Raw genomic sequence first — 48,369 nt, 5'->3', positions numbered from 1 at the left:
CCCACGCGACCGTCACCGGACGGTCGTCAGCGCGCGGCCAGCAGCGCCGCCAGCCGCCGCACCTGCGCGCCCTGGCCGTGCGTCTCGTCCGGGTCCAGGTAGGCGACGACCGCCAGATGCCCGTGCGGGCCGACGAGCCCCGCGAGGCCGCCCAGCAGCTCCTCCAGGCCGGTCGCCCCGGCGAGCCCGGGCACGGTCGTGTGCACCTCGACGGCCCGGCCCTGAACGCCGTCGGCGAACACGGGGTCGCCCGTCCCGTCGTCCAGCGTCAGCGGCGCCTGCCGCGGCGGCGGGACGAGCGGGTCGCCGCCCAGCAGGTGCGCGGCCACGGCGGCGGCGTACTCCCACACGACGAGCTGCGCGGCGAGCGGGCCCGTCACCGTGGCGTCGTCCTGGTGGGGGCGGCCGTCCAGCGTCACCAGGAACAGGTCCGGGTCGGGCGCCAGCGGCAGGCCGCCGCCCTGCACGACCGTGGTGAGCCGGCCGCCGGTCCGCCTCGTCCAGCAGCCGCGCCGCCCACCCGGCCAGGCCCGGCAGCGCGGCGGGATAGCCGCGACGACGAGCGTGCCGCGGCGCCCGCATCGCCCCAGCCGATGATCGCGCCGAGCACCAGGCCCGGGTTGTCCTCCGGGCGGGTCAGCGCGGGCAGCGCCGCGGCCGCCGCGTCCAGCAGCGCGGCCGCGTCTCCGCGCCCGCGAGCGCCGCCGGGACCAGCGCGTACGGCGACAGCGCGCCGAACGCCGTCTGCGCCGGGGCCTCGACGAGCGCGTGCCCCGCCTCCATCGCCGCCTTGGCGGCGGTCGAGTCCGCGGCCGCGACGGTGACGAACCGGCGGGCGAGGTCGCCCGGCGGCACCCCCGCGTCCCGCATCATGTCCAGCAGGACGCGGCGGAGCGTGTCGGTGCCCGGATCGTCCCCGGCGACCACGACCGCCGCCGCGGCGAGGCCCGCCGGGTCGGCGGCGAGGCGGGTGAGCGGGCCCGGCTCCGGGCCGTCCAGCACCGTCAGCGGCAGGACGGCCCGCGCGTCCGCGGCGTCCCGCCCGCTGCCGTGTCCGGTGTCGTGTCCCGTGCCGTGCCCGGTCTCCTGGGCGGCGAGCGCGACGATCGTCTCGGCGGCGCGCACGGCGGCGCACTGCCCGACCAGGACGATCCGCTCCGGCGGCCCCGGCTCCGCCGGATCCTCGAACAGGCGCCGCCGCAGCTCGGCGACCTGCTCCAGCATCGCGCGTCCCGGCCCCGGCTGTCCCGGCCAGCACAGCCGCCGCCCCTCGACCTCGGCCGTCGCCGCCGACGGCCACAGCATCGGATCCTCCGACGCCAGCCGGACCGGGATCTGGTCGATCCACAGCCGCCCCAGCACCCGCTCCGCGGCGTCCTTGAGCGGCTTGCGCGCCGTGACGACGGTGTCACCGGCGACGACGGAACTGTGGTTCGCGATCCCCGAACTCACTGCCCCCGCCCTGCCGAGACCATCGACGCGACGTCGCGCACCGCCTCGGTGAGCTTCCCGGAGCCCTCCACCGGGTTGCGCAGGTGCAGCCGGATGACCGGCAGCCTGCGCGCCCGCAGCGCCCGCAGCTCGCCAGCGCGCGCGCCAGCGCAGCTGCGCCAGGCTGTAGGGGCGGCCGGGGACGGGATGCGCGGCGAGCGCGTCGCCCGCTCGGGTCCCCGGTGATGATCAGGAACGCGCCGTTGCCCGGCCCCTCCTTGTGGACCGGGGCCGTCGCGTGCGGGTAGGCGGGGCCCGGGCCGTACGCCACCGGACGTCCGGACGCGCGCGCCAGCGACGGCGCCAGGTACCGGCCGGAGAAGTCGCCCGACAGGTACGTCATCACGGCCAGGTAGCCGTCGGCGGGCACCGAGCCGACCAGCCCGCCGAGGACGGTCCGCAGGTCCGCGTGCGCGGGCCACGGGAAGTCGGCGTACACCTCGATGTCGTCCTCGGTGTAGGCCGGGCGCTCCGGCGTCAGCGGGCCGCCCGCCGCCGAGCGCAGCAGCGTCGCCGCGTCGTCCTCGGCCTCCTGCACGGCCGTCGCGCCGGTCTCGAACGGGTTCACCCCGAGCAGCCACCCGGCGACGGCCGTCGCGTACTCCCACAGCAGGAACTGCGCGCCGACCGGCGCCAGCACCGCGGTGTCGGAGTCGTCGTGCGCCGCCGACGGCGGGTTCAGCGCGATGCCGTGCACGTCGGGGAACGAACCGCGGCAGCCGGACGGCTCGAACGCCACCACGCCGCGGCCCCGCCGCCCGGTGCCGACCGCGAGCAGTTGCGACACCCACGCGCTCAGCGCCCCGGGCCCGCCCGGCTCCCGCAGCACGACCTTGTCGCGCGCGATCCCGGCCGGGCCCTGCTGCGCGCAGCCGCCCAGCACCGCGCCGAGCAGCAGGCCCGGGTTGTCCTCCTCCTTGGACAGCGACGGCACCAGCGACGCCGCGTCCTCCAGCAGCGCGTTCGCGTCGGCGCCCGCCAGCACCGCCGGGACCAGCCCGTACGCCGACAGCGCGCCGAAGTGCCCGGGCAGGTACGGGTCGGTCAGCCCGATCCGGTAGCCGTGCTGCCGGGAGAAGTCGTGCAGCGGGCTGCCGTGGTCGGTGATCACCAGGAACCGGCCCGCGATCTCCCGCTCCGACAGCCCCAGGTCGCGGAACGCGCCCGCGAAGATCCGCCGGTAGGCGTCGCCCTCCAGGGACACGCCCGCCTTGCTGGCCAGCACCACGAGCGTCCGCTCCAGCCGCTCCAGCGCGAACGCCAGCGCGGCGGTGTCGCTGCCGTCCAGCACGGTCAGCTCCCCGGCCGGACGGTCCGGCGCGCCCGCGCGGCCGGTCGCGGCGCGGGCCGACTCGTGCGCCTCCATGATCGCCTGCGCGGCGAGGCTCTCGGCCCCGACGCCGATCAGCACGATGTGGTCGAGGCCCGAGTAGCGCGCCTCGGCGACCAGCCCGTCCACCTGGGTCAGCAGCCCGCGGGACGCGAACGGCAGATCGAGCCAGCCCAGCCGGCTGTGGTCGACCGCGCGCCGCCCCCACAGGTCGGGGTCCTTGGCGGCCAGCGCGCCGGGCACCCCGCAGCTCACCAGGTAATCCCGCGCCTGCAGCGCGGAATCGAGCACGTCACCGCGCGTCAGTACGTCGAATCCGGACACGTTCCCTCCTGCCTGTCCCCATCGTTTCAGGAGAGAACGGTCATTTGCGACCATCTCCGTTGATCTTCCGTTGTGCCGTGACGATCAGGGCGGCGCGGGACAGAGTAGCGCGCCTCAGGGCGATCCGCGTCAGGTCGGGTGGATCACGCCAGGGCGTCGGCGAGCCGCGCGAGGCCCTCGGGCCGGTCCCGCAGATGCAGCCGGACCGCCGGACGGCCCACCGACCGCAGCACCCGCAGATCCCCGAACGCCTGCGCGAGCTGCAGCTCGCCGAGGCTGTAGGGCCGTCCGGGCACCGGAAGGTCGGCCGTTACCGCGCCCGTGACCTGCAAGAACGTCCCGTTCTGCGGGCCGCCCTTGTGGTACTGGCCGGTCGTGTGCAGATGCCCCGGCCCCCAGCCGAACGTCACCGGGACCGGACGCCTGCGGACCTTCGCCGCGCGCGCCGCCAGCAGCGCCCGCAACCCGGCCGCCTCCGCGTCGCCCCGCCGGTCCAGATAGGCGAGCACGGCGAGGTAGCCGCCGTCCGGGACCGCCTCCAGCACGGCCTCCAGCGCCCCCGCGAGCGTCGCCGCGCCCTTCAGCGCGCCTTCCGGGGCGTGCACCTCCACTGAGCCCTCGACCAGCGCGGGCGGGCGGCGCACCACCGTCGGCGCCGTGCCCTCCTCCGACCGCAGCAGCGCCGCGGTGCTCGCCGCGGACTCGCGCACGTCCGGCTCGCCGAACGGATCGACGCCGAGCACCCGGGCCGCGACGGCCGTCGCGTACTCCCACAGCAGGAACTGGGCGCCGAGCGGTCCCGCGACGCTGATCCCTGCCTCGCGGCCGGGACCGGGCTCGTCCGGGCGGCGGCCCAAGATCACCCGCCGCATGTCGGGGGCCAGTTCGAAGCCGGGCGCCCTGACGTCCTCCACCACGACCGGCAGCAGGCCCCGGCCGTCCTTGCCGAGCGCCCCCGCCACCAGCTGCTCGGCCCAGGCCCCGAACCCCGCGAGCCCCGACCCGTGGTCGGCGATCACGAGCTTGTCGCGCCCGGCGAGCGCGGACGAGCCCAGCGCGGCGCCGAGCGTCAGCGCCGGATTGTCGTAGGGCTGCCGGAGCGTCGCCGCCAGCGCGGCCGCCTGCTCCAGCAGCGGTTCCACGTCGACGCCCGCCAGCGCCGCGCGTCAGCGCGCGCGCGTCGAGGGCGCCGAACCGTCCGTCGACGTCCGGTTCCGACTCGACGACGCGGTGCCCCGCCTCCCGCGCGGCGCGCTCCGCCGCCGACCCGGCCGGAGCCACCACGACGAAACGGCGCGCGAGATCGTCGCCGGTCAGGCCCGCGTCGCGGAACGCCCGCTCGAACACGCGCCGCACCGAGTCCGTCCCGGTGCCCCCGTCGGCGCCGTTCTCGTCTTCGGACACCACCACGACGAGCGTGCGGTGCGGGCCGCCCGCGAGCGCGCCCGTCACCTCGTGCGGATCGGTCGAGTCGACGACGGTCAGGTCCGCCCCCGCGCCGCCGCGATCGCCCCGGCGGCCAGGGCGGGCCCGCCGGACGCGATCAGCACCACCCGGTCGAGACCGGCGTCGCGGGCGGCCCCCGCCGGCCCGGACAGCCGGGCCGGCAGGGAACGCGCGTCGCCGGGCGGCCCGAGCCAGCCGAGCCGGCGGGCCGCCAGGGGGGCCGCGTCCGGGCCCCAAAGCTGCCGGTTGCGGGACACGAGGGCCCCGGGCACGCCGTCGGAGACGAGACGGTCCAGGACCGTCTCGCCCTCGTCGACGACGGTGCCGCGGATGGTGACCGAGATCCCCCCGGCGGTCACCACCGACGTCACGCGCCGGCCCTCTTGCTCTCCAGCTCGCCGGTGATCGAGCCGAGCAGCTCCTGCCACGACGCCGCGAACTTCTCGACGCCCTCGTCCTCCAGCACCCGCACGACGTCGTCGTAGTCCACGCCGGCGTCCTTCAGCGCCGCCATGTGCGCGCGGGCGTCGTCGTAGGTGCCGCGGACCGTGTCACCGCGCACCTGGCCGTGGTCGGCCTCGGCCACCAGCGTGGCCTCCGGCATCGTGTTCACGGTGCCGGGCGCCACCAGCTCGTCCACGTACAGCGTGTCGCTGAGGTTCGGGTCCTTCACCCCGGTCGACGCCCAGAGCGGACGCTGGGGACGCGCCCCCGCGTTCTTCAGCGACGTCCACCGCTCGGTGCCGAACTTCTCCTCGTACAGCGCGTACGCGAGCCGCGCGTTGGCCAGGCCCGCCTTCGAGCGCAGCGCCTTCGCCGCGTCCGAGCCGATCTTGTCGAGCCGCTTGTCGATCTCGGTGTCGACCCGGCTGACGAAGAACGACGCCACCGACGCGATCTTCGTCAGGTCGCGGCCGTTCTCGCGCGCCTGCTCCAGGCCCGCGAAGAACGCGTCGATCACCTTGCCGTAGCGCTCCAGCGAGAAGATCAGCGTCACGTTCACGCTGATGCCCTCGGCCAGCGCCGCGGTGATCGCGGGCAGCCCCTCCTCGGTCGCCGGGATCTTGATGAACAGGTTCGGCCGGTCCACCATCCACCACAGCGCCCGCGCCTCGGCCACCGTCCGCTCGGTGTCGCGCGCCAGCCGCGGGTCGACCTCGATCGACACGCGGCCGTCCAGGCCCGCCGTCCGGTCGTACACCGGACGCAGCACGTCGCAACCCCACCGGATGTCGAAGGTGGTGATCGCGCGGGACGCCTCCTCGACGTCCACGCCGCGCACGGCCAGGTCACGGACCTGCGCGTCGTACGCCGTGCCCTTGCTCAGCGCCTTGGCGAAGATCGTCGGGTTGGAGGTGACGCCGACGACGTGGCTCTCCTTCACCAGGTCTTCGAGGTTCCCGGTGCGCAGCCGCTCCCGGCTGATGTCGTCGAGCCAGATCGACACGCCCTCGTCGGAGAGCTGCTTCAGAATCTCACTCATCGCTTCGCTTTCTCCCTCGTCATCGAGTTCCGCGAGGCCCGGGGGGTCAGTTTCCGGTGGTCTCGCCGCGCCCCGCGTGCTTGACGTTCGCCTTGATCAGGCTGGCCTCCGCGGCCGCCACGACCCGGTCGGCGGTGATGCCGAACTGGCGGAACAGCGTCTTGTAGTCCGCGGACGCGCCGAAGTGCTCCAGGCTCACCGACTCGCCCGCGTCGCCGACGTACGCGCGCCAGCCCATCGCGATCCCGGCCTCCACCGACACGCGGGCCTTCACCCCCGGCGGCAGCACCTGCTGCTTGTAGGCGTCGGTCTGCGCCTCGAACCACTCCACGCACGGCATCGACACGACCCGGGTCGGGGTGCCCTTGGCCTGCAGCGCCTCGCGCGCCTCCAGCGCCAGCGGCACCTCGCTGCCGGTCGCGATGATGATCACGTCGGGCCGTCCGTCGGTCGCGTCCGCCAGCACGTACCCGCCCTTGGCGGTGCAGTCGGCGGTGGCCAGCTCCCCGCCGCGGTCCAGCGTCGCCAGCTTCTGCCGGGTCAGCGCCAGCCCAGCCGGACGGTCGTTGTGCTCCAGGATCGTGCGCCACGCGACGGCCGTCTCCGCGGCGTCCGCCGGGCGGACGACGTCCAGGCCCGGGATCGCCCGCAGCGCCCACAGGTGCTCGACGGGCTGGTGCGTCGGGCCGTCCTCGCCGAGGCCGATCGAGTCGTGCGTCCACACGAACGTCACCGGCAGCTTCATCAGCGCCGCCAGCCGCACCGCCGGGCGCATGTAGTCGCTGAACACCAGGAACGTGCCGCCGTACGGACGGGTGCCGCCGTGCAGCGCGATCCCGTTGCAGATCGCGGCCATCGCGTGCTCGCGCACCCCGAAATGCAGCGTCCGCCCGTACGGGCCGCCCGGGAACTCCTTGGTCTGGAACTCCTCGGGGATGAAGGACGGCTCGCCCTTCATCGTCGTGTTGTTGCTCTCGGCCAGGTCGGCCGAACCGCCCCACAGCTCCGGCAGCACCGGCGCCAGCGCCGCCAGCACCTCGCCGGACGCGGCGCGGGTCGCGATCTCCTTGCCCGCGGGGAACGACGGCAGCGCCTGCTCCCAGCCGGGCGGCAGCGCCCGCGCGGAGATCCGGTCGAACTCGGCGGCCCGCTCGGCGTTCGCCGTCCGCCACGCCTGGAACTTCTCGTTCCACCGCGCGTGCGCCTCCCGGCCGCGGTCGGACACGCCGCGGGCGTGCTCCAGGACGTCCTCGGGCGCCTGGAAGTTCTCCGCCGGGTCCAGCCCCAGCAGCTTCTTGGTCGCCGCGACCTCCTCGGCGCCCAGCGCCGAGCCGTGCGCCTTGCCGGTGTTCTTCTTGTTCGGCGCCGGCCAGCCGATGATCGTGCGCAGCGCGACGAACGACGGGCGCGACGTCTCGGCCTGCGCCGCGGCGAACGCCGCGGCGAGCTTCCCGACGTTCTCCTCGTAGTCGCCGTTCTCCGTCCAGTCGACCGTGTGGACGTCCCAGCCGTACGCCTCGTAACGGGCCCGGACGTCCTCCGACAGCGCGATCGCGGTGTCGTCCTCGATCGAGATGTGGTTGTCGTCCCACAGCAGGACCAGGTTGCCGAGCCGCTGGTGGGCCGCCAGGGCGCTCGCCTCGTGGCTGATGCCCTCCTCGATGTCGCCGTCCGAGCAGAACGCCCAGACGGTGTGGTCGAAGGGGGACTCGCCCTGCGGCGCGTCCGGGTCGAACAGCCCGCGCTCGCGGCGCGCCGCCATCGCCATGCCGACCGCGTTCGCGATGCCCTGGCCCAGCGGCCCGGTCGTCGTCTCCACCCCGGCGGTGTGCCCGTGCTCCGGGTGTCCCGGAGTCAGGCTGCCCCACTTGCGCAGCGCCTTCAGGTCGTCCAGCGTCAGCGGGTAACCCGAAAGGTACAGCTGGATGTAAAGGGTCAGGCTGGAGTGCCCGCAGGACAGGACGAACCGGTCCCGGCCCGCCCAGTCGGGGTCGGTCGGGTCGTGCTTGAGGAACCGCTGGAAGAGCAGGTAGGCGGCCGGAGCCAGGCTCATGGCGGTACCGGGATGGCCCGAACCCGCCTCCTCGACCGCGTCCATGGCCAGGGCGCGGACCACGTCCACCGCCCGCCGGTCCAGGTCAGACCATTCAAACGTGCTGTTGTCCCTAGTCACGGAACGCCAGGCTCCTCTCGAAACCGCTCTGTTTACATGATCACGCGCTGCGGCGCATCGACGTGCGGCGAAACGCCGCGCCCCCCTCGCGATGGAGCGGTGCGCCATGGGCGGGACCCCCGGCCGAAGATCACGTCGTGCCCGATTCGAGCCTATCGCGCGGGCGGTCGGCCCACGCGTGACAGCGAGCACGTCCCGTCCTCGTGCCGCGCGTCCCTCTCATGCACGTCGTCATGCACGTTCTGCCATGCGCGTCCTGCCGGTACGTCGTCGTCGTGCGGCCCGCTCGGCGGCTCGTCGTGCGGTCGCGCGTACGCTCCGGCGGGGGCCGAGCCGCTCCCTGCACCCTTGCCCGATCGGCCCTCCGCTAACCCCCCCGACCGGGTGATCCGGCGGGGGATCCGGGCCGGGGCACGGGCCCGGACGGGGCGCTCCGGCGGACCCCGGGCGGACGTGCGGACAGGCGTGCGGACGGGCGCCGACACGCCGGTCACGGTGCGTCAGGCGACCCGGTGCGCGACCTCCGGAGGCGGCGGACTACAGTGATTACGCGGTTGACAACGAGCGGCCGCCGTATTCGCCAAGCCGAAGTCGCACCCAGCCGAGGCCGGCCCGAAAACGGGGGCACCGCCGAGTTGGTACGCGACTACTCATGCCTAGTTGGACGTGGACCCGATTGTGACGGTGCTCAGTAACAAGCGCGGGGTGGAGCTCGACGAGCACATGCCGGTCGCTCCCCCCGAGCCGACGATGGCCGAACCGGTCGCGCGCCGGTCGATCGGCGAGAGCGTGCGCGCCTACGTCGCGCTCACCAAGCCGCGCGTGATCGAGCTGCTCTTGATCACCACGATCCCGGTGATGTTCGTGGCTGCCGGGGGCGTGCCGCCGCTCGGCACCGTGCTGCTGACGCTGGCCTTCGGCACCATGTCCGCCGGGGCCGCCAACGCGATCAACTGCTACATCGACCGGGACATCGACGCCAAGATGCGCCGCACCCGGCGCCGTCCGCTGGCCCGCGCCCAGGTCACCCCCGCCCGCGCCCTGGTGTTCGGGATCACCCTCGCGGTGCTGTCCACGGCCGGGTTCGCGCTCGCCGTGAACCCGCGGGCCGCCGCCGGGTCGCTGTTCGCGATCCTGTTCTACGTCTTCGTGTACTCGCTGCTGCTCAAGCGGCGCACCTCGCAGAACGTCGTGTGGGGCGGCATCGCCGGCTGCATGCCCGTCCTCATCGGCTGGACGGCCGTCACCGAAGAGATCACCTGGACGCCGTTCGTCCTGTTCGCCGTCGTGTTCTTCTGGACGCCGCCGCACACCTGGACGCTCGCGATGCGCTACCGCGAGGACTACGCCGTCGCCAACGTCCCGATGCTGCCGGTCGTCAAGGGCGAGCGGCGCGTCATCGTGGAGAGCCTCGTCTACACGTACGCGACCGTGGCGTGCTCGCTGCTGCTGTGGCCGCTCGGCGGGATGACCCCCGTGTACGGGGCGGTCGCGGTCGTGCTCGGCCTGGTGTTCCTCGCCGAGGGCCACCGGCTGCTGAACGCCGTCCGCAACGGGGTCACGGGCGTGCACCTGCGGCCCATGCGGTTCTTCCACCTGTCGAACGTCTACCTGGCCCTGCTGTTCGTCGCGGTCTCCGTCGACCCGCTGCTGCACTGACGGACCGGATCGAACACGCGCCGTGATCGGCCCGTCCTAGGTTCGTGACCGGACGCCGGTTACCCTCGCGTCATGGCGCGTGTGGACCCGAAAGCGGTGCTCGAAGGGCGGATTCCGGGGCGGCCCCCGGTCGGCCTGATCGCCGGGCTCACGGTGTCCGGGCTGTGCGCGGTCGCCGCCCTGGGCGTGGACGTCCTGTCCGGCGAGGGCGGCTTCTGGGTCGGGCTGCTGCTGGCGGTGCTGCCCATCCCGCCGCTGATCGCGCTCGCCCTCGCCCTCGACCGGCTCGAACCCGAGCCGCCGCGCGCGCTCGTCTTCGCGTTCATGTGGGGCGCGGGCGTCGCGGTCCTGGGCGCGCTGGTCCTCAACACGGCCGGCCTGCTGTACGTCACCGTCCCGATCTTCGGCGAGGTCGACGGGCACTTCGTCAGCGCCACGTTCGGGGCGCCCGTCATCGAGGAGACGCTCAAGGGCGCCGTCCTGTTCGGCATGCTGTGGCTGCGCCGCAACGAGATCGACGGGTTCGCCGACGGGCTGATCTACGCCGCGATGGTCGGCCTCGGCTTCGCCATGATGGAGAACATCACCTACTACATGCGGGCGTTCGAGGACGGCGGCGCGCAGCAGCTGCAGGCGGTGTTCATCCTGCGCGGCCTCGTCGCGCCGCTCAGCCACCCGCTGTTCACCGCGATGACCGGCCTCGGCGTCGCCTACGCCGCCACCCACCGCCGCGGCCAGTTCCTCGCGCCCGCCGCCGGACTGCTGGGCGCGATGGTCCTGCACGGCCTGTGGAACGGCGCCGCCTCGACGGGCCTCGCCGGCCTCGGCGTCGTCTACCTGCTGGACGCCTGCATCCTCTGCGTGCTGATCGTCATCGTCGCCGTCGAACGCCGCAGCACCGTCCGGCGCATCGAGACGTACCTGCCGCTGTACGCCGCGACCGGCCTGGTCACCCCGGCGGACGTCCGGATGCTGCGCTCGATCCCGGCGCGCCGCGCCGCCCGCCGCTGGGCCCGCGCGGTCGGCGGCCCGGCCGCGGGCCGCGCCATGGTCGACTACCAGCTCGCCGCGACGGAACTGGCGCTGCTGCACAAGCGCGCCGACCGGGGCGTCGCCGACCCGCACTGGTTCGCGACCCGCCGCGACTCCCTGCTCAACCTGATGTCGCTGGCCCGGCACGCGTTCCTGCGCACCCCGCCGGTGCCGCGGGCGAACCCGCCCGGCGGCCCGCCGTGGGCACCGGGCGGCCCGTCCGGCTTCCTCCCGCCCGACCTGCGGAAACGGTGACCCCGATCCCCTGACGGGGGGTTGTGTCGCGGGTGCGCGGAGGCGGCCATAGCATGGTCGGCGTGGCAGAGCCAGAGTCGACTTCAAACCCGCTGATCCGTGCGAGGGACGCCGTGTGGCGCCCGACGGCGGGTTCGTTCCGGCTGCTCGCGCTGCTCGGCGTCATCGGAAACGTGCTGATCGTCGCCAGCGGCGGCGCCGTCCGCGTCACCGAGTCCGGGCTGGGCTGCCCCGAATGGCCCAAGTGCACCGGCGACAGCCTCGTGCCCACGCCGCACCCCGAGCACGAGCTGATCAACATGGCGATCGAGTTCGGCAACCGCATGATCACCTTCGTGGTGCTGGGCGTCGGCATGCTGGTGTTCGTCGCCGCGCTGCGCCTCGTCCCGCGCCGCAAGGACCTCGTCCGGTGGGCGCTCGCCCAGCCGATGAGCGTCGTCGCGCAGGCGGTCATCGGCGGCATCGTGGTCCTGACCGACCTGCACCCCGCCGCCGTCGCCCTGCACTTCCTCGTCTCCCCGGCGCTGCTCGTCTTCTGCGTGGCGCTGTGGATCCGCGCGGGGGAGGGGGACGCGCCGCCGCGCCCGCTCGTCGCGCCCGTCGTCCGCGCCCATCGGCGCGGCGCTCGTCCGCCGCCGTCGTCCTCGTCGCGGGCACCGTGGTCACGGGCACCGGCCCGCACGCCGGGGACGCCTCGTCGCGCCGCTGGGGCTTCGAGATCACCGACGTCACGCGCGTCCACAGCCTCACCGCGTGGGTCACCTGCGCGCTCGTCGTGGTCATGGCCGTCGTCCTGCACCGGACGGACTCGCCGCGCGCCGCGCGCCGCCGCGTCCACGAACTCCTCGCCCTCGTCGTGGCCCAGGGCGCGCTCGGCTACGTCCAGTACTTCCTCGGCGTCCCCGCCGTCCTGGTCGTCCTGCACATGCTCGGCGCGGTCCTGCTGTGGATCGCCGCCTTCCGGCTGTTCTTCGCCCTCCGCGACCGCGGCCCGCTCGCCGCGGACGCCCCCGCGCCCGGCCCCGCCGAACCGGCCGTCCCGACCACGCAGCCCGCCTGACCCCCGACCCGCCCGCGCGTCCCCCGGCGGCCCCGAACGCCGCCGGGCGTCCCCCGCCGCGGGCGTCCGTTCGCCGGTAGCGGTGCCGTCGGAACGGCTGCGGGCGGGGGAGCGGACGGTCAAGCCTTGCGGAGGAACTCGCGGAGGCGGTCCAGGGGCCAGGTGTTGATCACGTCGTCGGGGGTGAGCCAGCCGCGCTGGGCGGTGCCGACGCCGTAGCGGATGTTGCGGTGGTGGCCGACGGAGTGGGCGTCGGTGTCGACGGAGAAGCGGACGCCGAGGCGCTTGGCGCGGCGGATCAGGTCGGCGGGCAGGTCGAGCCGGTCGGGGAACGAGTCGATCTCCATGGCGGTGCCGGTGCGGGCGGCCGCGCGGAACACCTCGTCCCAGTCGGCGTCGACCTGCGGGCGGCGGCCGATGCTGCGGGCGGTCGGGTGCCCGATGACGTGCACGTGGGGGTTCTCGCAGGCGCGGACGAGACGGCGCGTCATCGTCTCCTGGTCCTGCGTGAAGTGCGAGTGGATCGACGCGACGCAGACGTCGAAACCCGCGAGGAAATCGGCGTCCCAGTCGACGTTCCCGTCGGGGTCGATGTTCAGCTCGGTGCCGTGCAGGAGCGCCAGGTCCGGGAAGGAGGCCTGCAGCGCGCGGACCTGCTCGCGCTGGGCGAGCATCTTCTCGTCGGTCATCCGCTGCATGAACAGGTTCGGCGCGTGGTCGGTGATCGCGTAGTACTCCAGGCCGCGGTCCGCGGCGGCGGCGACCATGTCCTCCAGCGGGGCGATGCCGTCGGTGAGGTCGGTGTGGCTGTGCAGGTCGCCGCGCAGGTCGCGGACGGTGACGAGGCGGGGGAGTTCGCCCGCGAGGGCGGCCTCGATCTCGCCGGTGTCCTCGCGCAGCGCGGGATGCACCCACGGCAGCCCGAGCCGCTCGTACACCTCGTCCTCGGTCTCGGAGACGATCAGCGCCCCGGACTCGGCGTCGAACAGGCCGTACTCCGACAGCTTCAACCCCGCCTTGACGGCGATCTCCCGGGTGCGGATGTTGTGCGCCTGCGAACCGGTGAAGTACTGCAGGGCCGCGCCCCACGACTCGGGCGGGACGACCCGCAGGTCGACCTGCAGGCCCTTGGCGGTGCGGATCGAGGTCTTCTTGTCGCCGCTCGCGATCACCTCGTGGACGAGCGGCAGCGCGGTGAACGCCGCCATGATCGGGTGCGGGTCGGTGGAGGCGACCAGGACGTCCACGTCGCCGATCGTCTCGCGCATCCGGCGCAGCGATCCGGCGTGCTCGCACCGTTCGACCTGCGGCAGCGCCGACAGGGCCGCGACGACCTCGTCGGCGATCCCCGCCGCGGCGTCGACGAGCACGCGCTCCCCGGAGCCGCGCATCAGCTCGATGCCGCGCAGGATGTTCTCTTCCGTCTTGGCGCCGAAGCCCTTGAGCCCGCGCAGCTTGCCCGCGCCGATCGCGGTCTCGAGCTCCTCCACCGACGACACGCCCAGCTCCTCGTAGACGGCGAGGGCCTTCTTCGGGCCGAGGGTCGGGATCGCGGTGAGGGCCCGGACGCCCGCGGGGATCTGCGCCCGCAGCTCCTCCACCTGCCGGATCGTTCCGGTGGTGGTGTAGTCGAGGACCTTCTTGGCGATCGCCTCGCCCACGGTGGGGATCTTGCGGAGCCCGGCGAGGTCGAGGTCGGAGACGTCGTCGGGATGCCCGGCGATCGCCCGCGCCGACTTCTCGTACGCCCTGATCTTGAAGGCGTCGCCGCCCGTGATGGACAGCAGATCAGCCAGTTCCTGGATGAGGGCCGCAGCCTCGTCGTTCGCCCGTGCCATAGGTCCGATGTTACGAGGCGGGTACGACGTTTCCGGAGATCGCGCGGGTCGGCCGCGGGGTCAGCGCAGCGGCGCGACCGGGCCGTCCGGGTTCTCCATGCGGCCGGTCACGACCTCGTCGACGATCGCCGACAGCTCGTCCTCGCCGAGCGCCCGGTAGCCGTCGTCGGTGACGACCGCGATCGTCGGGTAGACGCGGCGCGTCCGGTCCGGGCCGCCGGTCGCGGTGTCGTCGTCGGCGGCGTCGTAGAGGGCCTGCACGCAGACGGTCGCGGCGTCCCGCTCGGACAGGCCGGGACGGTACAGCTTCTTCAGCGACCCCAGCGCGTACGGGGAACCGGAGCCGTCGGCGTGGTAGTCGCGGGCCTCCTGCGGCGCGCCGGTGATGTCGTAGGTGTAGATCCGCCCGGTGCCGGTGCGCTCCTCGTACCCGGCGAACAGCGGGACGACGGCGAGGCCCTGCAGGGCCTGCGCGAGGTTCGCCTGGATGACGGCGCCGAGGCGGCGGGCCTTGCCCGGCAGCGACAGCGGGGCGCTCTCCATCTTCTCGTAGTGCTCCAGTTCGACCTGGAACAGCCGGACCATCTCCAGCGCGAGCCCCACGGTGCCCGCGAACGCGACCACCGAGTACTCGTCGGCCCGCTGGACCTTGTCGAGTTCGCGGTAGGCGATGCGGTTGCCCTGGGTGGCGCGGCGGTCCCCGGCCATCATCACGCCGCCCGCGAAGGTCAGCGCCAGGACGGTCGTGCCGTGCGGCAGGTCCGGGACGGTCCCGGCGCCGGGCACCCGGTTGACGGGCAGCAGGTCGGGGGAGTGGAGGCGCAGGAAGTCCACGAACGACGCCGACCCCGCCTCGAAGTACTCCGGCGGCATCCCCTGGTCCTCGTTCCGGCCGATCACGCGGACTCCAATCCGGTCGATTGCAGGTGGTCCCGTCCCGATCCTTCCACGCCCGGGCGCGCGGTCGCCACCGCACCGCCGTCCGGGGCTAGGACTCCGGCGCCTCGGGCGGGTCCTTCTGGCTCCGGGTGGCGCCGACGCTCGCCACCACCACGAAGACGATGGCGGTCCACTGCCGTCCGCTGAGGATCTCGCCGAGCAGCGCCACGCCGACGAGCGCGGCGGCGGCGGGTTCCAGGCTCATCAGGATGCCGAAGACCCGCGCGGGCATGCGCCGCAGCGCCTCCAGTTCGAGCGAGTACGGGATCACCGACGACAGCAGCCCGACGCCGAGGCCGATCAGCAGCAGCCGCGGGTCGAGCATCTCGGCGCCGCCCTCGGCGATGCCGACCGGCAGGACGGCGGCGGTGCCGACGACGCTCGCGACGGCCAGCCCGGACGAGCCGGCGAACCGCTTGCCGGTCGCGGCCGTCAGCAGGATGTAGGCGGCCCAGCACACGGCGGCGACCAGCGCGAACGCGATGCCGACCGGGTCGAGGTCGCCGCCGCCGCGGGCCAGCATGACCACGCCCGCGCCCGCCAGCAGCGCCCACAGCACGTCCCGGGGCCGCCGGGACGCCAGCAGCGCGACGCTCAGCGGGCCGAGGAACTCGATGGTGACCGCGACGCCCAGCGGGATGCGGGCGAACGACTGGTAGATCGAGAAGTTCATCCCGGCGAGCGCCAGCCCGAACCCGGCGGCGACCGCGAGGTCCTGCCGGGTGTGGTCCCGCAGGACGGTCCGCAGCGCCTTGCGGGCCAGGAACGCCAGGACGATCGCGAGGTCAGCAGCCGCAGCGACACGACGGCGCTCGGCGGCAGCCGGTCGAACAGGTTCTTGGCGAGCCCGGCCCCGACCTGCACGGAGATGATGCCGAGCAGGATCAGCGCGGGCGGGGGGACGGACCCGAGGGACAGCAGCCGGGACCGGCGGGCCGCCCGGGACGCGCCGCCGAACGTGCCGGGCGCCTCAGCCAGTGCCATCCATCACTCCCACTTGAAGAACCGGGCGGCGAGGGCGAGCCCGGCGACCGCCCACACCGCGAGGACGAGCAGCGGCCCGCCGGGGAACGCGGCGCCGTCCCGCAGGACGTCCCGCAGCCCCTCGGCCAGCGCCGAGATCGGCAGCAGCTCCAGCGCGTTGCGCACCGACTCGGGGAACTCGTCGAGCGGGAACACGATCCCGCCGACGGCCAGCAGCAGGACGTAGACGAGGTTCGCCGCCGCGAGCGTGGCCTCGGCGCGCAGCGTCCCGGCCATGAGCAGGCCGAACCCGCTGAACGCGGCGGTGCCGAGCAGCAGCAGCGCGAGCACCGAGACCGGGTCGCCGTGCGGTTCCCAGCCGAGCCCGAACGCGACGGCGCAGATCAGCGCGGCCTGGATCACCTCGACGGCGAGGACGGAGAGGGTCTTGGCGGCGATCAGCCCGGCGCGCGGCAGCGGCGTCGCGCCGAGCCGCTTCAGCACCCCGTACCGGCGCTCGAAGCCGGTGCCGATCGCCTGCCCGGTGAACGCCGTCGACATCACCGCGAGCGCCAGGACGCCCGGGGTGAGGAAGTCGACCCGGGATCCCGGGCCGAGGTCCAGCAGCGACGTGGCGCCGAACAGGACGAGCAGCACCACCGGAATGATCATCGTGAGGAGCAGCTGCTCGCCGTTGCGCAGCATCGCGCGCAGCTCGTAGCCGGTCTGCGCCAGGACCATCCGCGGCAGCGGGACCGCGCCCGGCGCCGGCGCGAGGTCCAGCGGGACGGACGCGTCCGCTCCGGCGGACGCGTCCGCCCCGGCTTCTCCGACCGTCATGCGCGCAGCTCCCGTCCGGTCAGTTCGAGGAAGACGTCCTCCAGCGTGCGGCGCTCGATCCGCAGGTCCTCGGTCATGACCCCGTGCGAGGCGCACCAGGCGGTGACGGTCGCGAGCAGCTCGGGCCGCACGTCCGCCTCGATCAGGTAGTGCCCGGCGGGCGACTCCTTGGCCGCGCACCCGGCGGGCAGCGCCGACAGCAGCTCCTCCAGGCCGAGGCCGGGCCGGGCCCGGAACCGCAGCTGCCGTTCGGCGCCGGTCAGCGACTCGGGGGTGCCCTCGGCGACGATCCGGCCGTGGTCGACGATCACGACGTGGTCGGCGAGGGTCTCGGCCTCGTCCATGTTGTGCGTGGTCAGCACGATCGACGCCCCGGCGGCGCGCAGCTCCCCGATCAGCTCCCAGGTCGCGTGCCGCGCCTGCGGGTCGAGGCCGGTGGTGGGCTCGTCCAGGAAGACCAGCTCGGGACGGCCGACGACCGCGACCGCGAGGGAGAGCCGCTGCTGCTGGCCGCCCGACATCCGCCGGAACGGGGTGCGGGCGTGCTCGGTGAGGCCCAGCCGCGCCAGCAGGGCGGCCGGGTCGAGCGGCGAGGCGTGGAAGGACGCGACGAGCCGCAGGAACTCGGCGGCGCGGGCGGTGCCCGGCACGCCCCCGGACTGCGGCATCACCCCCACCCGCGGCTTCAGCGCGCGGGCGTCGGCGGCGGGGTCCAGGCCGAGGACGCGGACCGTTCCCGCGTCGGCCCTGCGGAACCCCTCGCAGATCTCGATCGTGGTGGTCTTGCCCGCGCCGTTGGGGCCGAGCAGCGCGGTGACCTCGCCCCGGGCGGCGCGCAGCGACAGCCCGTCCACGGCCGTCGCCGCTCCGTAGCGCTTCACGAGCGAGTCCAGCTCGACGGCGCCGTCTCCCGGGGGTGTCATGCCCACGAGTTTAGGACCGGCCCCGGACAGGTCCGCGCCCGGATGCGGGTAAAGGCCGCCGGTCGAGCGGGCGGGTCGGGCGCGCGGGTCAGGAGGGCGTGCCGGACGGGCGCGTTTCGGTGCGGGCGCCGGGGGAATCGCGCGATCGGGGGGTGGTGATCATGCGGGTGGTCGTCGCGCTGGGCGGCAACGGCCTCGTCGGCCGCGGCGAGTCGCCCGACGACGGGCCGCAGCGCGCCAACGTGAGCCGGGCGGTACGGGCGCTGGCCCCGCTCGCGCGGCGGCACGAGCTGATCGTCACGCACGGGAACGGGCCGCAGGTGGGCGTGCTGTCGCTGGAGAGCGTCAACGACCCGAACCTGACCCGCCCGTACCCGCTCGACACCGTCGGCGCCGAGACGCAGGGGATGATCGGCTACTGGATCCTGCAGGCGCTGCAGAACGCGCTGCCGGGCCGGCAGGTCATGGCGATGATCACCCAGACGCTCGTGTCGGCCGTCGATCCGGCGTTCGAGAACCCGACCAAGTTCGTCGGGCAGGTGTACGAGCGGGACGAGGCGGACAAGCTCGCCGCCGACTACGGCTGGACGATCGGGCGGGACGGGGAGCACTGGCGGCGGGTCGTCCCGTCGCCCCATCCGCAGCGGGTCATCGAGACCCGGCTGATCCGCGAGCTGGTGCGGCTCGGGACCGTCGTGGTGTGCGCGGGCGGCGGCGGCATCCCGGTGTTCCGCAACGACGTGGGACGGCTGGAGGGCCTGGAGGCGGTGATCGACAAGGACCTGACCGCGTCGGTGCTGGCCGAGAGCCTCGACGCGGACGCGCTGCTGATCCTCACCGACGTCCCGCGCGTCCTCCGCAACTACGGCACGCCCGAACAGGAGGAGATCGTCCACACGACTCCCCACGAGCTGCGCGCGGAGGAGTTCCCCGCCGGGTCGATGGGCCCGAAGGCGGAGGCGGCCGCCCGGTTCGTGGAGCGGACGGGCGACATGGCGGCGATCGGGCTGCTCGACGAGTGCGCGGAGATCCTCGAAGGCACCGCCGGGACGATCGTCACGCCGAACGCCACGTGGCCGCTGGAGAGCACGCTTTGACGGCCCGCCCGGCAGGCGGCGGGGCCCCGCCCGACGCGGGCGGCTTCGCGCGGAGCCTGCTGCGGACCAAGCCCGTCGACCGGATCGTCGCCGAGGGCGGGCGCGGCGCGGGCGGGGAGCTGCGGCGGACGATGGGGCTGCTGCAGCTCACCCTGTTCAGCGTGGGCGCGACCCTCGGCACCGGCATCTTCGTCGTGCTCGGGTCGGCGGTGCCGCTCGCGGGTCCCGCGGTGGTGGCGTCGTTCGTCCTCGCCGCCGTCACCGCGCTGTTCTCGGCGCTGTCGTACGCCGAGCTGGCCGGGACGATCCCGGTCTCGGGCTCGTCCTACTCGTACGCGTACGCGACGCTGGGCGAGCTGGTGGCGTGGGTGTGCGGGTGGTGCCTGCTGCTGGAGTACGGGGTGTCGGTGTCGGCGGTCGCGGTGGGCTGGGGCGCCTACCTGAGCGCGTTCTTCGACACCACGCTCGGGTTCACGATCCCGGCCGAGCTGGCGGACCCGCCGGGCGGCGGCGGGATCGTCAACGTCCCGGCGATCGTCGTGGTGGCGCTGGCGGCGTTCCTGCTGCTGCGCGGCGCGTCCGAGACCGCGGCCGCCAACACGGTCATGGTGTTCCTCAAGATCGGGGTGCTGCTGTTCTTCTGCGCGGTGGCCTTCACCGCGTTCCGGTCGGAGAACATGAGCGGGTTCGCGCCGATGGGCTGGGCCGGGATCAGCGCGGCGGCGTCGAAGGTGTTCTTCTCCTACATCGGCTTCGACGCGGCGTCCACCGCCGGCGAGGAGGCCAAGAACCCGCGCCGCGACCTGCCGCTCGCGATCATGCTGTCGTTGGCGATCGTCACCGTCGTCTACGTGCTGGTCGGGCTCGCCGCCGTCGGCGCGATGCCCTGGACGCGGTTCGGCGGGGAGGACTCCGAGGCGTCGCTGGCGAACGTGCTCGACGCGGCCACGGGCGCCGCGTGGCCCTCGGCCGTCCTGTCGATCGGCGCGGTGATCGCGATCGCGAGCGTCGTCCTGACGGTCATGTACGGGCAGACGCGCATCCTGTTCGCGATGTCGCGCGACGGGCTCGTCCCGCCCGTGTTCCAGCGGGTGAGCCCCAAGCGCTCGGTGCCGGTCGCCAACACGGTCATCGTGGCGGTGTTCATCGGGCTGCTCGCCGGGTTCGTTCCGCTGGGGCGGCTGGTGGACGCCACGAGCATCGGGACGCTGTTCGCGTTCGCGCTCGTCGGCGTCGGGGTGATCGTGCTGCGGCGGACCCGCCCGGACCTGCCGCGCGGCTTCCGGGTGCCGCTGTACCCGGTCACGCCGCTCATCGGGGTGGCGCTCTGCGTGTACCTGATGGTCGGGCTCGGCGGGATCACGTGGCTGGTGTTCCTGCTGTGGGGGCTCGCCGGGCTCGTCGCCTACTTCGGCTACGGGCGCCGCCGTTCGCGGCTGGGGAGGGCGGGCGCGTGACGCACCGGGTGCTGGTCGGCTGCTCCCCGGACGAGCGGGGCGACGACGCGCTCGTCCTCGCGGCGCTGGTCGCGCGGGCCACCGGCGCGGCGGTGACCGCCGCGAACGTCCACCCGCCGCCGTGGCCCGCCCGCGGCCCCGGGTCGGTGGACGCCGAATGGCTCGCCCCTACCTGCGCGGACGCGCGGACGAGATCGCCTCCGCGGCCGTCCGGCGGCTCACCGGACTCGGCGTCCCGGAGGGGGCGGCCGAGCCGCGCGTGCACGCGCACCGGGGGAGCGGCCGGGGGCTGATCGAGGTCGCCGAGGAGACCGGCGCGGGCCTCGTCGTGATCGGCCTCGGCGCCGCGGCGGGCGCGTGCGCATCGCCGTCGGCAGCACCGCCGACCAGCTCCTGCACGGTTCGCCGGTGCCGGTCCTGCTGGCGCCGCGCGGATACGGGGCGCTGGCGCCCGGACGGCTGGAGCGGCTCACCGCCGCGTACTGGCGGCGGCGGGACGCCGACGGCCCGCTCGACGCCGCCGCCGGGTGGGCCGCGGCACTGGACGTCCCGATGCGGCTGCTCACGCTGGTGCTGCGGCCGCCGGGTGTCGCCGCGCGGTTCCGCGACTCCGGGGAGGTGCTGGAACGGCAGCGGGGACGGGCCGAGGACGATCTCGCCCGTGCGGCCGGGCTCGTGGACTGCGTCCCCGTGACCACGGAGGCGGTCGCGGGGGCGAGCGTGGGCAAGGCGCTCGCGGCCGTGGATATGCTGCCGGGCGAGGTCCTGACCTGCCAATCCGGACATCACGGCCCGCTGCGCAAGGTTTTCCTCGGCGAGAGCTCCGGCAAGATCGTGCGCTCCGCGCCCCGTCCGGTGCTGATGCTCCCGCGCGGCGCCGCCCGCCGGTGAACACGCAGGTTTTAGGTAAGGCTTACCTGCGTGAGCCACGACATCGGCAAAGCGGTGTTTCGGGGGAAGGAATTACGGCACACTGATGTTGTGAAAAACGTGAGCGAGGGTCAGGCGAACGCGGAAGCCGCGGTGACGCGGCCTTCCGGCGTGCCGTCCGCGGCCGGGACCGAGCGCGACACCCGCGCCCGGGTGGCCCGGCTGATCCTCGAACAGGCCCGGTCACCGCGTCCGCGCTCGGCGAGCGGGTCGGCCTCACGCCGGCCGCCGTCCGCCGGCACCTGGACGCGCTGCTGGCCGAGGGCATGATCGAGATCCGCCGGGCCAGGCCGCAGACGCGGCGCGGCCGCGGCCGTCCCGCGAAGTGGTTCGCGATCACCGAGGCGGGGCGGAGCGCGTTCGTGCACGCCTACGACGACCTGGCGACGAGCGCGCTGCGGTTCCTCGCCGAGACGGCGGGCGCCCACGCGGTCGCCGAGTTCGCCCGGCGGCAGGTCGCCGACCTCGAACGGCGCTACCGGCCCGTCGTGCAGGAGGCCCCGCCCCACCAGCGGGTCCGCACGCTCGCCGAGGCGCTGTCGGGCGACGGCTACGCGGCGGCCGCCGCGAAGGCCCCCCAGCCCGGCGGCGGCGAGCAGCTGTGCCAGCACCACTGCCCGGTCGCGCACGTGGCGGCGGAGTTCCCGCAGCTGTGCGAGGCCGAGACGGAGGCGTTCAGCCGGCTCCTGGGCACCCCCGTCCAGCGGCTGGCCACCATCGCCCACGGCGACGGCATCTGCACGACCCACGTCAGCCCCCGCTCGCTTTGCGGGGACGGGACGGACGGGCCGGGGGACGCGGGTGAGACCCCCGCGAGCACACTGACCAGTGACGAGGAGTCCGGGAGGACGCCCCTATGACTACGGCAGCCCACCCTGAACTGGAAGGGCTCGACAGGTACAAGTTCGGCTGGGCCGACTCCGACGCAGCCGGAGCCTCGGCCCGCCGCGGCCTGAACGAGGACGTCGTCCGCGACATCTCGGGCAAGAAGAGCGAGCCGGACTGGATGCTCGACCTGCGCCTCAAGGGGCTGCGGCTGTTCGACAAGAAGCCCATGCCGAGCTGGGGCTCGGACCTGTCGGCCATCGATTTCGACAACATCAAGTACTTCGTGCGCTCCACCGAGCAGCAGGCGGCCTCCTGGGAGGAGCTCCCGGAGGACATCAAGAACACCTACGACAAGCTCGGCATCCCCGAGGCGGAGAAGCAGCGCCTCATCGCCGGCGTCGCCGCCCAGTACGAGTCGGAGGTCGTCTACCACAAGATCCGCGAGGACCTTGAGGAGAAGGGCGTCATCTTCGTCGACACCGACACCGGCCTGCGCGAGCACCCGGAGATCTTCCAGGAGTACTTCGGCTCCGTGATCCCGGTCGGCGACAACAAGTTCGCCGCGCTCAACACCGCCGTGTGGTCGGGCGGCTCGTTCATCTACGTGCCGCCGGGCGTCCACGTCGAGATCCCGCTCCAGGCGTACTTCCGGATCAACACCGAGAACATGGGCCAGTTCGAGCGGACGCTGATCATCGCGGACGAGGGCTCCTACGTCCACTACGTCGAGGGCTGTACCGCCCCGATCTACAAGTCGGACTCCCTGCACTCGGCCGTCGTCGAGATCGTCGTGAAGAAGGACGCGCGCGTCCGCTACACGACCATCCAGAACTGGTCGAACAACGTCTACAACCTGGTGACCAAGCGCGCCGTCGCCTACGAGGGCGCCACCATGGAGTGGGTCGACGGCAACATCGGCTCCAAGGTCACCATGAAGTACCCGGCGGTGTACCTGCTCGGCGAGCACGCCAAGGGCGAGACCCTGTCGATCGCGTTCGCGGGCGAGGACCAGCACCAGGACGCGGGCGCCAAGATGGTGCACGCCGCGCCGAACACCTCCAGCAACATCATCTCCAAGTCGGTGGCGCGCGGCGGCGGCCGCACCTCCTACCGGGGCCTGGTGCAGATCCAGGAAGGCGCCGAGCACAGCAAGTCCACCGTCAAGTGCGACGCGCTGCTGGTCGACCAGATCAGCCGGTCCGACACCTACCCCTACGTCGACGTCCGCGAGGACGACGTGGAGATGGGCCACGAGGCCACCGTCTCCAAGGTGTCGGAGGACCAGCTGTTCTACCTGATGAGCCGAGGCCTCAACGAGGACGAGGCCATGGCGATGATCGTGCGCGGGTTCGTCGAGCCCATCGCGCGCGAGCTGCCGATGGAATACGCACTCGAGCTGAACCGGCTCATCGAACTTCAGATGGAAGGAGCCGTCGGCTGATGGGGCTGGACGTTAAGCCTCTCTCGACGCTGCACGAGAAGGCGTCGTACGACCTGGGCGACTTCGAGGTGCCCACCGGCCGCGAGGAGGAGTGGCGGTTCACCCCGCTGCGCCGCCTGCACGGCCTGCACAACGGCACCGCCCAGGACGGCGGCAAGGTCATCGTCGACGTCGAGGCGGCGCCCGAGGCGACCGTCGAGACGGTCGCCGCGACGACGCCCGCATCGGCAAGGCGTACGTCCCGGCCGACCGGGTCTCGGCGCAGGCGTGGAACTCGTTCACGCAGGCCACGGTCGTCACCGTCCCGAAGGAGGCGGTGGCCTCGGCGCCGACCGTCCTGCGGGTGCGCGGCGAGGACGCCTCGGCCGCCTCCTACGGGCACACCACCGTGATCCTGGAGCCGTTCGCCGAGGCCACCGTCGTGCTCGCGCACCGCGGCTCGGCGACCTACGCCGACAACGTCGAGTTCGTCGTCGGCGACGGCGCCCGCCTCTCGGTGATCAGCCTGCAGGACTGGGACGACGGCAGCGTGCACGTCTCGCACCAGCACGCCCGGCTCGGCCGCGACGCCCGGTTCGTCTCGCACAACATCTCGCTGGGCGGCGACCTGGTGCGGATCTCGCCGTCCGTCGCGTACGAGGCGCCCGGCGGCGACGCCGAGCTGTACGGGGTGTACTTCGTCGACGGCGGCCAGCACCTGGAGCACCGGCTCCTGGTCGACCACACCGTCCCGCACTGCCGCAGCCGCGTCGACTACCGCGGCGCCCTGCAGGACGCGGACGCCCACGCCGTCTGGATCGGCGACGTCATCATCCGCGCCGAGGCCGAGGGCACCGACACCTACGAGCTGAACCGCAACCTCGTCCTCACCGACGGCACGCGCGTCGACTCGGTGCCGAACCTGGAGATCCTCACCGGCGAGGTCGCCGGCGCGGGGCACGCCTCGGCGTCCGGACGCCTCGACGACGAGCACCTGTTCTACCTGCAGGCGCGCGGCATCACCTTCGACGAGGCCCGGCGCATGGTCGTCCGCGGCTTCCTCGGCCAGCTCGTCGACCGCATCGAGGTCGAGAGGTGCGCGACAAGGTCCGGCAGGCCATCGAGGAGGAGCTCGACCAGGGAGCGGGAGACCGATGACGTACGTGAAGGTGTGCGCGCTGAACGACGTCCCGGCGGACGGGGCGCTGGGCGTCGAGGTCGACGACACGCCCGTCGCGATCGCGCGCAGCGGCGACGAGGTGTTCGCCGTCAACGACATCTGCTCGCACGCCGAGGTCTCCCTCTCCGAGGGCGAGATCTACAACGGCACCATCGAGTGCTGGCTGCACGGGTCCTGCTTCGACCTGCGCACGGGCAAGCCCACCAACCCGCCGGCGACGCAGCCGGTCGCCACCTACAAGGTCAAGGTCGAGGACGGCGACGTCTACGTCTCGCTCGGCTCCGAAGACTAAGGAACGACACACACCATGGCCACGCTTGAGATCCGCGACCTCCACGTTTCCGTCGGCGAAGGCACCGACGGGAGCAAGGAGATCCTGCGCGGGGTCGACCTGACCGTGAAGGCCGGCGAGACCCACGCGCTGATGGGGCCGAACGGCTCCGGCAAGTCCACCCTCGCGTACGCGGTCGCCGGGCACCCCAAGTACGAGGTGACCGGCGGCACCGTGACGCTCGACGGCGAGGACGTCCTGTCCATGAGCGTCGACGAGCGCGCCCGCGCGGGCCTGTTCCTGGCGATGCAGTACCCGGTCGAGGTGCCGGGCGTGTCCGTCTCGAACTTCCTGCGCTCGGCCGTCACGGCCGTCCGCGGCGAGGCCCCCAAGCTGCGCGAGTTCGCCAAGGAGATGAAGGCGGCGATGGACGGCCTGTCCATCGACCCCGCGTTCGCGCAGCGCTCGCTCAACGAGGGCTTCTCCGGCGGCGAGAAGAAGCGGCACGAGATCCTCCAGCTGGAGATGCTCAAGCCGAAGATCGCCGTGCTGGACGAGACCGACTCCGGCCTCGACGTCGACGCCCTCAAGGTCGTCTCCGAGGGCGTGAACCGGTTCTCGTCCGCGCCCGGCACGGGCGTCCTGCTGATCACGCACTACACGCGCATCCTGCGTTACGTGAAGCCGGACTTCGTGCACGTCTTCGCGAACGGCCGCGTCGTCGCCGAGGGCGGCCCCGAGCTCGCCGACCAGCTCGAGAACGAGGGCTACGAGAAGTACGTGAAGGCGGGCGCATCGGCATGAATCTGCTGCCGGAGGAGCTGAAGAAGGACTTCCCGCTCCTGCAGCGCACGGTCCGCGGCGGCCGCCCCCTGGTCTACCTGGACTCGGGGGCGACCTCGCAGAAGCCCGTCGCGGTGCTGAACGCCGAACGGGAGTTCTACGAGCGGCACAACGCGGCGCCGCACCGCGGCGCGCACCTGCTCGCCGAGGAGGCCACCGAGGCGTACGAGAAGGCGCGCGCGTCCATCGCCCGGTTCGTCGGCGCGACGCCCGGCGAGATCGTGTTCACCAAGAACGCCACCGAGGGCATCAACCTCGTGGCGTACGCGATGAGCAACGCCGCGACCGCGGGGCCCGAGGCCGAACGCTTCAAGGTGGGGCCCGGCGACGAGGTCGTGGTGTCCGAGATGGAGCACCACGCGAACCTCGTCCCGTGGCAGCAGCTATGTCAGCGGACCGGGGCGACGCTCCGCTGGTTCGGGATCACCGACGAGGGCCGCCTCGACCTGTCGAACCTGGACGACCTGGTCGGCGAGCGCACGAAGATCGTCGCGCTGACGCACCAGTCGAACGTCCTCGGCAGCGTCACGCCCGTCGACCGGATCGTGGAGCGTGCCCACGCCGTCGGCGCGCTCGTCCTGCTGGACGCCGCGCAGTCCGTGCCGCACCAGCCGGTGGACGTCCGCGCCCTCGGCGTCGACTTCCTCGCCTTCTCCGGGCACAAGATGCTCGGCCCCACCGGCATCGGCGTGCTGTGGGGCCGCGGCGAACTGCTGGAGGCCATGCCGCCGTTCATCACCGGCGGATCCATGATCGAGGTCGTGCAGATGGAGTCGACCACGTTCATGCCGCCGCCGCAGCGGTTCGAGGCGGGCGTCCCGATGACCGCGCAGGCCATCGGGCTCGGCGCCGCCTGCGACTACCTCGCCGCCATCGGCATGGACCGGGTCCACGCGCACGAGGACGCCCTCGTCGGCTACTCGCTGGAGCGGCTGGGGGAGATCCCCGGCGTCCGGATCATCGGCCCCGGCACCACCGAGGCGCGCGGCGGGGCGGTGTCGTTCACCGTCGAGGACATCCACCCGCACGACGTCGGCCAGGTACTGGACGACCTCGGCGTGGAGGTCCGCGTCGGGCACCACTGCGCGTGGCCGATCTGCCGCCGGTTCGGCATCCCCGCGACCACCCGCGCGACGTTCTACCTGTACAACACCCTCGCGGACGTGGACGCGCTCGCCGACGGGGTGCGGCGGGCGCAGAAGTTCTTCGGAACAGCCTGAGCGCCGCCCCGGTTGTAGCCAGAAAGGCTTGGAAAGGACGACATGCAGCTGGAGGCGATGTACCAGGAGGTCATCCTGGACCACTACCGCAATCCCCTGCACAAAGGGTTGCGGGAGCCGTACGAGGGTGAGGCGCACCACGTCAACCCCACGTGCGGCGACGAGGTGACGCTGCGCGTCCACCTGGACGGCGACGGCCGGGACGCCACGGTGAGCGACGTCTCCTACGACTCCATGGGCTGCTCGATCAGCCAGGCCAGCGCCTCGGTGATGGCGACCTGCTGATCGGCAAGTCGGTCAAGGAGGCGATGGAGGTCGGCGACGAGTTCCTGGCGCTGATGCAGTCGCGCGGCCAGGACGCCGAACCCGACGAGGACGTCCTGGAGGACGCCGTCGCCTTCGCCGGGGTGTCGAAGTACCCCGCCCGGATCAAGTGCGCCCTTCTCGCCTGGATGGCGTGGAAGGACGCGACCGCCCGCGCACTCGGAGAGGCATCATGAGCGAGACCGCCGAGACGACCGAGAACACCGAGACCGCCCCGGCCGGCACCGCCGCCGAGGAGGAGGTCCTCGAAGCCCTCAAGGACGTCGTCGACCCCGAACTCGGCATCAACGTCGTCGACCTGGGCCTGGTGTACGGGGTGAACCTCGACTCCGGCGTCGCCACCCTGGACATGACGCTGACCAGCGCCGCCTGCCCGCTCACCGACGTGATCGAGGACCAGGCGCACAGCGCCCTGGACGGCCTGGTGCAGGACGTCAAGATCAACTGGGTGTGGCTCCCGCCGTGGGGCCCCGACAAGATCACCGAAGAGGGCCGCGACCAGCTCCGCGCCCTCGGCTTCAACGTCTGACGAAGCCCGCGCACGAAGGCCGCGCCCCCGACCCCGGGGACGCGGCCTCCGCGCGTCCGAGGATCACGTGTACCGGAGGAACTCCGAGGTATCGAGGTCGGCGCCGTCCATGCACGCGATTCCGGCGACCGGCTCCCCGAAAGACGTGGTGGAGACGTACCTGTAGACGCCCGGCGTCTTGAGCGGTTCCGTGTAGAGGAGGCACGGCCCCTCACGCGGGTCAACGAGAAGGTGCTGGGGCGCACCGGATCGTGCGTACCGCTTTTGCTTCCCCGCGTAGTCCTCGCGGTAGTTATTCTGCGAAACCACCTCGACCAACAACTCGCTTTCGTGCGCCCACGGCTTCGCCCCGGGCGCCAGTCGTTCCTCCGCGACGACCAAACCCGGGACCGGTTCGGTGGGCTCTGCCGTCAGGCGTAGACCGACATTCGCCACAACGTGTCGTTTTCCCGCCGGGATCTGCTCCCTGACGACGGTGATGTTGAAACCGTGTTCCCAGCACATGCCGGTCGTCATTGCGATCTGGTCGCCGAACGACTCGAGCTTGGAGATCGCGAAACCCGTCCGCTCCGCAAAGGCGGCCACGTGCTCAAGGGCGTCGGTGCTGTCGGGGGTCACCTCGACCACGTTACCGAGCGTGAGTAGTCGAGTGCGGTGGTTCGCCGGAGGCGGGCGGGTGGTCGGCGTGGCGAGCGAATAGGGTCTTCAGTCGTGAAGGATGCTTTTCCGGACAGTGATCCGGAGCTCGTGGCGCGGCGGGCGGCCTCGTTCGGGGGGAGCGCGGCCCTGTACGCGGCGGAGCGGCCGGACTATCCCGTCGCGGCGGTGCGGTGGGCGCTGGAGCCGCTCGCCGGACGGACGCCGCCGCGGGTGCTCGATCTCGGTGCGGGCACCGGCAAGCTGACCGGGGTCCTCCTGCGGGACGGCCTCGCCCCCGCCGACCTCGTGGCCGTCGAGCCCGATCCGGCGATGCTGGACGAACTGCGCCGCGGGTTCCCGGACGTGCGGGCCCTGCGGGGCGGCGCGGAGGAGATCCCGCTCGGGGACGGGGCCGTGGACGCCGTCCTGGTGGGGCAGGCGATGCACTGGTTCGACCTCGACCGCGCGATGCCCGAGATCCACCGGGTGCTGGCGCCCGGCGGTGTGCTCGCCGGGCTGTGGAACCTCGACGACGACCGGGTGCCGTGGGTCGCCGGGATGAAGGAGGTTTCGCGGAGCAGCGTGTCGCTGCGGCGGTGGCGGCCCAAGACCGTCCCCGAGACGCGCTGGTTCCCGGTGGTCGAGCGCGCGGAGTTCCCGCACGTCCAGCGGCGGACGGCCGAGTCGATGACGGCCACCGTCGGCACCCACTCGCACGTGCTGGTGCTGGACGAGGCCGAGCGCGGCGAGGTGCTCGGACGGGTGCTGGAGTACCTGCGGGGGACGCCGGAGACGGCCGCCGGCGAGTTCGCGCTGCCCATCGTCACCACGGCCGTCCGTACGGTACGGGGTTAACCCCGCGTCTTCTCCGGGACCTTGGACGGCCACAGTGTGTGGCCGACGGGCCAGATCGCCCAGATCGCGAGGACGACGCCGAGGCGGGCCGTCCATCCCCAGAGGGCCTCGGTGCGGCCGGTGTCGCCGACGAGGGCGATCATGCCGACGAGGATGCCGCAGGCGATCGCGGTCGCGAGGGACGCCTTGCCGAACTCGCGCCACTCGTAGCGGGTGCGGGCCGGGCCGCCCCGCGGCTTGCCGCGCGGCGGCGGGCCGCCCGCGAAGCGGTGCGCGAACCGCTCGTCGGCCCACCGCACCATGCTGTGCCCGAAGGCGATCGAGTAGCCGAGGTAGGCGGCCGACAGGCCGTGCGCGAAGCCGGCCTCGGCGCCCCGGCGCAGGTCCAGGACGGTCGCGGCGAGCAGGACGACGTCGATCAGCGGCACGCAGAGCAGGAGCAGGGCGCCGAGGCGGCGCATGCGCAGCGGGTAGCGGGCGACGAGACCGGCGCCGAGGACGACCCAGAAGCCGATCTCGCAGGCGGCGATGATCGCGATGAGCACGGTGTCACCGGTCCCGGGAGAAGACCGCGCCGAGGCCGAAGACGAGCAGGCCGAGGACGCCGAGACCGATCCCCGCGAGGGGCTGGTGGGCGTCCGACCATTGGAGCACCTCCATCTGCTCGCCGCCCATCGCGTGGTTCACGACGGACGCGAGGCCGGCGATCGCGACGATGGTTCCGATGGTGCGCATGGGGCCGTCCCTTCCGAACTGGCGGTACCCCTCAAGCGTCGGGCACGCCGGATGCCCGGCGCGTCGTCCGCGGTGACGTTTCGCGGGTCGTCCGAAGGATGTACGGGCGACCCTCACGCGGGTGGACGCGGCACGTCCCGGGAGGTGCTGAGATGGGAACGTGCTCGTTTCCGCCCGCCGGCTGACCACCCCGCAGGACGCGCTCATCGCCGCGGCGTCCCTGGCCGCCGGGCTGGTGATGATCGTCGCGGACGGCTATGTGAAGTTCTCGGGCGCGTCGCCGCCGCTGGTGCTGCGGGTCGTGCCGCTGGCCGGGCTGTGCGCGGCGATGCTGCTGCGGCGGAAGGCGCCGCTGACCGGGCTGGCGGTGGCGACCCCGTTCAACGTCCTGGACGTGGTGCTCGGGCCGAGCCTCGCCACGCTGATGATCTACGGGGACGCGCTGTACGCGGCGAGCCTGTACGGGCGGCGGCGGACCGCGGAGTGGCTGCTCGGCGTGACGATCGCGGCGACGCTGGCCGTCGCGGCGGCCATGGGCGCGCTGGTGGTCGCGGGAGCGCTGGAGGGCGGCCTGTCGGTGGTGGTGCTGCTGGGCGCGGTCGCCGGGATCACCTGGGTGGCGCCGGTGCTGACCGCGATGGCCGTCCGGGAGCACCGGTCGCGGGCCGAGGCGGAGCGGCTGCGCGCCGAGCAGGTCGCGCGGCTCGCCGAGCTCGACCGGCGCGCCGCCGTCGGGGCCGAGCGGGCCCGGATGGCGCGGGAGCTGCACGACGTCGTCGCCAACCATCTGAGCGCGGTGGCGCTGCACTCCTCGGCCGTCCTCAAGGTCCGTGACCTGGACCGGGAGACGCTGGACCGGTCCCTGGAGGTGATCCGCGAGAACAGCGTGCAGGGGCTCGCGGAGATGCGCCGGATGATCGGGCTGCTGCGCGACGGCGACGCGGGCGAGGAGGGCGCCGACCCGCCCGCGCAGCCGCGGCTGTCCGAGCTCGGACGGCTGGTGGCGCGCACGTCGCGCAGCGACCTGTCGGCGCGGCTGCAGGTCGCCGGGGAACCGCCGGAGCTGCCCGCGGCGGTCGAGCTGGCCGCCTACCGGATCGTGCAGGAGTCGCTGACGAACGCGCTGAAGCACGCCGGTCCCGGGAGCGCGGACGTGGTGGTGGAGTACGTGCGGGGCGGCGTGACGATCGACGTGCTGAGCCCGCTCGGGACGGACGGCGCACGGCTGCCCGGGACGGGCAGCGGGCTGATCGGGATGCGGGAGCGGGCGACGCTGCTCGGCGGACGGTTCGACGCGGGACCCTGGCCGGGGCCGGACGGCTCCCGCTGGCGGGTGCGCGCCGAACTGCCCGCCGATCCGCCCGCCGACAGGGAGGTGGCCTCGTGATCGAGGTGCTGGTGGCCGACGACCAGGCGGCGGTGCGCGCCGGGCTGGTCCTGATCCTGGGCGCCGCGCCCGGCGTGCGGGTGGTCGGCGAGGCCGCCGACGGGGAGCGGGCGGTGGAGCTGGCCCGCGAGCTGCGCCCGGACGTGGTCCTGATGGACGTGCGGATGCCGAAACTGGACGGCATCGCCGCCACCCGGGAGATCGCCGGGTTCACCGACGTGCTCGTGCTGACGACGTTCGACGTGGACGAGTACGTGTTCGGCGCGCTGCGGGCGGGCGCGTCCGGGTTCCTGCTCAAGGACGTCGACGCCGACCGGCTCGTCGAGGCGGTGCGCACGGTGGCGGCGGGGGAGGGGATCATCGCGCCGAAGGTGACCCGGCGGCTGATCGGCGCGTTCGCGGGGCGCCCGGCGGCGCCCGCGCCCGTCCCGGGGCTGGCGGATCTGACGCCGCGCGAGCGCGAGGTGTTCCGCTGCCTGGGCGAGGGCCTGCCGAACGGGGAGATCGCGGCGCGCCTCGATATGGCCGAGACGACCACGAAAACGCACGTCAGCCGCATTCTGGCGAAACTCGGGCTGCGCAGCCGCGTCCAGGCGGCCATCCTCGCGCAGGAGACGGCCGCGGAGGGCCTGGAAGGCCCCGCCGGTCGTCCCGGACCCAGGTGATCCGCCGCGGGCCGCAGGCGGCCGCTCAGGGAGACAGGCCGCGGATCAGGTCGGCGACCCGGACGATGCCCAGGCAGCGGCCCACCTCGTCCACCACCACCAGGTCGTCGTAGACCCGGTCGTTCTCCCGGCCCGCCGCCCGCAGCGCCGCGACCGCCGGGACGGTGCGCGGCACCGGGCGCGGCGGGTCGGCGTGCCGCGCCGCCGGGCGGTGGGCGTGCAGCGCGTGCCCGTACGGGCCCGACAACCGCAGCAGGAACCGCGTCCGGTCGACGGTGGCGTACGGGCGCTGCCGCTCGTCCACGAGGACGATGCTGGTCACGCCCGTCTCGGCGTTCAGCGCGTCCAGCACCTCGTCGGCGGTGGCGGTGTGCGGCATCGTGATCGCGGGCAGCGTGAACTCCGACACCCGGGGCCCGAGCGCGGCGTGGCCGAGCCGCCCCGCAGGCTCCTCGTGCGCCGCGACGGGCACGCTGACCGGCATGCCGGGCCGCCACTCCGGCGGGGCGAGGACGGGTCCCTGCGCGAGCCGCGCGCCGAGCCCGCGCAGGTGCAGCACCTGGTCCTGGGTCTCCAGCCCGGGCGCGAGCACGTGCGTCTCCAGCCGGTGCGCCAGTTCCATCAGGCTCGCGGCGAGCGCGGAACGGCGCGGTTCGCCGGGCGCCCGGCGGGCCAGGTCGGCGTCGAGCTTGAGCACGTAGCGGCGCGGACGTCGGCGAGCAGATCCAGCGGCGCGTGCGCGGCGCGCGCCCGGCGAGCCCGACGAGGTAGCCGGCCCGGCGCAGCCCGCCGAGCGCGCCGCCACCGCGGGCCGGGTCGCGGGCGGATAGCCGCCGGTCGCGCACAGGATGATCTCGCCCGGGCGGCGGCCGGTCCCGCCGAGCCCGTGGTGCAGCTCCTCCAGGACGTGCTCGCGCCCGCGGCGAGCGTCTCGGCGCGCAGGCCGATCAGCAGCGGCAGCCGGGTGCCCAGCTCCGCCGCCGCGCCCGCCGCCTCGACGGCGCGCGGACGTCCTCGGCGGCGGGGTCGGTCCAGGCCGGGGAAGCGGACGGCACCGGGTACCCGCCCGAACCGTGATCGGCGTACGGGGTCCCCTCCGGAAAGGGCCCGGCGGACGGGGCCGCAGCCGGGCCCGCGTGCGCCTCAACGGCCACGACGGTCCCGGTGCCCAGGTCGACGACCGGGTGGAACACGGCACGGGCCGGGAGAAGTACATCAAGGGCTGACACATCCGCATGATGCCGCTTCCAAACGTCCGAAACCTCAGTTGTCAGGAAGTGTTAACGCACAATTCGCCAGGTCAGGAGCGCCCCGCATGATCATAAGTGATGATCACAGGTCGCGTCCGGCGAACAGCGCCGCCAGCAGGTAGGTGCCGCCCGCGAGGGCCGCGAGCCACGCGTACGGGGCGATCTCGGCGCCGCGCAGCGCCTGCACGATCAGCGCGGCGACCACGGCGACGGTCAGTACGTCCCCGGTGACGGCGCGCCGCGCCGGTGCGCGCGCGTCCGGTGCCCGGAACCGAAGCCCTCGCCGAACGCCGGGCCGCCGTCGTGCCGCCGGTGCGCCAGCAGCCCCGCGTACCCGGCGAGCGCGCAGAGCGCGACGAGTCCGGTGCCGGTGCGGCCGTCGGCGGCGAGCACGGCGCCGACCACCACCGCGGCGGCCAGGACGAGGCCGGGGACGGCCCACCGGCTGATGCTGCGGCGTTCGGGAGCGATCCACATGGAGGTCATCTTCCCCGATCACCGGGCGGGTCCGCCCGCAACGCGCCGGGCCGCTCACGGCCGATGCCTGGGGTTGGGCGGGGGCAGGCCGGTATGTTATCGGCCCGTGGCGCAATTTCGATTGAACGGCTCCAAGATGCTGGCCGTCGATCTCGCGGGCGAATCGATCAGGGCGCTGAACGGCGCCATGGTCGCCTACGAGGGGCAGATGGCCTTCAAGCGGCAGGGCATGAGCGGCGGCGAGGGCCTGCGCGGCGCGCTCAAGCGCAAGATAGCGGGCGAGGGCATGACCCTCATGGAGGTCAGCGGCCAGGGGACGGTGTACCTGGCGAGCGAGGCGACCGAGGTCACGCTCGTCCAGCTCGCCGGAGACACCCTCTACGTGGAGTCCGAGAGCCTCCTCGCCCTGGACGGCGGACTGCAGACCGGCGTGCACTTCGTCGGGCTGCGCGGCATGGGCACCGGGCAGGGCCTGGCGACGACCAAGGTGGAGGGGCACGGGACGGCCGCGATCCTGTCGGACGGCCCCGCGATCGCCCTCGAGGTGACGCCGCAGACGCCGCTCAGCGTCGACCCGCACGCCTACGTCGGGCACATCGGGCGGCTCGAACAGGACGTCGTCACCGACGTCAACTTCCGGACCGTCCTCGGTCACGGGTCGGGCGAGAGCGTCCAGTTCCGGTACCAGGGCCACGGCCTCGTCTACGTGCAGCCTGCCGAGCGCGGCGGAATTCTGGAGATGTGATGCCGGGATACCAGTCGATCAACTCCAAGATGCTCCAGGTGCAGGTCGGCCCGGGGCGCGAAGTGTACAGCAAGCGCGGGGCGATGCTCGGCTACAGCGGCCCCGTGTCGTTCGCGCCGTCCGCCACCGCCGGGCAGGGCCTGGGCCAGACCATCGGACGGGCCGTCGCGGGCGAGCGCACGTCGATGATGCACGTCACCGGGCAGGGCCAGGTGATGTTCGGGCACGCGGGCATGGAGGTCACGACCGTCGAACTCGACGGCACCGACACCCTCTACGTCGAGGCCGACCGGCTCCTCGTGCACGACGCGAGCCTGCAGGTCGGGACGATGTTCATGGGCGAGCAGGGCGGCGTCCGCGGCGTCATCCGCGGCGCGGTCACCGGCCAGGGCCTGTTCACCACGACCCTGTCCGGGCAGGGCTCCTGCGCGCTGCTCTCGCACGGCGGCGTGATGGAGATGCCGATCACCCCGCAGCGTCCCGTCCACGTCGACCCGCAGGCGTACGTCGGGCACCGCGGCCAGGTGCAGAACAAGCTGAGCACCGCCGTCGGGATCCGCGACCTGGTGGGCCGCGGCTCCGGGGAGGCGTTCCAGCTCGAACTGAGCGGCTCCGGGGTCGTCTACGTCCAGGCCAGCGAGAGGAAGATCTGACCGTGACCAGCTACGGCACGCAGACCTGGAACCCCGGGACGCTGCCGGCCAACGACAACGTCAACCCCTACGCCTTCAGCGTGGACCTCAACGGGCAGTGGTTCGCGCAGAAAGGCAAGATGATCGCCTACTACGGGCGGATCAAGTTCGAGGCGCTGTCGGCCGGTCCGCTCGACGCGCTCGTCGCGCACACGTTCAACTCCCCGCTGTACGCGCAGGACTGGATCGTCGCGCAGGGGCAGGGCAAGCTCCTGCTGGCCGACCGGGGGTTCGACGTGAACTCCTTCGACCTCGACGACGGCAACCTCACCGTCCGGGCGGGCAACCTGCTGGCGTTCGAACCGGGACTGGAACTGAAGCAGTCGATCATCCCGGGCTTCCTCACGCTGATCGGCACCGGACGGTTCGTGGCCGCGTCGAACGGGCCCGTCCACTTCGTCGAGCCGCCCGTCCGGGTGGACCCGCAGGCGCTGCTCGGCTGGGCCGACTGCCCGTCCCCGTGCCACCACTACGACCACTCGTACATGCGGGGCGTGCTCGGCGCCGCGCGGGCCGCGTTCGGCATCGGCGGCGCGTCCGGCGAGGAGCACCAGTTCGACTTCACCGGCCAGGGAACCGTGCTGATGCAGTCGTCGGAGGTCGTGATGAACGAGGACGTCCTGCTGCGCGACCTCGAAGGCCAGATCGGGATGGTCGGCACGTCCGGCCTGCAGCGCCTCCAGCACACGATCAACCAGCGCCTGGCCGCCGAACGCCAGGACTGACGGCGGCGGGCGGGCTCGCGGACCCGAGGGGCGGGACGGACGCGGCGTCCGCCCCTCGGGCCCGGCCCGGCCCCGGCGCGGAGGCCGCGGGACGGACGCGGCGGCGGAAGTTCAGCCCACCGGTTCGGGTGCGGGCTTCATCACCTGGAACCGGGCGCCGAACGGGTCGCGGACGGACGCGAACCGCCCGTACGGCGAGTCGACCGGTTCCTGGTCGACGGCGCCGCCGCCCTCGCGCACCAGCCGGACGGCCTCGTCGGCGTCCCCGACCGCGAAGCACGACTGCCAGGACGCCGACGAGGCGTCCGGTTCGCCCATGAGGCCGCCGATGTAACGGCCGTCGGGACGCTTGAGGACCGTGTAGTCCATGCCGCCCGCCTCCTCCGCGGGCATCCGCTCGCCCTGGTGCCCGAACACCGCCGCGTAGAAGTCCCGGGCGGCCTCCGGGTCCGGGGTGACGACCTCGTTCCAGACGAGCGAGCCCGGCTCGTTCACGTAGGCGGAGCCGATGTGCGCGCGGCCCTGCCACAGCCCGAACTGGGCGCCCTGCGGATCGCGGACGATCGCCATCCGGCCGAGGTCCATCACGTCCATCGCGGGCTCGACCACCTCGCCGCCCGCGTCGGCGACCCGGGCGACCGTGCCGTCGCAGTCGTCGGTGGCGAAGTAGACGTCCCACCAGAAGTCGGTCGCGTCCTCGTCGGGGTTCTGCATCATCGCCGCGACGGACTCGCCGCGCAGCAGGCACAGGTTGTAGTGCCCGGTCTCCGCGCCGGTGTCGCGGAACTCCCAGCCGAAGATCGGGCCGTAGAACGACTTGGCCCGCTCGACGTCCGGGACACCGAGGTCCAGCCAGTCGGGCGTTCCCTCGGGTGCGTTTCTCGTGACGTGCGTCATGTCGACCACGCTCCTTGGTCGTGGGCCGTTTCCGGCCCGGCGTCCCCGTCGCATGCGCTGACCCGTGCGTCCTCCCCATACCCGGAATGAAATAGCTCACCTGCTCGGATTTCGGTGGAAAAGGGTGGGACGGACGCGGCATGCCGTCACGTAGACTGGCCCGATGGTTTCGCTCCCGAACTGACAGGCCGTTCTGGCGCGCCCCGGTCACCGGACCGTGCGGCGCGCCGTTTCGTGCGCCTGCCCGTCGAACCGTCCCGTCCAGGGGAGCCCTGTCACTGTGATCATTGCGAAAGACATCGAGCTGCGCGCCGGATCCCGGCTGCTGATCGAGTCCGCCTCGTTCCGGGTCAACCCCGGCGACCGGGTCGGCTTCGTTGGGCGCAACGGCGCGGGGAAGACCACCCTCACCAAGGTGCTGGCCGGGGAGGCGATCCCGGCCCAGGGCGCCGTCACCTCGTCGGGCACCATCGGCTACCTCCCCCAGGACCCCCGCGGCGTCGACCTGGACGAGCTGGCCCGCGACCGCATCCTGTCGGCGCGCGGGCTCGACGAGGTCGTCCGCGACCTGCGGGCCGCCGAGGAGGCCATGGCCACCGCCACCGGGGGCGCGCGGGACAAGGCCGTGCGCCGGTACGGGCGGCTGGAGGAGCGGCTGCACGTGCTCGGCGGCTACTCGGCGGAGGCCGAGGCCGCCTCGATCGCCTCCAGCCTCGGCCTGCCGGACCGGGTGCTGGGACAGCCCCTCGGGACCCTGTCGGGCGGGCAGCGGCGGCGCGTGGAGCTGGCCCGCATCCTGTTCTCCGACGCCGACACCCTGCTGCTGGACGAGCCGACCAACCACCTCGACGCCGACTCGGTCGTCTGGCTGCGCGACTTCCTGAAGTCGCACCAGGGCGGGCTCGTGGTGATCAGCCACGACGTCGACCTGCTGGGCGCCGTCGTGAACCGGGTGTTCCACCTGGACGCCAACCGCAGCGTCGTCGACATCTACAACGTCGGCTGGAAGAAGTACCTCGACCAGCGCGAGACCGACGAGCGGCGCCGCAAGCGCGAGACCGCCAACGCCCAGCGGCAGGCCACCGCGCTGCTGTCGCAGGCCGACAAGATGCGCGCGAAGGCCACCAAGGCCAAGGCGGCCCAGCAGATGGACCGCCGTGCCCGGCAGCTCCTGGCGGGCGTCGAGGGGGAGCGGCAGGCCGACAAGGTGGCCAAAATTCGCTTCCCGGACCCGGCTCCGTGCGGCAAAACCCCCCTCACCGCGACGGGTTTGTCGAAATCGTACGGATCTTTGGAGATTTTCACCGACGTCGACCTCGCGATCGACAAGGGCAGCCGCGTGGTCGTCCTCGGCCTGAACGGCGCCGGCAAGACGACCCTCCTGCGCATGCTGGCAGGGGTGGACGAGGCCGACACCGGCACCGTCGAGGCCGGGCACGGGCTGCGGCTCGGCTACTACGCCCAGGAGCACGAGACGCTGGACGTCGACCGGTCGGTGCTGGAGAACATGCAGTCGGCCGCGCCCGGTATGGCGCCCGTCGAGGTCCGCAAGATCCTGGGCTCGTTCCTGTTCTCCGGCGACGACGTCGACAAGCCCGCGGGCGTGCTGTCCGGCGGCGAGAAGACCCGGCTGGCGCTGGCGATGCTCGTGGTCTCCAGCGCGAACGTCCTGCTCCTGGACGAGCCCACCAACAACCTCGATCCGGCCAGCCGGGAGGAGATCCTCGCGGCCCTGCGGACCTTCGCCGGAGCCATCGTCCTGGTCACCCACGACGAGGGCGCCGTGGACGCGCTCGCTCCGGAAAGAGTGATCTTGCTTCCGGATGGTGTGGAGGACATCTGGAGTGACGAGTTTGCCGATCTGGTGACGCTTGCGTGACCTGCGCGGCATCTTCCGCAGATCTTTTCTCGCCGAGTGGGTAGCCGAACGGCCGGGAATGACTGATCATGGCGGGGGATAACGCAGCGGTCACCACATCACTACGGGAGGTACTCGTGGCCGAGACCCTGAAGAAGGGCACCCGCGTGACCGGTGCCGAGCGCGACAAGCTGGCGACGGACCTGAAGCAGAGGTACGAAGCCGGCGAGAGCATCCGCGCCCTGGCAGCCGCCACCGGCCGCTCGTACGGCTTCATCCACCGGATTCTGACCGAGTCCGGAGTCAACCTTCGCGGTCGCGGCGGCGCGACCCGGGGCAAGAAGTCCTGACCGGACGCCGACCCCCGGAGCAGCGCCCCACCTGACCCGTTGCGGCCGTTCCGGCGTGACCGACGCCGGGCGGAGGCAACGGGTCAGGCCCGGAGGTTCCGGGAGCGTCCTCCCTGGACGGAGACGCCCGAACCGGCGCCGCGGCCGACCGAGTAGGGTTCGGTCGCGGCGGGATCGGCATGGGTCCCGCCTCGTGGACGGCGGGGCGGGCCCCACTGCGTCACCGCGGCACCGTGCCGGTGCGCCGCCGCCGACGCGAAGCCATTCGGGCGCGGCCCTCGGCAGGGCCGCCCACCAGGAGGGGGACAGATGACGGACATGGACGCGCGCCCGGCACCGGCCGCGGCGCCGGGCGAGGCGGAACTGGCCGAGGCCGGGCTGGCGCTGGAGATCGACGGGGCCGTCGCCACCGTCACGCTGAACCGGCCCGAGCGACGCAACGCCATGACGTTCGCCACCTGGCGCGGACTCGCCGCGATCGGCCGCTCCCTGCCCGCGGACGTCCGCGTCGTCGTCCTGCGCGGCGCGGGGCCCTGCTTCTCGGCCGGGATCGACCTGTCGATGTTCTCCGGCGACGGCGAGGGCTTCTCCGACGGGTCCGACGCCGCGGCCACCGACCGGTTCATCGCCGAGCTGCAGGAGGGCTACACCTGGCTGCGGCGCCCCGACATCGTCACGGTCGCCGCCGTGCACGGCCACGCCATCGGCGGCGGCTTCCAGCTCGCGCTGGCCTGCGACATGCGCGTCGTCGCCGACGACGCCAAGTTCTGCATGAAGGAGCCCGCGCTCGGGCTCGTCCCGGACCTGACCGGCACCAAGCCGCTCGTGGAGATCGTCGGGATCGGCCGCGCGCTGGAGCTGTGCCTGACCGCCCGCACCGTCGCCGCCGACGAGGCCGCCCGGCTGGGCTTCGCCGAGATCGTCGTCCCCGCCGACGGCCTGGACGGCGCGGTCGCCGACCTCGTCGCGGCCCTGCTCGCGGTGAACCCGGGCGCCGCGGTCGCCACCAAGCGGCTGCTGTGGCAGGCGCCGGAGAACACCCTCGAAGAGCAGTGCGCCGCCGAGCGCCGCGAGCAGACCGGACGCCTCCGCGCGATGTTCGGCGGCAACGGCTAGCACGCGCCGGTATTTCGCCCACAGCTCAACCCGAGGCGGGCCCCGGCGCCGGGCGCGTTGTGATGCTTACTTGATTACTTGATGACGTGCGCGCGCCCGTCCGCGGGCGCGCGCCGACCCTCGGAGGCGCGTGTGGGCATGCCGGGATCGCCGGGCAACGGCTGGCAGGTGATGGCCTCGTTCCGCCGGGACAGCACGGTCACCCAGCAGAAGCTCAAGCCCGGCACCGTGAAGCGGATCGTCGGCTACGCCCGCCCGTACGTCCGCGAACTGTCGCTGTTCCTCACCCTGAACACGTTCGCCTCGCTCATCGTGGTCGCCAACCCGCTGCTGCTGAAGGCGATCATCGACCGGGGGATCGTGCCGGGCGAGCAGAGCGTGGTGATCTGGCTGGCCGTCGGCGTCGCCGCGCTCGCGCTCGTCGAGGCCGTCCTCGGGCTGGCGCAGCGCTGGTACTCCGCGCGCGTCGGCGAGGGCCTCATCTACGACCTGCGCTCGCAGGTGTTCGCGCACGTCCAGCGCCAGCCCGTCGCGTTCTTCATGCGGGCGCAGACGGGGTCGCTCGTCAGCCGGCTGAACAACGACGTCATCGGAGCCCAGCGGGCGCTGACCACCACCCTGTCGTCGGTCGTGTCGAACGTGATCAGCCTGGTCCTGGTGCTCGTCACGATGCTGATCCTGTCGTGGCAGGTCACGCTGATCGCGCTGCTGCTCCTCCCGGTGTTCGTCCTGCCGGCCAAGTGGGTCGGCAAGCGGCTGCAGCGGGTCAGCCGCGAGCAGATGAAGCTGGACGCCGAGATGAGCTCGCTCATGACCGAGCGGTTCAACGTCGCGGGCGCGATGCTCGCGAAGCTCTACGGGCGTCCGGCCGAGGAGGAGGAGAACTTCTCCGGCCGCGCCGCGCGGGTCCGCGACGTCGGCATCGTCGCCGCCATGTACGGCCGGGTGTTCTTCACCGCGCTGACGCTCGTCGCCGCGCTCGCCACCGCGATGGTGTACGGCGTCGGCGGCTCCCTCGTCGTGGGCGACGCCCTCCAGCTCGGCACACTCGTCGCGCTCGCCACGCTGCTCACCCGGATGTACGGGCCGCTGACCGCGCTGTCGAACGTCCACGTGGACGTCATGACCGCGCTGGTGAGCTTCGACCGGGTCTTCGAGGTGCTGGACCTCGAACCGCTGATCCGCGACCGGGACGGCGCCCGCGCCCTCCCGGCCGCGCGCCGGGCCGCGGACGGGACCGCGGCGGACGAGGGCGGCCCCGCCGGGCGAGTGGACCTGGCCAAGCGGGACGGGGACGGGAACGGGGACGCCGACGGGGCGCCCGCGATCGAGTTCGACCACGTGCGCTTCGCCTATCCGTCCGCGGACGAGGTGTCCCTCGCGTCGCTGGAGTCGATCGCCCGCGCCGACACCGCCCCCGGGCGGGAGGTGCTGCACGACGTGCACTTCACCGCGCGGCCCGGGCAGCTCGTCGCGCTCGTCGGCCCGTCCGGCGCGGGCAAGTCGACGATCACGCACCTGGTGTCGCGGCTGTACGACGTGTCGGGCGCGCCGTGCGGATCGGCGGCGCGGACGTCCGCGACGTCACGCTGGAGTCGCTGCGCGCGGAGATCGGCGTGGTGAGCCAGGACGCCCACCTGTTCCACGACTCCATCCGGGAGAACATGCGCTACGCCCGTCCGGACGCCGCCGACGAGGAGATCCGCGCGGCGCTGGAGGCGGCGCACATCGGCGCGCTGGTCGAGGACATGCCCGAGGGGCTCGACACCGTCGTCGGCGACCGCGGCTACCGCCTGTCGGGCGGGGAGAAGCAGCGGCTCGCGCTCGCGCGGCTGCTGCTCAAGGCCCCCTCGGTGGTGGTGCTGGACGAGGCGACCGCGCACCTGGACTCCGAGTCGGAGGCCGCGGTGCAGCGCGCCCTGGCGACCGCCCTCGCCGGACGCACCTCGCTGGTGATCGCGCACCGGCTGTCGACCGTCCGGGAGGCCGACCAGATCCTGGTGATCGACGGCGGCCGCGTCGCCGAGCGCGGGCGCCACGAGGAGCTCCTGCTGCGCGGCGGCCTGTACGCCGAGCTGTACCGCACCCAGTTCGCCCGCCAGGACGACCGCGCCCCCGGGGACCACGCGGGCGAGGCGGGCGTCGGCGAGGCGGGCGTCGGCGAGGACGGCGTCATCGATCGCGACGCGGCGGACGGTCCGCCGCTCACCGCCGGGTGGAGTCCGGCGGAGCGGGCGGAGCAGGCGGGTCAGGAGTCGGAGGCCAGCCGGTAGCCGAGGCGGCCGAGCTCGATCCCGGCGATCTTCTCGACCTGCGCCGACTGCCGGGACGTCAGCCGGTCCCGCCACGAGCCGACCCCGTGCTCGTCGCCGTCCCGGCCGCCCGCCGCGGTCCGGACGAGCCCGCCCAGCGCCGTCCGGGAGACCTCGGCGTCCAGGTAGCGGGACAGCTCGGCGGCGAGCTTGCGCGGCTTGGCGACCAGGTCCTCGTACCGGACGGTGAACAGCTGCTCCCCGGGCACCTGCAGGCGCAGCTTCGCGCTGAGCCGCACCGCGCCGCGCCAGCGCAGCGCGCACTTGACGGCGGGCGCGCGCGCGGCCAGCGGCTGCGCTCGGTGTGGTCCTCGACGCCGAAGAACGCGTTGGGGAAGACCGTGTCGAGGTTGGCGAGGCCCGGCTGGAACCAGGCGAGGGTGCGTTCGTCGTCGAGCATGTCGGCGACGGCGTCCCGGCCGTCCCGGATCACCTGGACGAGCCGCGCGTCGGGGAACGCGTCGAGCAGCACGTCGGCGCTGTACAGCAGGTCGGGGGACGCGTCGGCGAACCGTTCGATGTCGCGCGGGTCCACGCACGTCGCGTCCGCCGGGGGCGCGGCGCCGCCGGGCGCGCCGTCGGGGACGGGCGGGAGCCCGCCGAGGTCGCGGCACAGCGCGGGGCACTCGCCGCACGCCCGCGCCGACACCTGCCACGCCTGCGCGTAGGCGTCCCGCAGCGGGGCGCGCCGCGGCCGCGTTCACCGGCGATCGCGGGCCGCCGCGCGAAGGCGTAGACGACGCGCAGCACCTCGGGCCGGGCGGCCGTCAGGTGGAATCCGGGGGACCGCCTGATCGCGCGCGCCAGCAGGTCCGTGCCCGAGTGCGGGGCGCCCAGGACGAACACGGGGCGGCGGACCTTGGTGCCGTTGATCACCAGGATGTGCGGCGTCGACCTCATACGAAGCCAAGTTTGTCACCTTTTGCGGACCGGTCGGCCCGTGACGCTCCGTAGGGCGCGTCCGATATTGATCCGTTAACCACCGTAATCTGTGACCTGCCCCTAGCCTGGAAGAATGGACGACTCTGAGACGCTCGCCGGTTTCCTGGCGGAGGCCGGGGCGATCACGGTCCTGACCGGCGCCGGGATCTCCACCGACAGCGGGATTCCCGACTTCCGCGGGCCGGAGGGCGTCTGGACCAAGGACCCGACGGCCGAGGCGATGTCGACGATCGGGTCCTACCTCGCGGATCCGGACGTGCGGCGCCGCGCCTGGCGGTCCCGCCGCGACCATCCCGCGTGGGACGCCGAGCCGAACGCGGCCCACGCGGCCCTCGTCGAGCTGGAACGGGCCGGACGGCTGCGCGCGCTGATCACGCAGAACATCGACGGGCTGCACCGGCGGGCCGGATCGGGCGCCGACGCCGTCATCGAGATCCACGGGACCATGCGGGACGCGGTCTGCCTGGCCTGCGGGCTGCGCACCCCCATGCCCGAGGTTCTCACACGGGTCGACGCGGGCGAGGACGACCCGCCGTGCGCCGACTGCGGCGGCGTCCAGAAGTCGGCGACGATCTCGTTCGGGCAGGCCCTCGAACAGGACGTCCTGGACGCGGCGATCACCGCGGCGCGCGAGTGCGACCTGTTCCTGGCCGTGGGGACGTCGCTGACCGTGCAGCCCGCCGCGAGCCTGTGCCCGGAGGCGGTGGAGCACGGCGCCCGGCTGGTGATCATCAACGCGTCGGAGACGCCGTACGATGGGCTGGCCGACGCGGTCCTGCGGCTGCCGATCGGGGAGGCGCTGCCGGAGTTGGTCGGACTGGTCCTCGGCACCGTCCGGTGACCCGCGGGTACCGGACGCCCGGACGGACGCCCGCCGACCGGCGCCCGGCGACCGCCGGGCCGCCCGCTACAGTGACCGGGTGGTCGCCGCGTTCGCGCGCGCCCCCGGTGATCCCGGCGGCGTCCCGTGGGGCCACGGCCGCGGATCCGTTGGCGGGTCGTGACCGGAGGCCCCTTCCGTCTGCGTCCGGATCCTGACAAGCTCTAACCGTCGGGTGCTGAGGAGGAATCGGGTTGATGAGCGGGGGCGCCCGCGCGGAGGCGGCACAGGAGCCGTCCGACGCGCCCCTCCGGCGAACCGTCCGCACGGCGGGCGGGAATGCGGAATGTCCGCACTTACAGGCGTTTGCGGCCCGGTGACCGGGTCGTCGTGGTCGCTCCGAGCGGTCCGGTCGAAGCCGCGCGGCTGGAGGCCGGGTGCGGGACGCTGCGCCGTCTCGGCCTTGACGTGGAGCTCGGCAAGCACGTCCTCGACCGTGTCAACCTCGACGGCTCCGCGCCCGCGGACGACTCCCGGCACGGGCTCGCGGGCGGCGACGCCGACCGGGCCGCCGATCTCGCGGACGCCTGGTGCGATCCCGGCGTGCGGGCGGTGATCTGCGCCCGCGGCGGCTACGGCGCCGCCCGCGTCCTGGACCGGCTCGACTGGGCCGTGCTCGCCGCCGCCACCGAGGCCGACGCCGCGGGCGGCCGCGGCCCGAAGATCCTGCACGGATCGAGCGACGTCACCGCCCTGCACGTCGCGTTCGGAACGCGCCTGGGCGTCACCACGTCCTTCGGCCCGATGGCCGCCGGGGCGCTCATCACCTCGGACGCCGCCCCGGACGCCGCCCCCGGCGCCGCCCCCGACGCGACCGGGCCTTGGACGATCGACGTCCTGCGGAGCGCGCTGTTCGGCGGCGCCGCACCGCTCCCCGGCACGCCGAGCGCTGCGCCCGGGACGCGCGGAGGGCGCCCTCACCGGCGGCACCCTCTCCCTGCTCACGACCCTCCTCGGCACCCCGTACGCGCCGCCGCCCGCCACGGGCCGCATCGCGTTCCTCGAAGACGTCACCGAGGCCCCCTACCGGATCGACCGGATGCTGGTGCAGCTCCTCCAGGCGGGCTGGTTCGACGGCGTCGCCGGGATCGCCCTCGGCTCCTGGGAGCGGTGCGGCGACCCGGGCGAGCTCGACGACGTGTTCACCGCGCGGCTCGGCGGGCTGGGCGTGCCCGTCCTGGCGGGCGTCCCGGCCGGGCATGGAGCGCGCCAAGGCACGCTCGAACTCGGCGCCCCGGCCGTCCTGGACGCGGACGGGCTCACCCTGACGGCGCCCGCGGCGGGAGGTGCCCGATGAGCGGCCGGTACACCTACGGCGACGCGCACGGCGAGACACCGGACGACCGCACCCTGGAGTCGCTGCTGGTGCTGGTGGCCGAGAGCCTCGGCTACGCGTGCCGTCCGGCGCCCGGCGACATCATGCTGCTGGAGGGCGCGCAGCGGCTGCACGTCAACATGCGGGACGTGCGGCAGGTCGCCCGGCGGGTTCCGCGCGACGACTGGCCCGCGCTGGTCTCCGATCACGTGACCACGGTCGTCACCGCGACCGAGGAGCCGCTCGACCTCAGCGACTTCGACCTCGCCCAGCACCTGCTGCGGACCCGCATCTATCCGGCCGAGAGCGACAACGGCACCCTCGCCGCCCGCCCGTTCGGGCCCGGCCTGATCGAGGCCGTGGTGGTCGACACCCCGACCACGATGCGGACGGTCACCACCGGGGAGATGCGGCACTGGCCCGTCTCCGGGGACGCGCTGTTCATGATCGGACGCGCCAACGTGCGGGCGGACGGCCCGCTGCAGGTGGTCGAGCAGGACCTGCGCGGCGTGCGGGTGTCGGTGCTGCGCGGTTGGACGTTCTACGCCGTCACGCACCTGGCGTGGCTGGAGGAGTACCTGCCGATCGGCCCCTACGGGGCGCTCGTCATCGCCCCGAACCGCAGCCTCATCGTCGCGCACCCGCTGCGCATGACCGAGGGTTCCCCGCGGGCCCGCTACCGCGCCGCCGTCGCCGCGGCCGAGGAGCTGCGGGCGCAGGCGTACCGGGCCTACCAGGAGGGGCCGGGGTCGCTCAGCCCGCAGCTGTACTGGTGGCGTGCGGGCGAGCTGACCTACCTGCACACGCGTTACGAGAACGGCGTGCTCGTCCTGCCGGAGGAGTTCGCGGCGGTGCTGGCGACGCTGGCCGCCGAGCACTGAGCTCCCGCGGGCACGGCCGCCCCGGCGGGCGGGACGTCCGGCTCGGCGGGAACCCCGGGCGGCCGCGTCGTTCCGGCGGCGTCCGGCTCGGCCGCGGGGGCCTCGATCGTCAGCATCGGCAGGAACACGTGCGTGAGCGGGCCGATCGCCAGCGCGTACAGGACGGTGCCGGCGCCGACCGTCCCGCCGAGCAGCCAGCCGGCGGCCAGCACGGTCAGCTCCAGCCCGGTCCGGACGGCGCGGATCGAGTGGCCGCGCGCGGCGATGCCGGTCATCAGCCCGTCGCGCGGGCCCGGACCGAGCCCCGCGCCGATGTAGCAGCCGGTGGCGAAGCCGCCCACCAGCACGGCCGCGACGAGGTACGCGGTGCGGGCGGCGAGCGCGTCCGGTTCGGGCAGCAGCCACAGGAACAGGTCCGTGAACGCGCCGACGAGGAGCACGTTGCTGATCGTGCCGATGCCGGGACGCAGCCGCAGCGGGATCCACGCGAGCAGCACCAGCCCGCCCGCGATCAGGATCCAGACGCCGATCGTCAGGCCGAACCGCAGCGCGAGGCCCTCGTGGAGGACGTCCCACGGGTCGTTCCCCAGGCGAGGACAGCTGCAGGGCCAATCCGAGGCCGTACAGGGCCAGTCCGATGTAGAGCTGCACCAATCGGCGTGCCATCAGGGCCATTGGTCGTTCGTTCCTTCCTCAGGCGTTCGAGTTGTCCACTCTTGTCCAAATTGGTCTGGCAACTACAGGGCCAATGTGCGAAAGTGGTTTGCATGAGCACCCGATACGTGAGCGGACACCAGCTGGCCCGGCTGCTGGGCGACGTGCCGCGCGAGCGTCCGGTCTACGCGGCGCTGGCCCGGGGCGTGCGCGGGCTCGTGCTGGACGGGCGGCTGGCGCTGCGCACGCGGCTGCCCGCCGAACGCGACCTCGCCGCCGCCCTCGGCGTCAGCCGCACCACGGTGACGGCCGCCTACGACCGGCTCCGCGAGGAGGGCTACATCGAGAGCCGGCAGGGCGCGGGGAGCTGGACGGCGCTGCCGCCGGTGCGGATGGCGGGGGACGGCATGTCCGCGGCGGCGCACGGCCCGCGACCCCGGGGGGGCGCCGACGGCCGGACGCCCGCCGGCCTGGGCTTCAGCGACACGCTGCCCGGCGGCGCCGCGTCCGGCGAGCCCGGTTTCGGCATGGCGGGGACCGGCCTCACGATGGTGCCGGAGTCAGGCCCGGACGGCGCGGGCTTCATCGACCTCGGCTGCGCGGCGCCCCGGCGCGCCCGGCGTCTTCGACGCGCCGTGGCGGCGGCCGTCGCCGAACTGCCCCGCTACAGCGGCGGCCCCGGCTACCAACCGGCCGGGCTGGCGTGCCTGCGCGAGACGATCGCCGCCCGGTACACCGCCCGGGGCGTCCCCACCCGGCCGGACGAGATCGTCGTCACCAGCGGCGCGCAGCAGGCGTTCACGCTGCTAGTCCGGCTGCTCGTGCACGCCGGGGACCCGGTGATGGTCGAGCGTCCCACCTACCCGCACGCGCTGACGGCGCTGCGCGCGCAGGGCGCCCGGCTGGTCCCGGTCGGGATGAACGGGGGCTGGGACGCCGAGCTGGCCGCGGCCACGATGCGGCAGGCCGCCGTCCGGATGGTGCACACCATTCCCGACTTCCACAACCCGACGGGCCTGCTGATGCCGGACGCCGACCGCGCCGCGGTCACCGCCGCCGCGCGGGCCGCCCCCGCCGCGCCGTCGTCGCCGACGAGACGTTCGCCGACCTCGCGCCGACGACCGCCGCCGCGCCGCGCG

Annotated in this window: 43 protein-coding genes and 8 pseudogenes; 30 read left to right on the top strand and 21 right to left on the bottom strand. The window is 73.5% G+C overall.

Features of this window, described 5'->3' with window-relative positions:
- Positions 1 to 26: 26 nt before the first annotated feature.
- The 7 genes from BJF79_RS35830 to tkt all read right to left on the bottom strand — a co-directional run bounded on the left by BJF79_RS35830 (position 27) and on the right by tkt (position 8,247).
- Entirely contained in the window at positions 27 to 467 is a 441-nt protein-coding gene (locus tag BJF79_RS35830) for a hypothetical protein (RefSeq protein WP_075904072.1), read from the bottom strand.
- Between the two features lie 169 nt (positions 468 to 636).
- Positions 637 to 1,452: a hypothetical protein gene (locus tag BJF79_RS35825; protein ID WP_075904070.1), complete on the bottom strand. Its 816-nt coding sequence runs from the start codon at positions 1,450 to 1,452 to the stop codon at positions 637 to 639.
- Positions 1,409 to 3,145 carry a phosphoheptose isomerase gene (locus BJF79_RS35820; protein ID WP_262403062.1) on the bottom strand — a complete coding sequence of 579 codons (1,737 nt, stop codon included), beginning with the start codon at positions 3,143 to 3,145 and terminating at the stop codon, positions 1,409 to 1,411. Before BJF79_RS35820 ends, BJF79_RS35825 begins: the two co-directional genes overlap by 44 nt.
- Positions 3,146 to 3,288: 143 nt before the next feature.
- The gene (locus BJF79_RS66005) at positions 3,289 to 4,287 is read right to left on the bottom strand and encodes a hypothetical protein (RefSeq protein WP_316043508.1); all 999 of its coding nucleotides are present in this window, start codon (positions 4,285 to 4,287) and stop codon (positions 3,289 to 3,291) included.
- A gap of 339 nt (positions 4,288 to 4,626) precedes the next feature.
- Complete coding sequence (locus BJF79_RS66000) at positions 4,627 to 4,962, bottom strand: hypothetical protein (RefSeq protein WP_316043507.1); 336 nt, start codon at positions 4,960 to 4,962, stop codon at positions 4,627 to 4,629.
- Entirely contained in the window at positions 4,959 to 6,074 is a 1,116-nt protein-coding gene (tal, locus tag BJF79_RS35810) for a transaldolase (protein WP_075904069.1), read from the bottom strand. The genes BJF79_RS66000 and tal overlap by 4 nt, the downstream gene beginning before the upstream one ends.
- 46 nt (positions 6,075 to 6,120) lie before the next feature.
- Positions 6,121 to 8,247 carry a transketolase gene (gene tkt, locus BJF79_RS35805; protein WP_075904067.1) on the bottom strand — a complete coding sequence of 709 codons (2,127 nt, stop codon included), beginning with the start codon at positions 8,245 to 8,247 and terminating at the stop codon, positions 6,121 to 6,123.
- 723 nt (positions 8,248 to 8,970) lie between these two features.
- On the opposite strand from tkt, the gene BJF79_RS35800 reads away from it, so the two are divergent.
- The 4 genes and pseudogenes from BJF79_RS35800 to BJF79_RS63280 all read left to right on the top strand — a co-directional run bounded on the left by BJF79_RS35800 (position 8,971) and on the right by BJF79_RS63280 (position 12,253).
- Positions 8,971 to 9,906, top strand: a complete 936-nt coding sequence (locus BJF79_RS35800) for a heme o synthase (protein ID WP_075904087.1) — start codon at positions 8,971 to 8,973, stop codon at positions 9,904 to 9,906.
- Between the two features lie 72 nt (positions 9,907 to 9,978).
- Positions 9,979 to 11,193: a PrsW family intramembrane metalloprotease gene (locus BJF79_RS35795; protein WP_075904065.1), complete on the top strand. Its 1,215-nt coding sequence runs from the start codon at positions 9,979 to 9,981 to the stop codon at positions 11,191 to 11,193.
- A gap of 53 nt (positions 11,194 to 11,246) precedes the next feature.
- Positions 11,247 to 11,705 (top strand): annotated as a pseudogene (locus BJF79_RS63285) (COX15/CtaA family protein); the annotation flags it as partial.
- A 146-nt stretch (positions 11,706 to 11,851) separates the two neighbouring features.
- Positions 11,852 to 12,253 (top strand): COX15/CtaA family protein, encoded by a 402-nt coding sequence (locus tag BJF79_RS63280; RefSeq protein WP_262403064.1) that lies wholly within the window; start codon positions 11,852 to 11,854, stop codon positions 12,251 to 12,253.
- 119 nt (positions 12,254 to 12,372) lie between these two features.
- Here the strand turns inward: BJF79_RS63280 and polX are convergent, their stop codons facing one another.
- The 5 genes and pseudogenes from polX to BJF79_RS35765 form a co-directional block, all read right to left on the bottom strand.
- Positions 12,373 to 14,091 (bottom strand): DNA polymerase/3'-5' exonuclease PolX, encoded by a 1,719-nt coding sequence (gene polX, locus BJF79_RS35785; RefSeq protein ID WP_075904063.1) that lies wholly within the window; start codon positions 14,089 to 14,091, stop codon positions 12,373 to 12,375.
- 60 nt (positions 14,092 to 14,151) lie between these two features.
- Positions 14,152 to 14,964: a proteasome subunit beta gene (gene prcB / locus BJF79_RS35780; RefSeq protein WP_075904085.1), complete on the bottom strand. Its 813-nt coding sequence runs from the start codon at positions 14,962 to 14,964 to the stop codon at positions 14,152 to 14,154.
- Positions 14,965 to 15,079: 115 nt separating this feature from the next.
- Positions 15,080 to 16,014: pseudogene (locus BJF79_RS35775) on the bottom strand (EamA family transporter).
- Between the two features lie 3 nt (positions 16,015 to 16,017).
- The gene (locus BJF79_RS35770) at positions 16,018 to 16,833 is read right to left on the bottom strand and encodes an ABC transporter permease (protein ID WP_083734498.1); all 816 of its coding nucleotides are present in this window, start codon (positions 16,831 to 16,833) and stop codon (positions 16,018 to 16,020) included.
- Positions 16,830 to 17,756: an ABC transporter ATP-binding protein gene (locus BJF79_RS35765; protein WP_075904083.1), complete on the bottom strand. Its 927-nt coding sequence runs from the start codon at positions 17,754 to 17,756 to the stop codon at positions 16,830 to 16,832. The genes BJF79_RS35770 and BJF79_RS35765 overlap by 4 nt, the downstream gene beginning before the upstream one ends.
- A 161-nt stretch (positions 17,757 to 17,917) precedes the next feature.
- Here BJF79_RS35765 and BJF79_RS35760 point away from each other — a divergent pair, with 161 nt between their 5' ends.
- The 12 genes and pseudogenes from BJF79_RS35760 (at position 17,918) to BJF79_RS35710 (ending at position 27,855) form a co-directional block, all read left to right on the top strand.
- Positions 17,918 to 18,853 (top strand): carbamate kinase, encoded by a 936-nt coding sequence (locus tag BJF79_RS35760; protein ID WP_075904080.1) that lies wholly within the window; start codon positions 17,918 to 17,920, stop codon positions 18,851 to 18,853.
- Entirely contained in the window at positions 18,850 to 20,310 is a 1,461-nt protein-coding gene (locus BJF79_RS35755) for an amino acid permease (protein WP_075904061.1), read from the top strand. The genes BJF79_RS35760 and BJF79_RS35755 overlap by 4 nt, the downstream gene beginning before the upstream one ends.
- On the top strand, positions 20,307 to 20,603 hold the full coding sequence (locus tag BJF79_RS63275; RefSeq protein ID WP_262403061.1) for a hypothetical protein: 297 nt from the start codon (positions 20,307 to 20,309) through the stop codon (positions 20,601 to 20,603). The genes BJF79_RS35755 and BJF79_RS63275 overlap by 4 nt, the downstream gene beginning before the upstream one ends.
- Before the next feature lie 64 nt (positions 20,604 to 20,667).
- A complete protein-coding gene (locus BJF79_RS63270; RefSeq protein WP_262403060.1) occupies positions 20,668 to 21,201 on the top strand; it encodes a universal stress protein in 534 nt (177 codons plus the stop codon).
- A gap of 99 nt (positions 21,202 to 21,300) precedes the next feature.
- A pseudogene (locus BJF79_RS35745) lies at positions 21,301 to 22,100 on the top strand (helix-turn-helix transcriptional regulator).
- The gene (gene sufB, locus BJF79_RS35740) at positions 22,097 to 23,509 is read left to right on the top strand and encodes a Fe-S cluster assembly protein SufB (RefSeq protein WP_075904058.1); all 1,413 of its coding nucleotides are present in this window, start codon (positions 22,097 to 22,099) and stop codon (positions 23,507 to 23,509) included. Before BJF79_RS35745 ends, sufB begins: the two are co-directional and overlap by 4 nt.
- Positions 23,509 to 24,646 (top strand): annotated as a pseudogene (sufD, locus tag BJF79_RS35735) (Fe-S cluster assembly protein SufD). The gene sufB and the pseudogene sufD overlap by 1 nt, the downstream one beginning before the upstream one ends.
- Positions 24,643 to 24,960, top strand: coding sequence for a non-heme iron oxygenase ferredoxin subunit (locus BJF79_RS35730; protein WP_075904056.1), 318 nt, complete (start codon positions 24,643 to 24,645; stop codon positions 24,958 to 24,960). Before sufD ends, BJF79_RS35730 begins: the two are co-directional and overlap by 4 nt.
- Positions 24,961 to 24,975: 15 nt before the next feature.
- The gene (gene sufC / locus BJF79_RS35725) at positions 24,976 to 25,743 is read left to right on the top strand and encodes a Fe-S cluster assembly ATPase SufC (RefSeq protein WP_075904054.1); all 768 of its coding nucleotides are present in this window, start codon (positions 24,976 to 24,978) and stop codon (positions 25,741 to 25,743) included.
- Positions 25,740 to 27,002 carry a cysteine desulfurase gene (locus BJF79_RS35720; RefSeq protein ID WP_075904052.1) on the top strand — a complete coding sequence of 421 codons (1,263 nt, stop codon included), beginning with the start codon at positions 25,740 to 25,742 and terminating at the stop codon, positions 27,000 to 27,002. The genes sufC and BJF79_RS35720 overlap by 4 nt, the downstream gene beginning before the upstream one ends.
- A 42-nt stretch (positions 27,003 to 27,044) precedes the next feature.
- Positions 27,045 to 27,502: pseudogene (sufU, locus tag BJF79_RS35715) on the top strand (Fe-S cluster assembly sulfur transfer protein SufU).
- The gene (locus BJF79_RS35710; protein ID WP_075904050.1) at positions 27,499 to 27,855 is read left to right on the top strand and encodes a metal-sulfur cluster assembly factor; all 357 of its coding nucleotides are present in this window, start codon (positions 27,499 to 27,501) and stop codon (positions 27,853 to 27,855) included. Before sufU ends, BJF79_RS35710 begins: the two are co-directional and overlap by 4 nt.
- A 63-nt stretch (positions 27,856 to 27,918) precedes the next feature.
- On the opposite strand, the gene BJF79_RS35705 is transcribed toward BJF79_RS35710, so the two are convergent.
- The gene (locus BJF79_RS35705; protein ID WP_075904049.1) at positions 27,919 to 28,473 is read right to left on the bottom strand and encodes a Uma2 family endonuclease; all 555 of its coding nucleotides are present in this window, start codon (positions 28,471 to 28,473) and stop codon (positions 27,919 to 27,921) included.
- A gap of 93 nt (positions 28,474 to 28,566) precedes the next feature.
- On the opposite strand from BJF79_RS35705, the gene BJF79_RS35700 reads away from it, so the two are divergent.
- Positions 28,567 to 29,349: a class I SAM-dependent methyltransferase gene (locus BJF79_RS35700; RefSeq protein WP_083734497.1), complete on the top strand. Its 783-nt coding sequence runs from the start codon at positions 28,567 to 28,569 to the stop codon at positions 29,347 to 29,349.
- On the opposite strand, the gene BJF79_RS35695 is transcribed toward BJF79_RS35700, so the two are convergent.
- Both BJF79_RS35695 and BJF79_RS35690 read right to left on the bottom strand, forming a co-directional pair.
- A complete protein-coding gene (locus BJF79_RS35695) occupies positions 29,346 to 29,894 on the bottom strand; it encodes a hypothetical protein (protein WP_075904045.1) in 549 nt (182 codons plus the stop codon). The two genes, BJF79_RS35700 and BJF79_RS35695, sit on opposite strands and share 4 nt — an antisense overlap.
- Positions 29,895 to 29,898: 4 nt before the next feature.
- Complete coding sequence (locus BJF79_RS35690; protein WP_075904043.1) at positions 29,899 to 30,084, bottom strand: hypothetical protein; 186 nt, start codon at positions 30,082 to 30,084, stop codon at positions 29,899 to 29,901.
- Between the two features lie 160 nt (positions 30,085 to 30,244).
- Here BJF79_RS35690 and BJF79_RS35685 point away from each other — a divergent pair, with 160 nt between their 5' ends.
- Positions 30,245 to 31,471: a sensor histidine kinase gene (locus tag BJF79_RS35685; protein WP_262403059.1), complete on the top strand. Its 1,227-nt coding sequence runs from the start codon at positions 30,245 to 30,247 to the stop codon at positions 31,469 to 31,471.
- Positions 31,468 to 32,136 (top strand): response regulator, encoded by a 669-nt coding sequence (locus BJF79_RS35680; RefSeq protein ID WP_075904041.1) that lies wholly within the window; start codon positions 31,468 to 31,470, stop codon positions 32,134 to 32,136. The genes BJF79_RS35685 and BJF79_RS35680 overlap by 4 nt, the downstream gene beginning before the upstream one ends.
- A 25-nt stretch (positions 32,137 to 32,161) precedes the next feature.
- Here BJF79_RS35680 and BJF79_RS56345 read toward each other — a convergent pair whose 3' ends face one another.
- The 3 genes from BJF79_RS56345 to BJF79_RS35670 all read right to left on the bottom strand — a co-directional run bounded on the left by BJF79_RS56345 (position 32,162) and on the right by BJF79_RS35670 (position 33,863).
- On the bottom strand, positions 32,162 to 32,833 hold the full coding sequence (locus BJF79_RS56345; RefSeq protein WP_075904039.1) for an EAL domain-containing protein: 672 nt from the start codon (positions 32,831 to 32,833) through the stop codon (positions 32,162 to 32,164).
- Positions 32,834 to 33,468: 635 nt separating this feature from the next.
- A complete protein-coding gene (locus BJF79_RS63265) occupies positions 33,469 to 33,591 on the bottom strand; it encodes a hypothetical protein (protein ID WP_262403058.1) in 123 nt (40 codons plus the stop codon).
- Positions 33,592 to 33,599: 8 nt separating this feature from the next.
- Positions 33,600 to 33,863 (bottom strand): hypothetical protein, encoded by a 264-nt coding sequence (locus BJF79_RS35670; RefSeq protein ID WP_262403057.1) that lies wholly within the window; start codon positions 33,861 to 33,863, stop codon positions 33,600 to 33,602.
- A gap of 106 nt (positions 33,864 to 33,969) precedes the next feature.
- Here BJF79_RS35670 and BJF79_RS35665 point away from each other — a divergent pair, with 106 nt between their 5' ends.
- From BJF79_RS35665 to BJF79_RS35655, 3 genes are read left to right on the top strand one after another with little or no spacing between them, the layout of a single operon-like run.
- A complete protein-coding gene (locus BJF79_RS35665; RefSeq protein ID WP_410050187.1) occupies positions 33,970 to 34,608 on the top strand; it encodes an AIM24 family protein in 639 nt (212 codons plus the stop codon).
- Positions 34,608 to 35,261, top strand: coding sequence for an AIM24 family protein (locus BJF79_RS35660; protein WP_075904035.1), 654 nt, complete (start codon positions 34,608 to 34,610; stop codon positions 35,259 to 35,261). Before BJF79_RS35665 ends, BJF79_RS35660 begins: the two co-directional genes overlap by 1 nt.
- Positions 35,262 to 35,263: 2 nt before the next feature.
- On the top strand, positions 35,264 to 36,025 hold the full coding sequence (locus BJF79_RS35655) for an AIM24 family protein (RefSeq protein WP_075904033.1): 762 nt from the start codon (positions 35,264 to 35,266) through the stop codon (positions 36,023 to 36,025).
- A gap of 111 nt (positions 36,026 to 36,136) precedes the next feature.
- Here the strand turns inward: BJF79_RS35655 and BJF79_RS35650 are convergent, their stop codons facing one another.
- Entirely contained in the window at positions 36,137 to 36,922 is a 786-nt protein-coding gene (locus tag BJF79_RS35650) for a VOC family protein (protein WP_075904076.1), read from the bottom strand.
- A 280-nt stretch (positions 36,923 to 37,202) separates the two neighbouring features.
- Between BJF79_RS35650 and BJF79_RS35645 the strand changes: the two genes are divergently transcribed.
- From BJF79_RS35645 to BJF79_RS35630, 4 genes and pseudogenes are all read left to right on the top strand, one after another.
- Positions 37,203 to 38,801 (top strand): ABC-F family ATP-binding cassette domain-containing protein, encoded by a 1,599-nt coding sequence (locus tag BJF79_RS35645; protein ID WP_075904031.1) that lies wholly within the window; start codon positions 37,203 to 37,205, stop codon positions 38,799 to 38,801.
- Positions 38,802 to 38,917: 116 nt separating this feature from the next.
- Positions 38,918 to 39,130, top strand: a complete 213-nt coding sequence (locus tag BJF79_RS35640; protein WP_075904029.1) for a helix-turn-helix domain-containing protein — start codon at positions 38,918 to 38,920, stop codon at positions 39,128 to 39,130.
- A gap of 309 nt (positions 39,131 to 39,439) precedes the next feature.
- Positions 39,440 to 40,246, top strand: coding sequence for an enoyl-CoA hydratase/isomerase family protein (locus BJF79_RS35635; RefSeq protein ID WP_262403056.1), 807 nt, complete (start codon positions 39,440 to 39,442; stop codon positions 40,244 to 40,246).
- Between the two features lie 138 nt (positions 40,247 to 40,384).
- A pseudogene (locus BJF79_RS35630) lies at positions 40,385 to 42,351 on the top strand (ABC transporter ATP-binding protein); the annotation flags it as partial.
- A 143-nt stretch (positions 42,352 to 42,494) separates the two neighbouring features.
- Here BJF79_RS35630 and BJF79_RS35625 read toward each other — a convergent pair.
- Positions 42,495 to 43,458: pseudogene (locus tag BJF79_RS35625) on the bottom strand (sulfotransferase family protein).
- A 115-nt stretch (positions 43,459 to 43,573) separates the two neighbouring features.
- Between BJF79_RS35625 and BJF79_RS35620 the strand changes: the two are divergent.
- The 3 genes and pseudogenes from BJF79_RS35620 to BJF79_RS63255 all read left to right on the top strand — a co-directional run bounded on the left by BJF79_RS35620 (position 43,574) and on the right by BJF79_RS63255 (position 45,677).
- Complete coding sequence (locus BJF79_RS35620) at positions 43,574 to 44,341, top strand: SIR2 family NAD-dependent protein deacylase (protein WP_075904027.1); 768 nt, start codon at positions 43,574 to 43,576, stop codon at positions 44,339 to 44,341.
- Between the two features lie 318 nt (positions 44,342 to 44,659).
- Positions 44,660 to 45,058, top strand: a pseudogene (locus BJF79_RS63260) (LD-carboxypeptidase); the annotation flags it as partial.
- A gap of 211 nt (positions 45,059 to 45,269) precedes the next feature.
- On the top strand, positions 45,270 to 45,677 hold the full coding sequence (locus BJF79_RS63255) for a hypothetical protein (RefSeq protein WP_316043509.1): 408 nt from the start codon (positions 45,270 to 45,272) through the stop codon (positions 45,675 to 45,677).
- A gap of 826 nt (positions 45,678 to 46,503) precedes the next feature.
- On the opposite strand, the gene BJF79_RS35605 is transcribed toward BJF79_RS63255, so the two are convergent.
- Positions 46,504 to 47,073 (bottom strand): hypothetical protein, encoded by a 570-nt coding sequence (locus BJF79_RS35605; RefSeq protein WP_316043504.1) that lies wholly within the window; start codon positions 47,071 to 47,073, stop codon positions 46,504 to 46,506.
- 270 nt (positions 47,074 to 47,343) lie between these two features.
- Between BJF79_RS35605 and BJF79_RS52010 the strand changes: the two genes are divergently transcribed.
- Positions 47,344 to 48,369 (top strand): PLP-dependent aminotransferase family protein (locus BJF79_RS52010; RefSeq protein WP_143220686.1); only part of this gene is annotated, 1,026 nt, incomplete at its 3' end.

The sequence above is a fragment of the Actinomadura sp. CNU-125 genome, from assembly GCF_001942465.1.
Lineage (GTDB): Bacteria > Actinomycetota > Actinomycetes > Streptosporangiales > Streptosporangiaceae > Spirillospora.
Note: the sequence above shows the minus strand (reverse complement) of the source record. Positions and strands in the feature narration are given on the sequence as shown.

Excerpts from the sequence above, each read along its gene's own strand:
- tal (WP_075904069.1), bottom strand. The coding sequence starts at position 6,074 with ATGAGTGAGATTCTGAAGCAGCTCTCCGACGAGGGCGTGTCGATCTGG.
- BJF79_RS35800 (WP_075904087.1), top strand. The coding sequence starts at position 8,971 with ATGCCGGTCGCTCCCCCCGAGCCGACGATGGCCGAACCGGTCGCGCGC.
- BJF79_RS35795 (WP_075904065.1), top strand. The coding sequence starts at position 9,979 with ATGGCGCGTGTGGACCCGAAAGCGGTGCTCGAAGGGCGGATTCCGGGG.
- polX (WP_075904063.1), bottom strand. The coding sequence starts at position 14,091 with ATGGCACGGGCGAACGACGAGGCTGCGGCCCTCATCCAGGAACTGGCT.
- prcB (WP_075904085.1), bottom strand. The coding sequence starts at position 14,964 with ATGCCGCCGGAGTACTTCGAGGCGGGGTCGGCGTCGTTCGTGGACTTC.
- BJF79_RS35770 (WP_083734498.1), bottom strand. The coding sequence starts at position 16,833 with ATGACGGTCGGAGAAGCCGGGGCGGACGCGTCCGCCGGAGCGGACGCG.
- BJF79_RS35765 (WP_075904083.1), bottom strand. The coding sequence starts at position 17,756 with ATGACACCCCCGGGAGACGGCGCCGTCGAGCTGGACTCGCTCGTGAAG.
- BJF79_RS35760 (WP_075904080.1), top strand. The coding sequence starts at position 17,918 with ATGCGGGTGGTCGTCGCGCTGGGCGGCAACGGCCTCGTCGGCCGCGGC.
- sufB (WP_075904058.1), top strand. The coding sequence starts at position 22,097 with ATGACTACGGCAGCCCACCCTGAACTGGAAGGGCTCGACAGGTACAAG.
- BJF79_RS35730 (WP_075904056.1), top strand. The coding sequence starts at position 24,643 with ATGACGTACGTGAAGGTGTGCGCGCTGAACGACGTCCCGGCGGACGGG.
- sufC (WP_075904054.1), top strand. The coding sequence starts at position 24,976 with ATGGCCACGCTTGAGATCCGCGACCTCCACGTTTCCGTCGGCGAAGGC.
- BJF79_RS35720 (WP_075904052.1), top strand. The coding sequence starts at position 25,740 with ATGAATCTGCTGCCGGAGGAGCTGAAGAAGGACTTCCCGCTCCTGCAG.
- BJF79_RS35710 (WP_075904050.1), top strand. The coding sequence starts at position 27,499 with ATGAGCGAGACCGCCGAGACGACCGAGAACACCGAGACCGCCCCGGCC.
- BJF79_RS35690 (WP_075904043.1), bottom strand. The coding sequence starts at position 30,084 with ATGCGCACCATCGGAACCATCGTCGCGATCGCCGGCCTCGCGTCCGTC.
- BJF79_RS35670 (WP_262403057.1), bottom strand. The coding sequence starts at position 33,863 with ATGTGGATCGCTCCCGAACGCCGCAGCATCAGCCGGTGGGCCGTCCCC.
- BJF79_RS35660 (WP_075904035.1), top strand. The coding sequence starts at position 34,608 with ATGCCGGGATACCAGTCGATCAACTCCAAGATGCTCCAGGTGCAGGTC.
- BJF79_RS35650 (WP_075904076.1), bottom strand. The coding sequence starts at position 36,922 with ATGACGCACGTCACGAGAAACGCACCCGAGGGAACGCCCGACTGGCTG.
- BJF79_RS35635 (WP_262403056.1), top strand. The coding sequence starts at position 39,440 with ATGACGGACATGGACGCGCGCCCGGCACCGGCCGCGGCGCCGGGCGAG.
- BJF79_RS35620 (WP_075904027.1), top strand. The coding sequence starts at position 43,574 with ATGGACGACTCTGAGACGCTCGCCGGTTTCCTGGCGGAGGCCGGGGCG.